This window comes from Methylobacterium oryzae (assembly GCF_036441375.1).
In the GTDB taxonomy this organism is placed as follows: Bacteria; Pseudomonadota; Alphaproteobacteria; order Rhizobiales; family Beijerinckiaceae; genus Methylobacterium; species Methylobacterium oryzae_A.
The window spans coordinates 57,341-114,054 of sequence record NZ_MLCA01000009.1; the positions used below are offsets into that span (position 1 = coordinate 57,341).

The window sequence follows — 56,714 nt, forward strand, 5'->3', positions numbered from 1 at the left end:
GTGGTCAGTGCCGGCCCAGTGAAGAGCGGGCCAGTGACGCTTTGCTGGGCAGGGTGCAGGGACGGCGAATCGCCGCCCGAAATGCAAGGTCCGCCCCGGCCGACGCCCCTCGTCGCGGTCAGGATAGGCCAGGCGCGCTCCCGCATCAATCGGGCCCGCCTCACGCCTGCCACCGCGCGGGCCTGCCTTCGACCTGGGCGTGGACGAGGCGGCGCACCGCCAGCATGTGCTCGCAGGGGCCGCGGGTCAGCCGGTTGCGGGTGTAGAAGCCGCACTGGCAGCTGCCGCCGACCATGCGGTCGTCGGGATCGAGCTCCACCGCGGGCGTCAGGCTCCGGCCGTCGTCCAGCACGGTCCCGCTCAGGCGCCGCCTGTCGCCGGCCTGCTCGACGGGCCCGAGGGTGACCAGTCCGGCCGCCAGGAACCGGTCGGCCTTGGCCTCCTGCTCGGAGGCGAAGCGCAGGGCGCCCGGCGCCAGCGGCTCCCGGGTCAGCTCCCGCAGGCGGTAGACCCGCTTGTCGAGGTCGAACATGGCGCGGCCCGCCTGCACGTAGCCGCCGAGCGCCGCCTCCACGGTCGACCGGTCGAGGCCGGTCTCGGCGGCGAGTTGCCCGGTGTCGGCGGCGTGGTGGCGCCGGAGCGCCGCGAAGACCCGGGCGGCGGTGTCGGCGTCGACGTCGGCCCGGGGCGCGAGCAGGTCGAACTGCCCGGCCCGGGACCAGTCGTTGGCGGTCCAGCCCGACAGGCCGAGCGTGAAGCGCAGGCCGCCGAAATCCACCACCGCGAAGGCGGGGAGCCCGGTGCCGAGGAGGTGCAGCCGCACCGACCGGGCGAGCGGCAGGGTCCGGGCCAGGATCGCGAGGCGGCGGCGGCCCCACAGGCGGATCTCCGCGGCCCCGCCCCCGCGGTAGATCGAGCGCCGGAAGGTCAGCCGCTCGTTCCAGGGCTCGATCAGCACGCTGACCGGCCGGCCGGGCTCGAGCAGGAACCGCAGGGAGCGCGGGCCGTGGCGCTCCCGGCGCGCGGCGAGGCGGGTCAGGATCGCGTGCATGTCGACCGGGTGCAGGTCCACCACGTGGGCGGGCTGCGCCATGGCGCTCGACACCTGCAGGAAGCCCCGCATCCAGGAATCGGGCAGGTCGATCTTGTCCTCGCGATAGGCGGCCTCGCCGGAGGTCTGGACCGCGAAGCCGGTCGGGTCGATCGCCAGCTCGGTGTCGCGGTAGCTGCGGATCTTCTGGAACTCGTCGTAGAGGGCGTGGCTGTAGTCGATGTTGGTCGTGCCGCAGGCCATGTCGCCGATGCGCGCGAAGGTGTCGTGGTCGCAGGACAGGCGCCCGTAGCTCGACTCGTCGAGGCTGAACGCCTCGAAGAAGACCTCGTCCGGGTGGACCGTGATGACCGGGTCGAGCACGATCCAGGCGTCGAGGTTCTCCCGGTAGAGATAGTCGAAGTACCGCTTCCGCGCGTCGTAGAACGGCCGCATCACCGCGTCGGCGCGGGCCGCGATGTCCCGGCTCTCGGCGCGCAGGGCCTCGATCTCCGCGCGCAGGCTGTCCTTCTCGGCGAGCGCCTCGGCCAGGAGTTCCTGCTCGTGGGCCTGGAGCCACGCGAAATAGGCGGTGCGGTCCTTCGGCTTGAAGCGCAGGTCCGACACCACGACGTGGTGCAGGGCCGAGATCGCCTCCCGGAACGGCAGGTGCCGCGCCACCGTCCCGGCGAAGTAGGTCGGCTCGCGCAACGTGTCGGGGACGAAGCCGAGCCGGGTCGCGTCCGCGTCCGAGACGGCCCGGCTCGCGCCGAGGTAGCGATGGACGAAGTTCATCGGGCCCCTTCCGAGACGGGTGCCGAGGGAGAGACGGGGCCCCGCGCCTCCGGCGGGTGCCGGACGAGGGGCACGGCGAGGCCGGGATGGGCGTCGGCGACGTCGCGCAAGGCCAGGATCGCGGCGCTGCGGTCCCGGGCCGTGCCGCTCAGGGTGAGATCGGTGAAGAGCGGCAGCAGCGCCTCGGCGCGGGCGCGGCTGCGCAGGGCCTCGGCCCGGAGGAAGGCGGCCATCCGGTCCTTGGCGACCCGGCCCCGCAGCACCTGCAGCATCACGATGCGGGCGAGCGGGACCAGCCGCGCGAAGGCCGCCTCGCTCGCCACGGCCTGCTCGGTCAGGAGTTCGGTGAGCAGGAGATGCATGGAGGGAGCGGGGTGCTCCAGGAGGCGCAGGACCTGCGCCTCCGCGTCTCCGGGCCGGAGCCGGGCGCGCAGGAGATGGCGGGCGAAGGCCAGGACCTCGGGCTTGACGCTGTCGGTGACGACGGCGAGCGCCGCGGGTGTCCAGGCGGATTCCGGCCAAGCATCGAACAGGCCGCGGGCGAAGGCGAGGGTGTCGGGCCAGTCGCTCTCCACGAGGAGCACGGCCTCGGCCGCCGCGGCCTGGAACCGGGCCGGATCGGCCGCGAAGGCCGCCATGGCCCAGTCCCGCACCGTCCGGTACGGGTGGCCGCCGAGCCGGGCGATCTGGCGGACGCTGAAGGCCTCCGGCCGCCGGTCGGGCAGGAGCGCGGCGCCGAGGCGGCGGGCGCCGTCGGCGCGGNGTGCGGCGGTCTCCGGCCCGTCGGCCCGCCGGTAGCCGCCGTTGATCTTGGCGACGACCACGCTGTCGAACAGCCGGGCCGCCGCCTCGGCGGTCACGGGCCGGGGCGTCTTGGAGCCCTCGCGCAAGGTCGCGCCGCGCCGGCCGTAGCGCGTGTTGACGAAGAAGCGCTCGGGCGTCCCGAGGGCCTCGTTCTCGATCAGGTCGACGTCGTAGACCTTGTCGGAGGTGGCGTCCCGCAGGTGGAGGCGCGCCGCGCGGACGACCCTCATGCCACCGCGCCGGCACGCGCGGCCGGGCAGGGGTGCGCCGCGCGGGCGCGACGATCGACGGGTCCTCGCATCCGGGCTCCTCGCGAAACGACCGGGACGGGCGGACCGGCGAATCGCGGCGCCCGAGGCTGCGGCAACCTGCCCCAGCGGGGCCGACGGGGCAACCGCGCGCGCACGTTCCCGTGATCGGGCTTCCGCCGAGCCGGGATCGGCCCGCATGGCGGCGACCCGGAGGGCGGCCTGGGCGAAGGGGTCGGGCTCCGCGCCGGTGGCGGACAGGAAGGCCGAGAGCCGGCTCTTGGAGCCGGCTCTTGGCGGTCCCCGCTCGCCGATCAGCAGGAGGGCGCGGGAGGTGGCGAGGGTGACCCTGGCCCGCTCCACCGGCGCCGGGGCGCAGACGACCGTGGCGGGGGTCGCGCCGTCACCGCAGATGGAGCGCCGGACGGCCTGGAGCGCGAGCTGCCTTCGCCTTGCACCTGCCATCGCGCCGCACCTGCCGGCACCTCCTGCGATCGGCAGAGCATGCCCCGGCACGCGCGGGTCTCTCGCGCGGCTCCCAACGCTTCCCACGCGTTTCCCAAGCGTGTCCGCGCATCACCAAGCATCGGCGTCCCGGCGCGCCCGTCGGGCGCGGCTCCGGCGGCCCGGATCCGGTGTCGTCCCGAAGCCAGCCTACATCGATACCAAGCACAGGGTCAGGATCGCGATCTCGAAGACGATCCAGCCGCCGAGGACGACGACCAGCTCCCAATCGGTCCCCTCTTCGGTCTTGACCAAAGCGTACATGTTCGACCTCCTCGCGGAGCCCGATAGGCCGCAAGCGGGTTCAGTTCCCGAAATGGAATGCAACGCGTACGAATATTGAAGCAGATTCTGCCTCGGATTGCAATTGTGTGCACCCGCACGGGCACGGATCCAAATCAATACATCATCACCGGGAACGCACCTCTGCGCGGTCCCCGGCGCGGAAATACCGCATCGCAGCAAGTATTGTTCCGCAACCCTAGTGCCCGCCCCGGCCCGATCCAGGGGGCGTGAACGGGATCCGTCCGGCCGCGTTGCCCTCGGTACGCCCGGAGAGGCGGCCGGGGGAAACGTTCGAGGGTTCGCACATGAAGACGTTGATCAGCCTGACCGTTGCCGGCCTCCTGGCAACGGGCGCGGCCGCCACGGCCGCGGAGAATACCGGCGCCCGCATGCAGGGCTCGCCCAACGCGGCCGGCTATACGGGCAAGGGCGAGATGGGCAAGGGCGAGACGACGGGCACGACGACCGGAGCTCCGGGCTCGGAGATGCCGAAGCAGGACGGCCGGATGAAGGGGCCGCCGAACGCGGCCGGCTTCCAGCCGGGCGGCAGCGATGCCGGCTCGGCCGGAGCCTCGGGCCGGCGCTGATCCGGGCCCGCCCCGGTCGATTCCCGGCGGTCTCCTGGCCCGTCCCCGGCGTCGCGATCGCGGCCGGGGACCGGCCGCGACGGGCCCGAGCGGCGGCCGCGCGGGCTGCGCAGCGCCGGGCTGCGCAGCGCCGGGGCCCCGTCATCCCGTCGTCATCGGGCTGGCCTAGGGCGGCGCCTTCCGCCCACCCGACCGGCTGCATTCACCTGATGGATTGGTTCGACCTGCCCGAAGACACCCAGAACTCGTCGGCCGCCGAAGGGAGCCGGATGCGGCTGTACATCACCGTGGGGCTGCTCGGCATCGGCGCCCTCGGCATGGTCGGGGGGATGCTGCACATCCTCCCGGCCTGACGGCCGGCGCGGCCGCGGCGCGGGAGCCGTCAGGCCGCACGGTCCGCCACCGGTTCGGCCGCGACAGCGCCGCGGATGGCGGGTCCGGCGCGCCCGAACCGCGCGTAGAGCGCCGGCAGCACCACCAGGGTCAGGAGCGTCGCGCTGATCAGGCCGCCGATCACCACGGTGGCGAGCGGCCGCTGGACCTCGGCGCCGGTGCCGGTGGCGAGCGCCATCGGCACGAAGCCCAGGGAGGCGACCAGCGCGGTCATCGCCACCGGCCGCAGCCGGGTGAGGGCGCCCTCGCGGATCGCCGCCCGCAGCGGCCGGCCCTCGGCGACGCGCTGCTTGATGAAGGTCAGCATCACGAGGCCGTTGAGCACCGCCACCCCCGAGAGCGCGATGAACCCGACCGCGGCCGGCACCGAGAGCGGCATCCCCCGCAGCCACAGGGCCGCGATGCCGCCGGTGAGCGCCAGCGGCACCGCGCTGAACACCAGCAGCGCGTCCCGCGCGCCGCCCAGCGCCGAGGCGAGCAGCAGGAAGATCAGGAAGAAGCACACCGGCACCACCACGGCGAGCCGCGCCTGGGCCAAGGCGAGGTTCTCGAACTGGCCGCCCCAGCTCACCGAGGCGCCCGCCGGCAGTATCACCTGGGCGGCGACCTTCGCCTGCGCCTCCGCCACCAGCGAGCCGATGTCGCGCCCGCGGACGTTGGCGGTGACCACGACCCGGCGGCGGCCGTTCTCGCGGCTGATCTGGTTCGGCCCCTCGCTCACCGAGAACTGCGCCACCTGCCGCAGGAGCACGGAGGCGGCCCTGCCGTTCGCGCCCGGGGGCAGGGGGACCGGCAGGTTCTCCAGGGCCTCCCGGTCCTCGCGGACCTGATCGGTCAGGCGCACGACGATCGGCACGCGCCGGTCGCCCTCGAACACGAAGCCGGCGTCCCGACCGCCCATGGCGGCGCCGATCACGTCCTGGATCGCCCCGGTGCTCAGGCCCAGCCGCGCCGCCTCGGCCCGGTCGATCCGGATCTCGAAGACCGGCAGGCCGGCGATCTGCTCGACCTTCACGTCGTCGGCGCCGGGGATCCCGCGCAGGATCGCGGCGATCCGGTTGGCGGTTTCCAGCATCGGCTCGAAGGCGTCGCCGAACACCTTCACGGCGAGGTCGCCCCGGGTCCCGGCCAGCAGCTCGTTGAAGCGCAGCTGGATCGGCTGGGAGAACTCGTAGACGTTGCCGGCGAGCTCGCCTAAGGCCGCCTCGATCCGCTCCTGCAGTTCGGCCTTCGACAGGCTCGGGTCGGGCCAGTCCGCCTGCGGCTTGAGCATCACGAAGGTGTCGGACGCGTTCGGCGGCATCGGGTCGGTGGCGACCTCGGCGGTGCCGGTCTTCGAGAATACGTAGGCGACCTGCGGGAACTTGGCGATCGCCCGCTCCACCTTGAGCTGCATCGCCTGCGACTGCGTCAGGGAGGTGGACGGGATCCGGGTGGCGTTGAGGGCGATGCTCTTCTCGTCGAGCTGCGGGATGAACTCGGTCCCGAGCCGGGTGGCGAGCAGCCCGGCGCCCGCGAGGAGGAGCAGCGCCGCCCCGACGAACGGGGCGGGCGCCCGGATCGCCGCGGCGAGGAGGGGCCGGTAGAGCGCCTTCAGTCCCCGGATGAGGGGGTTCTCCGCCTCGGTGACCCGGCCGGTGAGGGCGACGGCGATCAGGGCCGGCACGAAGGTCAGCGACAGCACGAAGGCCGAAGCCAGGGCGAGGAGGACGGTCAGCGCCATCGGCTGGAACATCTTGCCCTCGACACCCGTGAAGGTCAGGAGCGGGACGTAGACCAGCATGATGATCGCCTGCCCGTAGAGGGACGGCTTGATCATCTCCTCGGCCGAGTCCCGCACGGTCTCCAGGCGCTCCTCCGGCACGAGCGGCCGCCCCAGGGCGCGCTGCCGCTCGGCGAGGTGGCGGAGCGCGTTCTCGGTGATGATCACCGCCCCGTCGACGATGAGCCCGAAATCGAGCGCGCCGAGGCTCATCAGGTTGGCCGAGATCCTCCCCTCGACCATGCCGGTCACGGTCATCAGCATGGCGACCGGGATGACCAAAGCGGCGATCAGCGCCGCCCGGATGTTGCCGAGCAGCAGGAACAGGACGACGATCACGAGGGCCGCGCCCTCCGCGAGGTTCCTGCCGACCGTGCGGATCGTGGCCTCGACGAGCTGCGTCCGGTCGAGGACGGTCTGGACGACGATGCCGGGGGGCAGGGCGCGCCGGATCTGGTCCATGCGGGCGTCGACGGCGGCCGCCACCGTGCGGCTGTTCTCGCCGATCCGCATCAGGGCGGTGCCGATGACGGTCTCCCGCCCGTTCTCGCTCGCCGAGCCGGTGCGCAGGTCGCGCCCGATCCGCACCGTGGCGACGTCGCGGATCCGCACCGGCACGCCGCCGCGGCTCGCCACCACGACGTCGGCGATCGCCTCCGGGCCCTCCAGCCGGCCGGCGGCGCGGACCACATAGCTCTCGCCGTTGTCCTCCAGGTAGCGGGCGCCCTGGTTGGCATTGTTGGCCTGGAGCGCCCGGGCGATATCCGCGAAGGAGAGGTCGAGGGCGGTCAGCTTCGTGGGGTCCGGCTGGACGTGGTACTGCTTCTCGAAGCCGCCGATCCCGTCGACGCCGGCGACGCCCGGAACCGACTTGATCTGCGGCCGGATGATCCAGTCTTGGACCGTGCGCAGGTAGGCGACCTGCTCCAGCTCCGTCCGGAGCGCCTGCCCCTCCGGGGTCCGGTAGCTCCCGTCCGGCTGCCAGCCCGGCCGGCCCGCCGGCACGGCCGCGCGCTCGGAGGGCGGCGCGTACTGGACCGACCACATGTAGATCTCGCCGAGGCCGGTGGAGATCGGGCCCATCCGCGGCTCGACCCCGGAGGGCAGGTCCTCCCGCACCTGGGCGATGCGCTCGGCGACCTGCTGGCGGGCGAAGTAGATGTCGAGGGACTCGGCGAACACCGCGGTGATCTGCGAGAAGCCGTTGCGCGAGAGCGAGCGGGTGTATTCGAGGCCCTTGATACCGGCGAGCGCCGTCTCGACCGGGTAGGTGACCTGCCGCTCGACGTCGGCCGGCGACAGGGACGGGGCCAGGGTGTTGATCTGGACCTGGTTGTTGGTGATGTCGGGCACCGCGTCGATGGGCAGCCGCGCGAGCGCGGCGGCGCCGAAGCCTGATGCCAGCAGCACGAGGAGCAGCACCAGCCAGCGCTGGCGGACCGAGACGGCGAGGATGCGGCTGATCACGGTGCGCTCCTCAGTGGTCGTGGCCGGCGTCGGCCTTGCCGAGCTCGGCCTTCAGCAGGAACGCGTTGCCGACCGCGATCTCGGCGCCGGGCTCCAGCCCGGCGGTGACCTCGTAGGCCTCGTCGTCGGACCGGCCGAGGGTGACCGGCCGCTTCTCGAACCCCTCGGCCGTGCGCACGAAGACGACGCTCCGGCCCTCGATGGTCTGGACGGCCGCCTTAGGGATCCGGACCGGGACCGCGTCCTGCGCGATCTCGACCTCGGCGGTGACGAAGGTGCCGGGCCGCCACGCGAGGTCCGGGTTCGGGAGGGTGACGACCACCCGGGCCGAGCGCGTGTCGGGGTTGAGGAAGGGGCTGACGAAGATCACGCGGCCCTCGGCGTGGCGCCCCGTCTCGCCCGTCCGGCCGGGCGTGACCGTGACGCGGGCGCCCTCCCGGACCTGGGCGAGGTCGAGGGTCGGCACCGACAGCTCGATCCAGACCGTGGAGAGGTCCGCCACCGTGTAGAGGTCGGCCGGATCGCCCTCCTTGCCGACCGCCGTGCCGACATCGACCTTGCGCTCGACGATGCGGCCGGCGAGCGGCGCCCGGAGGGGATAGCGGCGCAGGGTCGACTGGTTCGGCGTGGCCTCGTCGCGCTTCTGGGCGGCCGCCACCTCGGCGGCGTCGAGACCCAGGGCGGAGAGCTTCTGGCGGGCGAGGTCGACCCGGAGCCGGTTCTCCAGATAGGCGGCGCGGGCGGTCTCGAAGGCGGCCTCCGAGGCGCTGCGCGAGGCGAGCAGCTTCTGCTGGCGCTCGAAGTTGATCGTCTGCAGCTCGGCCTGGACCTGGGCGGTGAGGTACTCGCTCTTGGCGTCGGCGACCTCGCGGCTGTCGAGGATGGCGACGACCTCGTTCGCCTGCACGGCGTCGCCGAGGCGCTTGCGCATCTCGGCGACGGTCCCGACCACCCGGGCCGGGACCCGGGCGATCCGGTCGGTGTCCGGCGTGATCGTGCCGGGGACGAGGAGGTGGCGCGCCAGCGTGCCGCCCGCGACGGGCCGGGTGACGATGTCCTGGCCGGCGACCTGGTCGGGCCGCATCCGGATCGTGCCCGCCTCGTCGGCCTCGTCGGCGCCGTGCGCATGGTCGTGCGCGTGATCGGCGCCCGCGCGCGGATCGGGCGCGACCCTCGGCCGGTCCGGCGCGGCGGCCGCGTAGCGATGATCGTGGTCGTCGGCCGGGGCCCGGGCGAGCCCGGCGGCCGCGAGGGTCTGCCGGAGGCGGTCGGGCAGGGTGGGGACGGCGGGGATTGCGGCGCTGAGGGCGATGCCGGCGGCCAGGAGTGCCGCGGCGGCGGCCACGGACAGGACGATGCGCATGGGAAAGCTGCTCGGCCGGGACGGCGGGGTGCCGCGCGCGGCGGTCCCGGGAGGTCCCGTTCAGGTGTCACGTGAGGGCGAACCCGGAGCCGGTTCGGAATCCGGGCGGAGCGCCGCCTGCGGGCGGCGTCAGCTCACGCGCGCGGAGGCCGCGGCAGCCGGTCGGGACTGACGGAAGGGTGGACCTGGGCGAGGGCGCCCGGCAGCAACCGGCCCGGGGCGGCCGGGGGCGCGAACTCGGTCGCCTCCAGCCGGGCCGCCTGATGGCAGCCGCAATGGAGGTGCTCCGAGAGGCCGGGATCGGCCGCCGCGGGGGCCGCCGGCGCGTCGAGGGCCGGGCCCTGGCTCCGGTCGTGATGGCCGCCCGCGTGGAAGGCGAGATCCGCCGCGAGGCCGGCGCCCGGGGCGGCGACGGCCAGCGTCAGGACGAGCGCGAGCGTGCGGGCGACGAGCGCCCACCAGCCCCGCGCCCCGGCCGGGCGCCTATGCCGAACCCCGAAGGTCATCGCGGCCCTTATGGTCCATCCGAGGCCGGAGGCACAAGGTCCGTCGACCGGGGGCCGCACCCGCTCAGGCCGCCAGCTTGAGGACCCAGTTGTAGAAGTCAGCCCAGGTCTCGGCCGGGGCCGGCGGCTCCGCGGCGGGCGACCGCTCGGGCTCGGTCACGGCCTGGGCGCGGACATCCCGGGGCGCGCAGCCGAACTCCGCGCGGAAGGCCTGGGTGAAATGCGCGGGGCTCTCGAAGCGCCAGCGATACGCCACCTCGGAGATGCGGGCGAAGCGCCCGTCGCCGGCGGCGAGGTCGCGATAGGCACGGGCGAGCCGGCGCTGCCGGATGTAGCCGGACACGCCCCCGAGGGGGACGAACAGCCGGTACAGGGCGCTGCGCGAGACGCCGAACCGCCGCCCGACCGTCTCGGCGCTCAGGTCCTCGGAGGCCAGCTCGGCCTCGATGTAGCGCCGGATCGCGACGAGCAGCGGCGCCCGCTCGGGCGGCTGGCCGCCTTCGTCCTGCGGGAGGCCAAGGGTCGCCGCCCCGAGCAGCGCGGCCGTGGCCTCCGCCGCCGCCGCGGCCTCCGGCTCCGAGAACCCGGCCGCGTGCGCGCTCAGGGAGCGCAGATGGTCGTTGACCATCCGGCCGAACGGGGACGTGCCCCGGATCACCGACCCGTGCAGGGCGTCGAGGGCGCTCTGCCGGGACCCGAAGAGCGGGCGCGGCAGCACCACCGTGATGGCCTCGTAATCCGTGGAGGCGGCGGAGAGCGGCTGCGACAGGTCGAACAGGCAGACGTCGCCGGGGGCGCAGTCCCGCTCCCGGCCCCCGATCGTGAGCCTCGACTGCCCGGAGACGCGCATATGGGCGACGATGTGATCGATCCCCATCCGGGCCGTCAGAGCCCGCGCGCGCTCGAACCGGAGCCCGGAGGCGCGGGCGCTGCAGACGATCGCGGTGCCGAGGTGCCGGACCCGGGACTGCCCGCGGAAATCGGACAGGTCCTCCCGGCGGATCGTGAAATCCCAGAACGGCGCGACGGCGTCGCGCCAATCGTCGGCCTGACGATGACCCGGGCTCTCGCCCGTGAGCTGCAGGATCGGTTTCGGTCGCATCGCCCGCGTCGGTTCTGACCGGGCGCAGCCCGGTCACGGCGACAGTATGGCGATTCTGCCTGCCCAGAAAAGTGGCACTCCGTTCCAATCACCGGACTCTGGGCTTCCACCTTGTCGCGGTCTCACGACGGCGCGGCCGGAGGCCGGAAACGGACCGTCCCGCAGGCCGGGTGGCCGCGGGACGGGAAGTTGCACGGTCGTGAGGATCGAGGGCTTCGACCCTCGTGGTTAACCGGAGATTACCGACCGCTCGGAGCCGCGCCGCTGCCGGTGGCGCCGTTGCCGGTGCTGTTGTCGCCCGCGGGGGCGCCGGGGGACGAGGTGTTGCCGTTGGGCGTGCTCTGCGCGGCGGCCATCCCGGCGCTTCCTGCCACCAGGGCGAGGGCGAGCAGGGCGGATTGAACGGTGCGGCTGGTCATGGCTCTCCTTGGGTCCCGATCGGGCTCTCGACGTGCCGGCCCATGCCGGCGATGTCTGGAGAACCGACGCCCGGCGCAGCCCGTTCCCGCAGAGGCCCGGCCGGCGCGAATCGGCCGCAGTCCGCCCTGGACCGTGCGCCGGGAACACCCGCCGGGCCCCCAAGCTTGTCCGAGGGTCGAGACCGGGAGCGTGGCGTGAAGGTGTTCCGGATCATGCAGGCGGCGACGGGGGCGATCCTGTGGAGCGGTTCGGCGCTCGACCCGTTGACGGCCCTCGACGCGATGGCGCGCGCCGCCGGCTTCCGCGACCGCACCCGGATCCCGACTCATCTGCGGGCCGGCGGCCTCCACATCGAGGAACTGCAGCCCTGATCCGCGCCGCGCCGGCGGACGTATCCGGAGGGAGACCATGACCAAGCTGTTCATCGCGCAGGTGCGCGACGCGGGCGGCGAGCGGCCGCTCGTGACGGTCCGGGCCGAGGCCGAGGGCGAGGCGCGCCTGTTCCTGTCGGCCGCCTATCCGGACGCCGAGATCGCCCAGGTCGTCGAGCCCGGCGACTGGACGAGCGACGCCGATACCGGATCCCGGGCCGGCGACGTCCGGGAGCATCCCGGCGTCGCGTGGCAGGCTCCCTCCAGCCTGGCGGGCTGAGGCGCGTCCGCCGGGGCGGAGAGCCGGCACCGGAGAACCGGGCGATGCCGACAAGTCGAGCGATGCCGTTCACGCGTCCGCAGGGCTCCGGACCGAGGGTACCGCATGCATTCCGCCGATCCGACAGCGCGCCTGTTCGCGGCCGGGGCCGCCCTGACCGGCACCGGGATCCTGATGTGCCGGACCGAGCCGTCCTGGGACGGGATCCTGATCGGCCTGTTCTGTCTCGGGCTCTGGGCCCTCGGAACTTGCGCGGCGCGGCCGGGACGTCCGGCGCGGCCCGCGCCGGCGAGGCGGCCCATCGTGCTGGAGGCGATCGTCGTCGAGACGCCCCGGTCCCCGCCGGAACTGCTGCCCGCACCCCGGCCCGCGGCGGCCCGGGACCGCACCCCGTCGGGATTCTCCCGCCTGCCGGAGGTGCCGACGCATCGGCAGCGCGTGGTCGAGCGCCACACGCGGAAGCGTGGCTAGGCGCGATCGATCGTGACGCGCCGGTCGCGAGCTTCTGCCGCACCGCCGATCCCGGTCTCAGCGCGTTGCCCGCAGCCACTCAGGAGATCAGCATGGCCGACAAGTCCGACGTGACGACCTACACGGTGAAGCAGGCCCTGGCCGCCAAGGTGGCCGACCACATCGAGATCGCGGTCGAGGCGCAGGACGGCACGAAGCTCAAGCTCGTCGCCACGGCCGATCAGCTCGATGCCCTCGTGGGCGACTTGGAGACGATCCTGGACGCCGACGACGCGGAGGGCGAGGCGGCCTGAACGGTCCCGACCCGGACCTGACCCGGAACCGCGTCGGCGCGCCGAGGCGGTTCCGGGCACGGTGCTCACCGCACGAGCGGCCACCCGCGCGAATCCCGCGCGGACGGCCCGAAAAGGTCGCTGGTGGCGAGCGCGCGCGGCGGCACGCAAGATCGTCCGCGGCCCGGACGGATCTGGTATGGATCGCGCCCGACGCGTCGAACCCAGGAGGGCCGATGTTCCGCGGCGTCCCCGCCATCCGAGCCGGCAGATCGCCGGCGCCCGGGATCCTGCTGCGCCACGCCGGCCCCGGTGGCGCGCCAGCACCGTGACCGGACGGGAGATCGCCATGGCACTGCCCGAGACCCCCGCGCCCTACCGGCTGCAATGCGTGGTCCACCGCGAGAGCGCCGGGGGCATCATCATCCACGACGAGCAGATTCCCGGCCCCCTCGAGGAGGCGGCGGTCACCGCCGCGAAGGCGCGCTTCGCGCAGCTGCGCGCCGGACGCGCGGGCTCGGCGGCCCTGCGTGATCCCGCCGGCCGGGTCGTCTGGTCGGCCCGGCACGACGCCCCGGCCCCCGGCGCGGCGGGATCCGCGTCCCGTTAGGTTCCCGCCGGTCGATTGCCGCGCAGCGCGTCAGGTGAGGTGGCGCGGCTCCAGATCGATCACCGGTCCGCCCACGTCGAAGAACTCGTCCTCGTACGGGAGCGCTTCTTCCAGTTCCTCACCGTCGCGCCGCCCGAACGGGATGAGCGCGGACAGGATTCCGAGGCAGAGTGCGCCGGCAACGAAGGCAATCAGGATCGCGATGCTCATGGCGGAACACTCGGGCGCGGCCGGCGGCGGAATCGGGCCACCGGAAGACTAAGGCCGGGTTCCCGCCCGCCGCAATCGAAATCGCCGCCGGCGCGGCCCGGATCGCCCCACCGCCGACTCGAAGCGTCGCCGCAGGATCTCGCCCACCTTCGCCGGGAAGAGCGGGCGGCGGCACCCGGTCGCTGAGAGCGTCCGGGTGATTCGGCGCGAACTCACTGCGGCGCCGACACCTGATCCTGCTGGTGGTCGACCGCGTCGCGGATGCCGCGACCGGCCATGAGGATCTCGGTCATGAAAGCCGCGATCGCCGCGACGGTGCAGACCAGCGCCGCCCCGAAGCAGGCGAACAGGACGGACGCGGTCGCCGCGTCGCGCAGCGCGCCGACGAACAGCGTCAGCACGGCCAGGCCGATCAGGCCGCCCGCCAGCGAGGCCAGGACCACCGCCACGTCCAGCACGAAGGAGCGCCGCCGCAGGAAGGTCAGGCGGCGGGAGAGGCGGGCGGCCTCGGCTTCCGTCGCCCGCGCGGCCTCCGCCGAGAGGCTGTCGACCTTGTCGGAGATCCGGCCGAGGCGGGTCGAGAACACGTTGAGCAGCGTCGCCAGCGCCGAGAGCAGGAAGGCGGGCGCGAGCGCCACCTGGATGATGTGGGCGATGCTGTCGGGTTCGGTCGCGCTGAGGGAGAAGCCGAACATCGGCGGGCTAGGCGCGCGGACGCGTCACGTGCCGACCCCGCCGGCGACCGGGACGGTCGGCGGCGACGCGGTGCGACGGACCGGGCGGATCACCACAGGAGCCCCTCCGCCTGCAGCCCGGCCACCAGCAGGAACAGCGCCGAGAGGAACGCCACCGCGAGGTACGGGGCCGGCGTGTCGGTCACCGGAACCCCCCGACCGGCGCGGGGCCGACATCTCCGATCCTGAGCCGGGCCCCGAGGGCCGGCATCGAAGGCAGCGCGACGGGGTGCATGCGCGTCTCCTGAAATCTCCACCGACGACGCCGGCAGATAGGGCCTGCGGCGCGCCGGGAAAGCCGCGCTCGCCGCACCGGCCCGTGCGCGGCGGCTTCTCCACAGGGATCGGCTGCGGCGGCTCCGCGCCGGCGCGCCGGCGCCGTTCGCCGACGAGATCTACCGGCCCCCAGGAGATCGATCCGGTCCGGGCGGCGCGACAAGACTCGGCCGCGCGCGCCGAAGACCCGCACCGGATCGGACGCAGGATTCATCTGCGCAGATCCGCGGGTGCGAGCGCGAATAGACGCGGCGCCGATGCGCGGACGCCTCCGGCACCACCGCGATACGGGGCCGGATCGGGCGACATCTGCGGCACCGCCCGCGGGCGGTGCCCGGGCACGGACAGGGGCCGGACGTAAATTAATGTTAACCGCTCGCGGGATCGCGATCGGGCTTGCGGGGCGCCGGCCGGTAGGATCTATTAAATCTCGAAGCTTCCTGGTTGGTCCTGGGAACGTTCACCAACAAACTGAAGCCCCGTCCGCTCGCGCGCGACGGGGCATTTTGTTTCCGGACACATTCGGATACGAGTTCTCTTCTTCGGTTCGGTGGTTCGAGTTCGCGACGTGCTCCAACGCACCTCGCTGGTTCGGCTCGAAAGCCGCGATTCCGGGCTGTTGCAGCGATGCACTATCGCCCCGGCGCGTCCTGGCGTTCTGTCCGCCCCGCACACATCCCGTCCAACGGGAGACAGAGGACCAGATGATCAAGAAGCTTCTTCTCGCGAGCGCCGCCACGGCCCTGCTGACCGGCGCCGCCTCGGCCGCCGACCTGCCGCGTCGCGCCGCCCCGCCGCCGGTGTTCACCCCCGTCCCGGTCTTCACCTGGACCGGCGCCTACTTCGGTATCAACGCCGGCTACGCCTTCGACGCCAGCAGCAACAACACCAACAGCTTCGGCGTGCCCGCCCCCTACGGCAACGGCACCACCGCCTTCTTCAGCCAGCGCAACCAGGAAGGCTTCTCCGGCGGTGGCCAGGTCGGCTACAACTTCCAGTTTACCCCGGGCTCCGGCATCGTCGTCGGCGTCGAGGCCGACGCCCAGTACCTCGACTTCGGCCGCAGCCGGAACAACGCCTTCCTGGTCGGTCCGCTGGCTCCCGGCTACTACGTCACCGACCCGCGCGGCCTCTCCAGCCTCGACTTCTTCGGCACCGTCCGCGGCCGCATCGGTTACGCCTTCGACCGCGTGCTGTTCTACGGCACCGGCGGCTTCGCCTACGGCTCGGGCAGCGCCGACCGCTCCTTCGGCGGCTTCGCCGGCAACGACAGCTTCCGCACCGGCTACGCGGTCGGCGGCGGCATCGAGTACGCTCTGCCCACCGACTCGTTCCTGAACTTCTTCCGTTCGAACGCCGTGACGCTCAAGGTCGAAGGTCTGTACGTCAACCTCGACCGCAACACCCGCAACCAGGGCGCGTTCGTCATCAACGCCGCCAACAACTTCCCGGTGGTGTACAACAACATCGGCCGCCGCGACGACGAGTTCGCCGTCATCCGCGCCGGCCTGAACTACAAGTTCGGCTCGTACTAAGGTCCACGCGCGATCGCGCCCCCCCGCGGCGCGGGGGGCTGCGTCCCGGTCACCGGGACAGCGCGGGTCCCTGGACAGGCCGCATCCTCTCTCGACCTGAGCATCCCCAGCCCGATCAAACTGGCCGCTTGAGCCGAGGAGCGTCCCGGGAATCCTTCCCGGGACGTCTTGCGTTGGGGCGCCGGCCCGCCGCGTCATGCCTCAGGCGTGGACCGCGTGCTCCAGCTGCGCCTTCGACATCCGCGACCGGCCGGGCACGTTCTGCGCCCGGGCCTTGCGCATGAGTTCGGCCTTCGTCGTCTCCGACTTGCCGGACGTCTTGCCGGCCCCCTTGCCCGACGACGCACCCTTGCCGGAAGCCTTGGCGGCGGACTGGCCGTCCTCGCGCGCCGCGGCGGCCTTCTCGGCGGCGGCCTTCGGCTGCTTCGAGAACTGCTTGCCCTTGCGGGTGTCGGCCCGCTTCTTGGCCGTGCTGGCGGCGTACTCCTTATCGGTCAGGCTCTCGCGGGCCTTCTTGGGCAGGTAGCGCTCGCCGGTCTTGCCGCTCTCCTGGCCCGACTTCGTGCCCCACTCCTCGTCGGTCCATTGCTGAAGATGGTTGTCGGCCGCCTTCTTGCCCGCGTAGCCGCCGCCTTCCTTCTTGTATTCGGCGGTCGCGATCTGCGCCTTGCGCGCCGACCACTGACCAGCCTTTCCGCCCTTCTCAGACTTCGTGACCTGCGTCTTGACCTTCTCCCACAGTTTGGGGTCGGTCTTCTTGGCAGTTCCTGACATCGGCGCGCCTCGCGAAAAGATTCGGCAGACAACACCGGCCCTGCGGCCGTGTTCCTGCGGCGCGTTCGCCCCGCCCGGGCGCTTCGCCCACCCGACCCGCGCACGGCGACCGCCGTCGCCGGATACGCCGGCCGCCTGACGGGTTGGCCGTCAGGGGATCGGCCGCGCGGTCCGATCCGCCGGAGGGCTCCGTCGCGGCGCGCGGCGGCGCCCGTGGAGCAACCCCATCGCGCGGGATCAGAGCCATGGCCGACGTGCCGGACGACACCCAGGCCCAGCGGATGCCTCACGGCAAGCCGAAGAGTGCGGGCTTGGCCAACGCGCCCCTCGACACCGCCACCGGCACGGTCAAGCCGCAGGACGGTCCGATGGAGCGGGCCGGCACCGAGAAGGAGGAAGCGCGCCGGGGCGGGACCAGCCTCGGGGCGGAGCGCGACCGGCCGGGGGGCGGCGCTTGAGCGCGATCCGCCCGGAACCAGCACATGAGAGAGGAAGACGCGGCATGCAGATCCGGCACAAGCCCCTGCGCGAGCAGGTGATCGTCATCACCGGCGCCTCCAGCGGGATCGGCCTCGCCACGGCCCGGGCGGCCGCCCGCCGCGGCGCCCGCGTCGTGCTGGCGGCCCGGAACGCCGCCGCCCTCGACGGCATCGTCCACGACCTCCAGGAGCACGGCGGCGAGGCCCGGGCGGTGGTGACCGACGTCTCCAGCCGCGCGGATGTCGAGGCGCTGGCCGCCGAGACCGTGCGCGCCTACGGCGGCTTCGACACCTGGGTCAACAATGCCGGTCTCTCGATCTTCGGCCGCCTCGAGGAGGTCTCGGACGAAGATCACCGGCGGCTGTTCGACGTCAATTTTTGGGGGATCGTCTACGGGTCGACGGTGGCGCTGCAGCACCTGAGGCCGACCGGCGGCGCGCTCATCAACCTGGGCTCGGTCGCCTCCGACCTCGCCTTCCCGATCCAGGGCATGTACTCGGCCTCGAAGCACGCGATCAAAGGCTTCACGGACGCGCTCCGGATGGAGCTCCAGGAGGAGGGCGCTCCGGTCTCGGTGACGCTCATCAAGCCGGCCTCGATCGACACGCCGTTCCCGGAGCACGCCAAGAACTACATGGCGCAGGCGCCGAAGCTGCCGCCGCCGGTCTACGATCCCGCGGACGTCGCGGAGGCGATCCTCTACGCCGCGGAGCACGGGCCGCGCGACCTCTATGTCGGCGGCGGCGGCAAGCTGATGAGTTCGCTGCGCAAGCGGGTCCCGGTGGTGACCGACTGGATGGGGGCCCAGGTGGTTTCGAGGACCCAGAAGGGGGGCGTGGCCGGCAAGGATCGGGACGGCGCCCTCCACGCGGCCGGGCGCGACGGCGCCGTGCGCGGCGGCTCGCCCCACCACGTCATGCGCAGCGCCTACACGCAGGCCTCGATCAACCCCGTCCTGACCGGGATCCTGCTGGCCGGCGCCACCGCGGCCGCGGCCGCCTTCCTGGGCCGCGCCGAGCGGCGCTAGAGCCTTGCCGTGACGCGCCTCCCGCCGGAGCGGCATCCGCTTCGGCGGAGAGGAGTCCCGCGCGGATACCGGCCGGAATGTTTGTTTCCAGACGATTATGGCGGAGGTCAGCCCACATTCAGGCTCGAGGACCATCCTGTCGAAGTCTTGCGCCGGGCCGTACCGGCGCGACACCGAACAGAAGGTCTGATGATGCACGTGAAGATGATCGCGGCCGCCACGGCTGTCGTCGGCGGCCTCGGCCTGGCCTCCGCCGGTGCGGCGCCCCTGGCGCCCACCGGCGCAGCGACGCTCACCGGCCCCGCCGCGGTCAGCACCGTCGCCTTCGGCTGCGGCCCCGGCTGGGCGCCGGGCCCGTACGGGCGCTGCCGGCCGATCTACCGGCGGCCGCGCTTCTACGGCCCGCACTGCATCTTCCGCCCGACTCCGTGGGGACCGCGGCGCGTCTGCCGCTGATGACGCGCATCGCGGCGCAGGCACGCGCGGGCACGCGGTGGTCCGGCGCCGATCGCGGCGCCGAACCGTGACACGGCCCGCGGGTTGATCCAGGGGCAGGTCCCGTCTCCGAGGAGGCGGTGGCCTGCCCCTTCCCATCGGTGGCAGGCGCGCGGATCGGGTGGGGGGACGGTGCGTCCGGCCCCTGTTCGCTCCGGCCGCCGGCGGCGCCGGGGAAGCCACGCCCGGGACCGCGGTCGGTCCCGCTCCGGTTGGACATGGCCATGGCCCAGGATCAGAGCGGCGGCGCGAACCCCTCGGCGGCGGAACAGGCGGCGGCCGAGCGCGTCGCCCGCAAGCGCCTCGGCCCGGACGGCTGCCCGGAGCCGGCGCCCGACCCGCGATCGCCGGCCGGACAGGCCCGCGGGACGGAGACTCCGGCGCCGGGAAATCGCGCCGCCGGACGTCCCCGAGGCGGCCGGTAGCGGCGCGCCATCGGCCCGAGAGGCGTCCCGAGGCTCCTGTGCCTGGACGCGGGAATAAACCCCGTCGCCGCCCGGTTCCCAAATCTGTGGCACACCGCTGCAGGCTGGAGCACCAGGGCAGGGACCCCATGGCTTCGCAGGCTCTCGACGGGGCGGGCTCGACCCGGCCGCCGGCATGACGACCCTATGACGACCCTGGCGCGGGCGCGCTTCAGCCAGCTCGTTCTCCCGCGCCTGGACGAGGGCTACCGGCTCGCGCACTGGCTCACCGGCAACGCCACCGACGCCGAGGACGTGATGCAGGAGGCGTGTCTGCGCGCCTACCGGGCGATCGAGGGGTTCGCCGAGGGGAATGCCCGGGCGTGGTTCCTGACTATCGTCCGCAACACCGGCTATTCCTGGCTGCAGCGGCACCGGCCGCGGGCGGTGGTCTTCGCCGAGGATCTCGCCCCCGAGGCCCGCGCCGAGCTGGAGATCGGGGGCGCCCTGGCCGAGGCCCCGGAGACGCCCGAGGCGACCCTCATCGCCCGCGACGATGCCGGGCAGCTCGCCCGGGCGGTCGAGGCCCTGCCGGTGCCCTTCCGCGAGGCGCTGGTCCTGCGCGAGTACCACGGCCTCAGCTACCGCGAGATCGCCGCGGTGACGGATGTCCCGATCGGGACCGTGATGTCGCGCCTCGGCCGCGCGCGGCAGCACCTGCTTGCACGGCTCGCGAAGGACGGGCGATGACCGACGACGAGACACTCCTGCTCCTCAGCGCCTACGCGGACGGCGAGCTGTCGCCCGGCGAGGTCCTGGCCATGGACCGCCGTCTGGCGGCGGACCCCGATGCGCGGGCGATGGCCGAGCGCCTCCGCGACCTCTCGGGCACCCTGCGCGCGACTCTCGCGGGCCCGCCCGCCCCGGAATCCCTGCGGGCGCGCGTGATCGAGCAGATCGGCTTCTTCGACCCGCCCCAGTCCCACAATCGCCTCGGAGGCCCGCTCGGGTCCCGGCTCGGATCGTGGCTCGAGTCCTGGAGCGGAACTTGGCGCGGATCCTGGCAAGCGCTGGCCGCGACGCTGCTCCTCGGTCTCGTCGGCGGGGCCGGGCTCGGCGGCGGGGCCGTCTATCTCGACCGCCCCGGCGGCGCCCCGGATACCGGCGAGGTCGTGCTCGCCGGCCATCTCCGCGGCCTTGCGGCCCCGCAGCCCTTCGACGTCGCCTCCTCGGACCGGCACGTGGTGAAGCCCTGGTTCAACGGCCGGACCACCATCGCGCCCGAGGCCCCCGACCTGTCCGACAAGGGCTTCCCGCTGGTCGGCGGCCGGGTCGACATCGTCGGCGGCACGCCCGTGCCGACCCTGGTCTATCGCCGCGACCGGCACGTCATCAGCGTCACGGTGATCCCCGCCGCCGACGGCCCCGCGGCCGGCGAGGAGCGGCGCGACGGGTCGACGATCGAGCGCTGGCGCCTCGGCGACCTCACCTACTGGGCCGTCTCGGACCTCAACCGGCGCGACCTGCGCACCTTCGTCGACCTGTTCCAATCCCGGACCGGGGGACCGCCCGGATGAGGCGGGAATATCGGCGGTCAATATCGGGTTATTACTGATATCGTGATGTCGATCCGGCGAGGGTCCCAGCGTGATCAGTCAGTCACACCTGAACACCCGCGGAGCCGAAAATGTATCCGAGATCGGCGCCGCGCAGGAGCGGCGCTCCCAGGCCGGCGGCGCCCCGGCCTTCCCGGACCCGTCGCTCGTGGAGGCGGCGCTCCACCTCCTGGCGGAGCATCTCGAGCAGGGGCTGGCGGTGACCGACCGGTACGGGCGGGCCCATTTCCTGAACCGCGCCGCGCGGGCCTTCGTCGCGCGGGGCCTTCTGTGCCTCGAGCATGGCGGCCTGCGCGGCGCGGCGCCCGCGGACAGCGCGGCTCTGCGCCGGGTCATCGCCCGCTGCGCCGCGGGCCACCGCGGCGGCTCGGTCCGCCTGGAAGGCGCGGGCGGGACACTCCTGGTCGCCGCCTCCGCGCTTCCCGGAACACTCGGCCCGATCGCCGAGGGCGCCGTTCTCCTGCGCCTCATCGACCCCGGGACCCCGCGCCTGCCGGATCCCGGTATCCTGCAGGATCAGTTCGGCTTCACGCCCGCAGAGGCGGCCCTGGCGGTCGACATCCTGGCCGGGAACGACCTCGCAGCGAGCGCGACGCACCGCGGGATCACCCGGAACACGGCGCGCGTGCACCTGCGCCACCTCTTCGAGAAGACGGGGACGCGCCGTCAGGCCGAATTGATGCGCCTGCTCCTGCTCTGCCCGCAGCCGATCGCGGACGCCTAGCGCGGGCCGGTAAAAATATTCGCCCCATGCGCGCACGTTAATCCGAACGGAGGATGCGAGTATTCCACAATAAAGCGACGCTGATCCGGCCGATCGTGGACGAACCACGGATCTTTCGGCGCAACGGAGGCTGGATCATGATCCTCTCTTTCCTCAAATCCGTCCGGAACAACCGTGTGGCCGCGCGAAATCTTCGGATTCTGTCGGCCCTCGACGACGAGATGCTGAGCGATATCGGCCTCGACCGTCGCACGCTCCGCGCCTTCTGCGAGAACGGCTGCTCGCACGTGCCGCCCGCGCCGAGCCAGGCCGAGGCGTCCCGGGCGACCGTGATGCCCGGAGCGCTCGGGATCGCCTTCCGCTGAACGCCTCCAGCCACGCCCCGAGCCGCCCGCGACCCGGCCGAAGCGCTCAGATCTCGACGCAGATCTTGCCGAAGTGGCGGTTGCTCTCCTGGTGGCGGAACGCCGCGACGAGGTCGTCGAGGGGGAAGCGGCGGTCGATGACCGGCCGCAGCCCGCAAGCGTCGATGCCGCGGATCATCTCGATCTGGTGGCGCCGGCTGCCGACCAGCACGCCCTGCAGCCGGATCTGCTTCAGGAGCGCCGGCACCAGCGGCAGCTCGCCCGCGACGCCCGAGAGGATGCCGATCACCGAGATGTGGCCGGCGACCCGCACGGCGGCCATGGACTGCTCCAGCGTCGCCGGCCCGCCGACGTCGAGGACGTGGTCGACGCCGCGCCCGTCGGTCAGGCGCCGGGCGGTCTCGCCCCAGGCCGGGTCGGCGCGGTAGTTGATGACGTGGTCGGCGCCGAGCCCGCGCAGGCGCTCCAGCTTGTCGTCGCTGGAGGAGGTGGCGATCACCGTGGCACCCGCCGCCTTGGCGAATTGCAGGCCGAACAGCGACACGCCGCCAGTGCCCTGCACCAGCACCACGTCGCCGCTCTTCAGGCCGGCATCGGCGTGCAGCGCCCGCCACGCGGTCAGCGCGGCGGTGGTGAGCGTCGCCGCCTCGGCGTGGTCCCAGCCCTTCGGGGCGCGGGTGAAGGCGGCGGCGGGCGCGGTGACGCGCGCCCGGGCGTAGCCGTCGACGCCGTCGCCCGGTACGGTGGCGAAGCCCTCGACGAGCGGCGTGCCCTCCAGCCAGGTCGGGAAGAACGTGCTGACCACCCTGTCGCCCACGGCGAATTCGGTCACGCCCGGCCCCACGGCCTCGACGTCGCCGGCGCCGTCGGACATCGGGACGCGCGGCTCGCTCGGGCCCCACATCCCGCTGACCACCGCGTAGTCGTGGTAATTGAGGGAGCTCGCCCGCAGGCGGACGGTGATCGCCCCGGCCCCGGGCTCCGGCACGGGCCGCTCGCCGAAGGTCACCGCGTCGAAGCCGCCGCCGGGCTGGACGATGACGGCCCGCGCTGTCGATCCGGTCATGACGCACCTGTCGCTCCGCGGCCTCGGCCGCCGGGAGGCGGACACTGGCAGGCCCCGCGCGCCGCGTCGAGACGGTGGAGCCGGGCCGTCCGCCGCGGGGCCGGGGAGGGCGGCCCGCGACCGCAACCCCTTCCCGCCCGCGCCGCCCTTGCCGCTGCGCCGCGCCGGCGCCAAGGTCACGGATCGCATCCCGTCCCCGGAAGGAGGCAGTCCGTGTCGACCGAGCGCGTCGTTCTGACCGAAAGCATAGCGCCGACGGCGTCCAAGATCTTCGCGCAGGCCGGGATCGGCGCCGTCCGGCAAGTGTCGCGCGCGGTCAGCGCCGCGGACGCCGGTGAGCTGGCCGACGTCACCGTCCTCGGCATCCGCTCGCGCACGCAGGTCACCGCCGCGCTTCTCGACGCCCTGCCCGATCTCGCCGCCATCGGCTGCTTCAGCGTCGGGACCAACCAGGTCGACCTCGAGACGGCGCGCGCCCGCGGCCTGCCCGTCTTCAACGCGCCGTTCTCGAACACGCGCAGCGTCGCCGAACTCACGATCGGCGAGATCGTGATGCTGCTCCGGCGCATCGTGCCGCGCTCGGTCGCGGCCCATGAAGGCGGCTGGGACAAGTCGGCCACCGGCGCCTTCGAGGTGCGCGGCAAGACGCTGGGCATCGTCGGCTACGGCAATATCGGCGCGCAGCTCTCGAACCTCGCCGAGGCGATGGGCATGCGCGTCATCTTCTACGACCTCACCGACAAGCTGCGCCACGGGAATACCGAGCCGGCCGAGAGCTTCGAGGCCCTGCTCGCCTTGAGCGACGTGGTCAGCCTGCACGTCCCGGAGACGCCGCTGACCCACGGGCTGATGGGCGCGGACCGGATCCGCGCGATGAAGCCGGGCGCCTACCTGATCAACAACAGCCGCGGCACGGTCGTGGACCTGGACGCCCTGGCGGCGGCGCTGCGCGACGGGCACCTCGCCGGGGCCGCGATCGACGTCTTCCCGGTGGAGCCGACATCCAACGCCGAGCGCTTCGTCTCGCCGCTCCAGGGCATCCCGAACGTCATCCTCACCCCCCATGTCGGCGGCTCGACCGAGGAGGCCCAGGACCGCATCGGCGCGGAGGTGGCCCGCAAGCTGGTCGACTACGTCCAGACCGGCTCGACGCTGGGCGCCGTGAACTTCCCGCAGGTCCAGCTGCCGCCGCGCCTGTCCGGCGCGCGCTTCCTCCACGTGCACCGGAACGTGCCCGGCGTGCTCGGGCAGATCAACGCGATCTTCTCGGGCCGGTCGCTCAACATCGACGCGCAGTACCTGCAGACGGACGGCGAGTTCGGCTACGTCGTGGTGGACGCGTCGGTGCCGCCGGGCGAGGCGGACGCGGTGCTCCGCGCGCTGCGGGCCATCGACGGCACGGTGCGGACGCGCCACCTCCGGCCGAAGGCGTAGGGGTTCCGCCCGCCGCGCTGGACGTCGGCTACAGGGCGCGACCGGCCCCTCTCCCGCTCGGGAGAGGGGACCCGCGCGATCCTGGACGCGTGGGTCGTCACGCCCGCAGGGACGGGTTCGGCGCGGACACGACGCCCCGGCGCCCACCGGCCGGCGCCCCGCCGGTCACTGTCGCGGCAGGGTGTGCAGCGCCCTCAGGAAGGCATCGACCTCCGCGCGGGTGTTGTAGAAGGCGAGCGAGGCCCGCACCGACTGGTCGACGCCGAACCGGCGCAGGGCCGGCAGGGCGCAGTGGTGGCCCGAGCGCACCGCGATGCCGTGCGCGTCGAGGTGGTGGGCCACCGCCGCGTTCGTCTGCCCCGCGATCACGAAGGACAGCACGCTCGCCTTCTCCCAGGCCGTGCCGATCAGGCGCAGGCCCTTCACGTCGGCCAGCCCGTCCTGCGCGTAGTCCAGGAGGTCGTGCTCGTAGGCGGCGATCGCCGGCATGCCGATGCCCGCGAGGTAGTCGAGCGCCGCCCCGAGGCCGACCGCCCCGGCGATGTCGGGCGTGCCGGCCTCGAACTTCTCGGGGGCACCCTTGTAGACGGTCCGCGCGAAGGTGACGTCCTCGATCATGTGGCCGCCGCCCTGCCAGGGCGGCATCGCCTCCAGCAGGTGCGTCTTGCCGTAGAGCGCGCCGATCCCCGTCGGCCCGAACACCTTGTGGCCGGAGAAGACCAGGAAGTCCGCGTCCAGGGCCTGCACGTCCAGCGGCATGTGCGGCGCGGATTGCGCCGCGTCGACCAGCACCGGCACCCCGTAGGCGTGGGCGAGCTGGATGATCTCCCGCACCGGGTTCACGGTGCCGAGCGCGTTGGCCACCTGCGTCACCGAGACGATCTTGGTGCGGCCCGACAGGAGCGCCGCGTACTGCTCGAAGATAATCTCGCCGCGGTCGTTCACCGGGATCACCCGGATGGTCGCCCCGGTCTGCTGCGCCAGCAGCTGCCAGGGCACGATGTTGGCGTGGTGCTCGATGGTCGAGACGATGATCTCGTCGCCCGGGCCGATCTGGGCCCGGCCGTAGGAGTTCGCCACGAGGTTGATCGCCTCCGTGGTGCCGCGCAGGAAGACGATGTCGTCCTTCGTGGGCGCGTTGAGGAAGCGGCGCACCGCCTCGCGGCCGCCCTCGAACAGGTCCGTGGCGCGCGCCGCCAGGGTGTGGGCGGCCCGGTGGATGTTCGAGTTGTGCCGGGCGTAGAAGTCCGCGGTCGCGTCGATCACGGCCTGCGGCTTGTGGGTCGTCGCGGCGTTGTCGAGCCAGACCAGCGGGTGGCCGTTGACGCTCTGGTGCAGGGCCGGGAAATCCCGGCGGACATGCTCCACGTCGAAGGGCGCCGCCACCGGGCTCGAGCCCTGCGCGGCCAGGCGCGGCGCCGGGCCGGGATCGCGGGCCGGCTCCACCCGTGGGCTCGCCGGCGCCCTGCGGGCCGGGCCCGGTCCGAGGTTCAGGAAGTAGTAGTCGGCGGCCGGCGCCTCGGGGGCCCGGGACAGAGGGCCGGTCTCCGCGAAGCGCTCCTGCGCCGCGTCACCGCCGGCCTTCGACGGGTCGGCCGGCACACGGTGCGGGACGAGCGCTTGGGCGAAGGCGTGGGCGCGGGGATGGTCCGCGGCGATCTGCCGGAGCAACTCCGGACCGCCGGGGAGGGCGGCCGCCAGCGCCGGGGCACCGGCGAAGGAGAAGTCCGGCAGGGCGGGGCGCGGGCTCGCCGGGTGGACCGGCGGGATCGCCGTCACATCGGCGAAGGCCGGGCTGCCCGGCGCGAGGTTCGGCACGGTCGGGCCGGAGAGGCCCGGCAGGCCGATCGGCGGCGCCCCGAAGGAGCGCGCGCCGCCAGNGAGCGCGCTTGCACCGTGCCTGAGCCGGCCGGGCCGCGGGTGTCCGGACGGCCGGGCGCCCCCGAGGCTACGCCCGGACCGGGGGCCGCGCCGCGAGGCCGCGTTTCGCGGCGGCGGGATCCGGATGCGGCACGCAATCCCTACGACGAACAAGGAGAATGACCATGGGTGTTTTCGATATCGCCGCCCGCCGGGGCCCCCGTTCCCAAGCGGCTCGCCCCCCGACCGATCGCCGCCGTCCGGGCGCGCCCGCGGCGCGGCGCAAGGTCGAGCCGTCCCACCCGCTCGCCGGGCGGAGGCCGCGGAGGCTTATGCGGACGGCCGCCGAGTGGTCTCCGTTCTCCGTCCCCTTCGACGACGCCCTCGACCCGGCGTTCGACGAGGTCGGCGACCTCGACGGACACCTCGACGGGCTGGCGGCCCACCTGAGGGCGGACCGCGCCTGGCCCGGGGACCGGGCCGATCCGGACGCTTGACCTTCCCATGCCCGACCGGGCGGCGCGCGCGCGGCGCCCTTCACCGATGGGGCTTGGCCGATGCAATCCGGTTTCGCGTCCATGTCGGCCGCGCCGGCGTTCACGGCCGATCCCGCACGCCGCCGCGCGCCCGTCCGCGCGTGGGGGCACCGGACGGGCGGTCCATGAGCCCTGCCCGACGGGGCGCACGACGCGCTGCACGTGTCGGACATCGAGACCGTGCCGGACGCGGCGCCGGTCCCCGCCGGGTGGCCGGAGGGCCGCGTCCCGGAGGCGACGTGGCACAGCATCGTCGCGTTTTCCTCCCCGGCGGCCGACATACGCCGCGGCGCGGACGGCTCGGAAGCCTACGCCCTCACGGATCGCCGGAGCGGCGGCGAGCCCGGATGGAACGAGGGACGGCCGAAGGCCTTCTGGTGTCTCTTCGACGCCGGGTACTACCCCGTGGTCACCTGGAACGGCCAGGCCGTCGACATGCCGACGATCCTGGAGCGCTCGATGATCCACGGGATCGGCGCGGCCGCCCGGTTCCGCCGCGACACAGGGTGGGAGGGCTACCGGCACCGCTTCGCTGGCGACTGGCACATCGACCATACCCTGCGGCGCACGGCGGCGACGTGGCTGCGGATCGCCCGGGTCGATGTGCGAGCTGCGGCCGACCTGCTCGGCATGTCGGTCCAGGCGGCGGTGAAGATCTACGGCCAGTGGACCCTGGAGGGGCAGGACGCGGCCGCCGACGGCCTGGCGTGGTCGCGCGGGGTTAAGGCGGCGCACTGCTTCGCCATCACGGTCCCCGCCTCGATCGAGGTCGCGGTGCCGCGCGGCCTGCCCCCGCGCGAGCATCCGGCCCAGACCGAGCGGAGGAAGCGGGAGCGGATCCGGGCGCAGGATCACGCCGGCCGCAAGAGGATCGGTGCTGCCTTCCTCACCCTGCGTGCATGAGGGAGAGCCCCGAGCGACGGCACTCCCTAGCCTCGAAGATGGTGCCTGATCCGGGCACCATCCACGCCAGGCGGCTGGGTTTTTGATCGCTCGTCTGGGTCGCGAGCGGGCAGCGCCAGCCGATCCAAAGTCGACCTCACCACCTGTCTCCGCCCGCGTGCCGTGGCCCCGACCTCCACGGCGTCAGGCGGCGTGGGAGGGGCCTCTGTCGAGGACGGCGTCGGAACCGGAGAGCCGTCGCAGATTCGCGAGAAGCTGATCGGTGACCGTCGCCTCGCCGATGCCCCAGGCATTCGCGAGTGAGGCGGCCATCGCTCCGGTGTCCTCCGGTCTCAACGGACGCCCGTTCTCCTGCGCGAACGGGCCGTCCGTTTCCGTGAGCACACGATCCCGGGGCAGGTGCCGGAGAAGGGCGCGCCCGGTGGCCGACCGCGTCATGGGCGGCCCGACCGAGAACCAGCAGCCTTGGTCGGCGGCCCGAATCAGCTGCGCCTTGCTGCCCGAGAACCAGTGCAGGATCGGGGTGCCGGCATCCGGTTGCCGTCGCAGACAATCCAGGACCTCGTCACAGGCCCGGCGACTGTGGATCGAAAGGACACGGCCACCATGGAGAGCCGACATCCTCAGCACGGTTTCAAAGACGCGATGCTGAACGGCCGCATGATCCCGGAACTCGGGGGTCCCGTCCAATCCGACCTCTCCGACGTAACGTGTCTCCGGCAGCAAGCCTTCGAACAACGCGAGCTCGCGATGGCGCTCGTGCGCGAGCTGCGGGTGTAAGCCCAGGGCGGTGCGGATCCGGCTGCGCCCTTTGGCGAGTGCGGAGGTGCCGTGCCAAGCCTTCGGCGTGGTGGTCACCGACAGGACGTAGACGCGCGCCGCGTCCGCCTGCCTTACGGCCGCCGTCGGATCTGGATAGAGATCGAGGTGGCAGTGGAAATCGATCACGGCAGTCCATTGGCTTGGAGGAAGCTCCGCAGCTCATCGATACCACGCTCGAAAACCTCGATACACCCGTCCCGCTCCAGCGGCTCCTCGGGAAGCGGGCCGGCCTGGAGCACCCACGGCTCCATCGCCGTTCGCGGCGCTCTCCTGACAGCCGAGCGCACCGACGCGAGATCGTCGCGCAGATCGATGTCCCCGAGGACGGGGGCGAGCGCTTGGCTGCGATACTCGGTCGTGTCCGCGATGCCGGCGGCGTGGAAGGACGCGCGCCGGATCAGGCACGGGACGCAGCGGCCGCACTGTGTGCCGTCGCGCTTCCATTTTCCGCAGGAGACGGTGCGGACCGCTTGGGCAACGAAAGCCGGGTCCCCCGCGTGCCGCAGTACCATCTCGCCTTTCGTCTGGTGGCGCAGCGGGTTCACGATGGCCACGGGGAGGCCGACCGCATCGAGGACATCCTGCATTGATCGCAGGAAATACGGATGGGTCGTGCGCGTGCTGTGCGAGCCGATCCGGCGCGGGGTCAGCGGCGCGTTCAGGGCGATCAAGCCGTTCTCGGGAACCCACAGTGTGACCCGGCGCCCCGCCCGCGCCTGGGATATGGCTGTCGCCGCTGCGGCGCCGTAGGCGAGAAAGTTGTAGCTCCGTGTCCGCATGGAAACGTCGGTCGACCCGGACCAGGTCGGGTGCGCGTTGGCGGAGAACCGGGGGCAGGCCACCGGTAGCGCGTGGGCCGTACGGTCCTGATATCCCCGATCCCCCCGGTAGGCATGGCTGACGAGGAGGGGGCGTTCTCCCTGGGCGATGAGGTCGAGGGCGCCGACATAGCTGTCCAGGCCGCCCGAGAACAGGCAGGCGCTTTCGGATCGGGACAGGTCGATGAGGCGCCGCCTGCCATCGATCACTGCCTGGGAGGGACGCCGCGGCCCGCCACGGGGGAACGACAGGCTCCATGAATCGCCGCTCAGGAAGCGTAAGGCCTCTTCCAACCGCGCCCGCACCGCGACCCAGGGCCGGGGATCGATCAGGGGAACCGAGAGTTCCAGCCTGCGGCTCCAACGGTCCTCCGCCAGCTCGCGCAGGACGAAGGTGTCGGCTGCCGTCACTGCCAGGGCGATGGTCAGGAAGTCGAAAGCGTCCTCGCGCAGGGCGAAGCCGATGCGGCTGACGGCGTCCATCACCCCGGCCCCGAGCCGCGCAATGCCGTCGGGCATGCGGCCCCGGCCGTAGAGCACCACGTGGACGTCGCCCGCGTCGCGGCGGAGGGGCACGTCGGCGGGATCGGCGTGACAGACCACCCGTGTCATGCGAATTTCTCCCAATCCCGCCAGACGTCGTCCATGGCGCTGCGCTGAAGCCGCTCGACGTCGGCGCGCGGGAGGCGGCCGCCGGCAGCGGCGAGCCGGGGCCCGAGGTGCCGGTCCATGGCGATCCGTATCAGGTCGAACAGCTCGCCTTCCGCCTGCGCCGTGCGGGCATCGGACGGCGCCCTGTTCCAAGCGGAGCCGGCATCCTCGACAACCTGCTGGAACAGGATGCGCGTCAGGAACTCGATCAGGATCGCGATGATGTCGTCGGGCGTCAGGGCCGCCGGATCGAAGATCTCGACATCGGGCAGCACCTCGGCGATCGCCTCCTGGATCGCGATGCGGATCCGGTCCGCATCCCCGTTTTCCGGCGCGAGGGCGCGGGCGATCTCCTGCGCGGCGTAGCCGAGGGTACGACCGGCGAGGCCGGACATGTCGATCCCGACGAAGGCGGCCCCGTCCCCGCCTCCGGCCAAGTCGCCGAGGAGGCCGAACAGCCCGCCGCCGGCCTGATAGGCCGAACCGAACCGGCGCGGGCCGACGGCCTGCCCGGCGGTGGCGGTTCGGGCATAGTGTCCGAGGGCGCTTCGCAGCGAGCCGCCCTCGCCGCCGGAATAGCGACCGAACTCGGTTCGGAAGGTCCGGAAACGCAGCGCGTCGGGTGCCGGCAAAGGCGCCCCGGGGTCGGCATCGGCCCACGACGGAACGAGGGGCGAGCGTCCGCTCGGCCCCCTGCTGGATGAGGAAGTCCCCACGGCGATCCTCCTAGCCTTCGGCCCACGCCTTGCCGGCGAGCAACGCCGACATCCATGGCAGCCGTCTCGGCAGTTCGAGGGAGCGTACGAAGCGGACCAGGACGACCGCGGCTTCGGGCGCTATATCGGCGAGGAGCGTCGCACCGAGGAAGTCCCGCCGACTGCGCATCCAGTCGGGATTCCGGCGCATGTCGCGCACGAGAGCGTCCATCATCGGTACGTGTTCGATCGCGTCGACGGCGGCGAGCGCGTCCCGCGCGGACGGGGAACTGGCCGTCCTCACGTCGCGGAGCACGTCGAGCGCCCGGAGAGCCGAGGCAGACAAGGCCGCGGCGATGCTGCGGAGGGGGACCGTCTCACGCGCCAGATACACGGCGGGCCGCAGATCGATGTCCGCCAGCGGCGGGTCGAGGGCGCCCCAGTCGCGGATGAATGTCATGTACGGCCGCATCGGCTCCGGGCATGCGCCCTCGGTGTCCGCGGCAAGGGCGTTCGCGTCCTCCAGGAGCGCGAAGAACTCGGGCTTGCCGGCCGATGCGTTAATGGCATCGTGGAGGGCGTCCACCGCGGCGGCTGCGGTGCAGCGCTCGAAGAGGACGAACTTGGCGATGATCGCCTCGTCGATCGGCATCCCGCGCTTGCGTGCCACCGAGGCGCGCATGCGCACGACGTTCAGCATGCGCTTGATGATGCGCGGGTTGCCTTTGACGTTGGCGGAGTACGCCAGCAAGGGAGCCATGCGGTCCGCGAGGTCCAGCGTCACGCGCAGGGCGGCCGGATCGGCCGGCTGCAGGACCCTGAGGACGTCGTCGACGCCGAAGCCCGCGTCCGGCCTCCATGCTTGCCGGAGCTGTTCGACCAGGAAGGTCCGCAGGACTTCGAGCCGCTCCGCCCCCACCTCGGCCGCCTCCGCGAAGAGCAGCAGCATGTAGGCTCGCACCTCCTGCACGCCGAGCCTCGGGACGCGGACGGGCACCTGGATGAGCTTGTCGAGGTAATCCTGGATCAGGCGCTCGGAGGGATTGCGGAAGTGGGTCGAGACCGCGTGCCGGACCATATCCTCGTCCGCCGCGATGACGAACGCCGTGCGCGGCAGGAACAGGAAAAGCCGGATGGCCTCCAGCGTGTGGATCGCGTTCGGGGGCGTGCAGCGGTCGATGTTGTCGATGACGACGACGAGGGTCCTGTCGAGAGCTTTCAGAACCTCCTTGAACTCGGCTCGGAACGCGGTGATCTCCTCCGGAGGGCTGCGCTTCTCCTTGGGCGCCAGGAGCCCCTTCGTCCTCTCCTTGACCTCGCCCGCCGCGTCCTTCACGGCCTTGGCGTCCGCGTCGTCGGCATCCCCGGCGACATAGTCGCCGATTCCCTCGATGCCCTTCCTCAGCAAGCCGAAGGTCGGCAGGCCCATGAAGGCCGCACCGCCCTCGGCGGCAAGCCCCAGGAGCCTCAGCTTGTTCACGCGGCCGTAAAGGCTCTCGGCCTTGTTCCTCAGCCCTTCCGGAGCGGCGTCGAGGAGGACCTTGGCGATCACCGCCATCAAGGCGGCTCGGGCATCGTCAAAATCCTGATAGAGCCACGCATCGAACTCGACGAAGACGTAGCGGCCGGCGTCGACGGCGAGGTCGGCTTGGACCAGCCGGAGGATCGACGACTTCCCGGTACCCCAAGTGCCGAACACCCCGAGCGACAGGGGCAGCATGCGCTCGCTGCCGACCATCTCGGCGACGAGTTCGGCGACTTCCGTATAGTTCAGGTAGTCGACGTCGGTATCGGTGTCGGCCCACATGCGTCCACTCCCGGAGGCCGGACCGCGAGCTATCCCGCTCGTTCCGTTGCACTTCCGGGGGGCGCCCCAGCGCTCCCGGGAGGTTTCGCCATCCGCCATCCCGAGGATAGCGCAACCTGCGGTCTCCGCTACGCCGCCTCACGCGTGCAGGCGAGTTGTCCTCAGGCCTATCAACCAGAGTTTGTGCTGGTCCAAGCCCCCGTAGCCCCGGCCCGCCCGCAGCCCGCGTCCGAGACGACCGCGCGCATCGTGAGCGACGCCGGTGCCGTGCCTTTCGGAACCGTCGCACCCTGTCCGGATGGCCCGTCCTGCCCCGCTCGGGGGACGCACGGCGGCTGGATCTCCATGCCGAAGGTTCCCCGGAAGCATCCCCGGACCCGGACGGACGGGGCCACGCCGGACCATGCCGCTTTCGCCGGCACCGTCGCGGGCCGACGCTTGGGAACGGGCTTCGACGGTCCACCGGCCAGTGACGTCGACGAGCAGGGCGGCGGCGCGCATGCTCGCCTAGCGCCGCGCCGCGCCGCCGCCCCCGACCTTACCTACCGCCGTCACAGCGCGCCGAAAAACGGGAATGACGTTCCTTTAAAGAGATCCAGAGCCGCCATCCCTATCCTTGTCCCGGGCGCGGCGGGGGGCGCTGCGACCGCCGACAGGTCGAGCCGCACGTACCTTGCCTGACGCCGGCGTGGTGGGCTCGCCGGGATGGCCTGCGGCAGGCTGCCGAGGGTCCGCTCGCCGGCCGAGAATGGCTCCCGCAGGTTTCACCGGATCCAGGGGGATCAGCCCGTGCCGGGGCCGGACCGAGCCGGTCCCGATCGAGATCGAGGGTCGGGACAGGCGTTTTCCTCCCTCGACGACAGTGCGGCTGTTGACGCGCTGGCCGAGACCATAGGCGACAGCGTGGACCGGCTCGCCTCGACTGAGACTGCGCGGGCGAGCGCATGGCGGAGGCGGCTAGCCGGCGTTGCCTGTGCCTCATAGCCTCCCTCATCTCGCTCCTGCGCCGAGCCGCCCTTGCCGCGGTCCGTGACAGCCTTCGGGCCGGAATCCGCTTGGCGCCTGTGGAGGGGATTGCGCTCCGAGGTCACAGCCGTCATCGACCGTTCGGCCTATGGCTTGGCGGGGATAAGCTCGGTTTGCGCAGATCGTCTCATAACCGGCGCTCGATCGTCTGGACGGGCAGTAAGCATGGCGCCCGCGCGACGCGCTTCGCGCTCGACCTCTCGGACGAGGACGTCGCCCGCCTAAAGCGCGGGCGGACCGTGCGGATGTACGGTGGGGGTGATACCCTTGTCCTCAGGATGAAAAACGGAACGATCGTCGTTGGCCGTGCACTCCACGGTATGGCCGGATCGTATCGCTTGTCCCGCAGGGGCGGCCTGAAGGACGAGGAGCCGGAGTAGTTCTGACCCACGGTCGGCCGTGTTATGGTGAGCCTTGACCATTTTGTCGGAGAGGCGATCTTGGATCAGATAAGCGAACATATGTGGGCGGTCGGCGTGGGGGCGGTCGTCTTCGCCTTTCTCGTGCTGTCCCTCGGGGCCAAGCTGGTTACCGGCAGCTTCAACATCGCCGGTTTGATCTCGGGCAACGCCGCGGGGCGACGCGGCGCCACGGTCAGCAAAGTCCGGATCAAGGGAGAAGAAAACAAGCTGGGTGCCAAGGGGACCGAGGCCACTGTCGAGCGAACTGACGTCAAAGGTAAGCGGAACGAGATCAAAGCTGAGACCTGAGCCGACCACCGTGGGTCTGAACGTCGCCGACTACCACGCGGATCGTGCGGCCCTCGATGCGTTCGCGCGCGCCTCGTGTGCGAACCGCGCCTTCTTCCTCGATGGCAGCCCGGGCATGGGCAAGAGCTACATCCTCGAATGGCTGTGCGGCGTCCTACCCGCCGCCCACCGCGTCGCCCTGGTCGAACTCGATCGGCCGCAGGGCGGCCAGTCCCCTCAGCTCATCCTGTGCGAGATAACGGACCAAGTCGGCCGCGATCGCTTCCCGAGGTTCTTGCAGGTCGAGCACCGCGAGGCGGAAGGAAGGCGATCGCGCAACGCCGTGGCGATCGTTCGAGACGTGCACATCGAGGGCGACGGCAACTTTGTGACCGCATCGACCGCCGAGACCCCGCGCGACAAGGAACTCGTCACGAGGGACCTCACCAACGCCCTGCTCGACGACCTGCGGCAGATGTCCGTGCCCGCCGGGCACACCGTGGTCGTGGCCCTCGACGGGTATCACGATCTGGACGAAGCTATCCACCGCTGGCTCGTGGCGGTCCTTGTCCCCGGCTTGGCGCGGGTGGATCATGTCCGGGTCATCGTTTCCGGAAGGACGGCCCTGCAGCCCAACGCGAAGCGTCGGATCGGGACGACCCACACCTCGACCCTCGGCGGGGTCACGGAGGTGGAGGAGTGGGAACGGGTCCTCGACGCGGAGGGCAGGTTCGCGCCGGCCGAGCACACGGGTTCTTATCTTAAGGCCATGATCGATTACTTCGAGGGGGCACCGAACGATATTATGCGTTGGATGATGTCGCTGCCGCGCAAGGAGGGGTGACGGACATGGCGGCTCTACTCGACGAACTCACTGAACTCGTATCCGTCAGCCCGGGCCGGCGTTGGCTGCGCGGGGGCGGCGCTTACAGCGCCGGACAGCTCGCCGCCATGATCTTCGTCTCGGTGCCGCATTGGCTCGACCGCGACGTGTTCGTCGAACTTCGAAACGAACTCGGCGGCCGCACGCCGGACGAAGTCCTCGCCGAGGTGACGAACCTTCGCCTCGTGCGCAGGCACCGCGGCGACGTTCTCGCAGCCGAGAAGGTGGCGCGAACGATGCTGTTGAACGCCCTCGCACGCGACGCGCCTGACGTGTTCGCACGGCTCAGCGACGCATACGCGGGGGCTTTCGGCCGTCGCGAGCCGGGCTTCGGGGCGCGGCTCGAACAACTCTATCACGGCGTCGCCGCAGACCCGCCTCACGGATGCGCGGAGTTGCTGCGCGCCGCGGTGACCTGGGGATCGGACCCTTACTTCGAGACGGGAGCCGTGGCCGACCTCACGGGTCGATTGCAAGAGCAGGTGGACCGTGGCGTCGCGGCCGCGGCGGGGATGCGATACCTCGCGCTTTGCCGCACCTATCTGCCCGGCGGAGCGGCCGCGGCCGACGCCGATACGTTGCGCTCGGCCCTCGCCCACGAAATCGATCCGCTGTTCCAGGGAGAGGCAACGATCCGGGTGGGCGCGGTCGACCTCAAGGCCGGCCATGTCGAGACAGCCTTGGCCGCGTTCGACTCGGCGTTCTCGATTTTCAAGGGGATCGGGGATGAGCGCGGTTGCGGCGAGGCCTTGTGGCGCCGCGCCGGCGCCCTCGTGAGGCTGGACATGTACGACGCCGCTGCGGGGTCTTACGAGGCCGCCGCAGTGGCGTTCGACCGCGTCGGCGGGTCGGTCAGGAAGGCACATTGCGTAAAAGGCATGGCCGACATCGAGCTCTACAGGGGGCGCCTCGGCGAGGCCGCGGGCGGATTTGAACGCGCGCTCGCGTTTTTCGCTCCGACGAACGCCCGGATGGGTGAAGCCAGCACGCGGGTAGCTTATGCCAACCTCAAGATACTTCGCGGACGGCTAGATGAAGCCCTCTCGGATATCAAAAGCGCGTTAGCGGTATACGAAGCCGTCGACGAGGAACTCGGGATCGGAAACTGCCTACAGGCGACGGGCAAGATCGAGTTCGAGCGTGGCGACTTCTCGCGGGCCCTCGATATGTTCACCGAAGCGCGATCCATGTTCGAGGCGGCTCGGAGAAGGTCGAGCATCATCAACGCCTCGTTCCTCCAGGGCGCATCGTTGACACAACTCGGTCGGCCAGACGCCGCGCTGCCGCTGATTGAGGAGGCCCTGCAGGGGGCCACCGACATCGGCGATCGCGGCGCGCGCGCCTGGGGCCTGCGGCAGTTGGGGCTGGCGATGGAGAAAGTTGGCGCCCTTGGCGAGGCGCTGACGGCGCTCGCGGACAGCGCCAGGGGCTTCGATGAGCTAGGCGATCCGGTCGAGGGCTCGATTACGGGGTTGGCGCTGGTCCGCGTGGCACGCTCACTAGGTTTCCCGGATCCATTTGATACCGAAGACGCCAAATCCCGTGTCAACACCGCGTCGCGCCTATTCGAGGAAGCGGACATGCCCCGCTATCTTTGGCAAGCGAAGGAACTGGCGGGGACGCTTGCACCGCGACCCGCGAACCCGATCGGTTTCGCGTTCGACGGCTGATCGCACGAAGCCTCAGCGCTTGCAGGATCAATGCGGCCCAGGAGAGGGTATTGATCTGGATGATCCTTTATGCCGCGCCCGAAACATCGCCTCGGGCCGAAGGCGACTTAGTGCCTCCGACCGCAGCGCCGATCGCCCGGGTCCGAGCGCCGACGGACACCCCCTCCTAGCCGTGGCACCTGAATCGATTCATGGCCGCTCCCACCGGCTCACACCCGCCGCTTTAGGCGAACCCATTCGCCGGCGAGAGGGCAAATCAAGGTCCGGCGGCCGAAATGGATGCCGGTGATCCGGCCTCAGCCGAAGCTCGCAAGGCATCGGTCTATCAGGCGCGAGAGCGACCCCTGGCCCCTCTGTGCAGCAGATAGGGGCGAGTTCGGCATGCAACGCGGCCAGCTTCGGCTCATCGGGTTCCCGCGCGAACGCGTTGTGGGCGGCCATCAGTCCTTCGGCCACCGACGGATCGAGCAACCTCGTGAAGACTAAGGATGCCGAGTTCGCGAATTGCGGCTATCGGGAGAGATGGGGTGATGGCCGCAACCGGCGTGGAAGTCGTAGCCTCGCGCCCGCAGAAGGGGCGCGAGGCTGTCGACCATCTTCCAGGCGACGGCAAACCGCTTGTCGATCCTGGCAGCGCAGAACCGCTCCGGCCGCGCGCCAACCTCCCGGGCGAGATCCAGGAATTGCCGGCGCCCGCGGACGCCTTTCAGGATCGGCCCGGATTTCAGTTCGGTGCCTTGTCGCCCGGGGAAACAGCGCGCCACGATCTCGGCGGCCTTCGCCTCGTCGACGTCAGTGCTCGCCAGGGTGAACCACGGCTGCGCCTCGTCGAATAGGTGCGTACCGGTCTTCCCGCTCTCGTCGAAGAAGATCCTCCGCATCGGGATCGCCCTCCATGTGTCGTCGCATTCCAAGCGAGATCGAGGACGGAGCGATCCCTTCCCTCCGTCCAGGCGGCGCCTCTCCGCAGCCACGGCGATGCCATTGAAAGTTCGCCGGGAGGGTGAGCGGGCCGCCGAAGCGACCCGCCCCCTCGCATTCAACGGACGCGGATCGTCGTATCATCGTCCGCGGCCCGATCCCATTCGGCGGTCGGATCGGCGTCCTCGACCTCGTCGTGCGACGGTGCCGGATCCCGGTGCTGCCCCTTGGCAACCGCGTGGGCGCGCTTGTGCGTGCGAGACCAGAGGACCAGCTCGTCCTGCACGGTGGAGAGGATCTCCCGCCAAGCCGCGCAGGCGCGCTGGTCGACGCCCTTGACGTCAACCAGCGGCCGCCCGTCGTCCCCGAGCACCGCGCCGAGGTCGTCGAAGGCCGTCTTCAGGGCCTCCATGGCATCGGCCAGCGTCCCGACAGCGTTGTCGTAGCGATCGGTCGGCGTGTCCCCGGGGCGGCGGGCCTTGGACTTCCCGGGGGGCGGGAATTCGCCGCGCAGAAAGACGTCGTTCACCGCGATCTCCTCGCCGGTCCCGTCCTCAAGGGGGCGCGTGCGACCGTCATCGTCCACCGCCCGGATCGAGACGCCGGCGGCGAAGTCCCGGAGCGCCTGGCCCAGTTGGTGGATGCCCTGCGGCAACTGCCGCATGGCGTCGAGGACCTCCCCCGGCGTCCGCCGGTCGGGCTGGTCGTTGCCGGAGGTGCCGCGGTCCGCGTTGAGGCGCCCGTCGACCACCAGCGGATAGGCGGCGCGAACCGCCAATTCGAGCGAGGAAGGCCCGGGCTCGTCGGGCGTGCCGGCCGCGATGGAGGCCCGCACCTCCGCCATCGCGTCGGCGACCAGCTGGTCGGTGCTACGTCCGGTTACCGCCCACTCACCGCCGTGCACGGCCTTGCCGAAGGCGTGCCGGAGGTAGCGCCGGGCTTGGTCGACCTTCGTCGCGTCGCCGTTGTAGGCCCGGAGGATGAGGGCCGTCGCTAGCTCGTTCGACAGGCGCTGATTCACCCGCTTGCGCGAGGATTGGCTGGTCACGGCGCCCCGGATCGCGTCGCGGAAGCGGCCGTCCGGGTTGGAGAACAGGCCGACGATCGCGGCGGCACGCTCGGCCGGGTCGTCCGACAGGTGCGCGTCCCGCGCCTCCTTCTTCGTGCAGGAGCCGGCGTAGTACGCCGCCTGCGTTGCCGAGATGAGCGAGCGCCGGGCGAGCTCGTCGAGCACCTCGTCCGCCAAGGCCTCGTTCTCCGGTCCGTCGCCCCACGCGGTCGGCGGATCGACGTGCCGAAGCGCGACGAGAGACCTGATCGCCGTCGGGAAAGCCGTCTTGCTCTTGGCGAACGGCTCGAATCCGACGATCACCAGCGCCGGTACCCGCTCGCAGCGAAGCGCGACAAGGTCTTCCTGCGTCGGACCTGAGGCAAGGGCCTCGTTGAGGCGCTTGATGCGGCCGCGGAACTTCGGCCCAGGCTCGTCGTAGGGCACGTCGGCCGAGCGCTGGCCGAGCAGGGTGTGGACCGCAGTCATGCGGGACGACCCCTCCGCCGTCGTAAGCGCCGTCACCTCGGACCCGTCCTCGTGGCGGTAGGTCGTGGGAACGATCCAGACCGCCTCCATCACGCCCTGGTACGTGATCGACTCGGACCAGTCGTTCGTCGACCTCACGTAGCTTGCGGCCTGCTGGCATGCCCAGTTCAGGTGGTGGTTGCTCTCGATGTCGACCGCCAGTTCGGCCGCATTCAGCGAAGCATCCACCGGGGACTTGGGCTCCGGAACCGGCCGGAACTTCGAGTCCTCGGCTCCGGTGCCTGGATCGACCGCGAAGGGATGGCGCCGGGACGGCAGCGTGCGGGGGTTGCGGGGATCCGGCATCACGCGGCGGGCCCAGACGGCAGTCCGGATCCCGAACAGGGTGCCGCCAGGGACGGCGATGCGCTCCGCGTTCGGCGCAGCCGGATCGCCGATGCCCTTGCGGACGGCGGAGGGATCGACCACCGCGTTGGCGATGGCGCGCGCGCTACGCTCGGAGTGCCCGAACGCCTCAGTCAGCTTGACCGCGAGGTTGTTGCGGGCTGGCGCGGAAGCATACTCCGGCAGCGCCTCGACGGGCCGGGGCAGGATGTGGATGTCGTTGGACTTCGTCACTGGCGTATTCCTTGGCTGTGCGACCGAAGGCTCGAAGCTCTTCGGAGCCTCGGACGCGACTACGGGGTCGATCCGAGGTGCCAAGGACCACGCGGGTCCCAGCGCTCCCCCCTTCCACTTGCCGGGCGTACCCGGCGTCGTCGAAGGCGGCGACAGCCACTTGGGACCTTGTCGAGGCGTGCCGGGCAGGGACCGTTTGGTCCATCGTCCGGCGTTGCCGCCCCCGCCCACCGTGACGGTGGAGGAGTTGAGGGTTCCGCATGCCTGCGTCGCAGACACGCTAGGATTGCGATGCCGTTGAGCAATGGTCAAGCGATTTCGGCCACGGTACGGCGCATTGTTCGACCTCAAAGCCGCACGTCGAGCGTGGTCCGACGAAATCTGCCACTCAGGCGAGAAGGCAATCGCGGCGCCATGCCGCTCGGCGACCAAGCAGCCGCCGCGGTTGAGGCTTGTTGCTACAACGTACAGGGCGCGTTGCTGGATGCCAGGCTAAACCAGCGTCATGCGGAACCCGCACGGCTAGCTACCGGGGACGACGTCGTCCCCGGTGGATCGAGGGCGGCAACGATACCATGTCCGCATAGGTCACGTGGTCGGGGTGGAAGTCCCGGGGAGGGCGCCATCGCCGGGCAATTCAACCCACTGGGGAACTGATCATGTATTCCTCGGAATGAACATGACCTTGCTGCTTCAGAACTACCAGGACGGCTCCAGATGATGCGCGGTGCTGCCCCCGGCCGACCGGCGTTTTGGCGGCCAAGCTTGGTTCAGGCGCCTCCCCCTGCCTCGGCCGCTGCAGCAAGCGGTGCGTGCGGAACGACCGTCGGCGCCGCCCGCTTGTCGAGCATGTAGTCGAGATCGAAGGCATGGCGGGAGATGGAGCCGACGTAGCGGTCGAGGATGGCTCCCGCATATGGCATGCGCACGCGCCCGCAACGGCGCAGGCGCCATGTCAGCCGGTCCAAGGTGGTCGTGGTGACCCGGTTCGCCTTGGTCGTGGTGCCGGGTTCGTAGGTACCGTGCGCGACGTGCTTGAACACGGCCGATGCAGCGAAGGTGAGCTGCGTGTTCCGGCGTGCGGCCTCGTCGAACGTGGTCGCCGGCTCGCCTTCAGGGGGCATGATGCGATTCGCTTTCGACGCCCAAGCGGCAAAGACTTCACCCTGCCCAGGCAGCAGCCCGGTGACCGCCTTCTGCCCGCGTTCGAACCGGACGAACCCGTCGGCCCGGAACGAAGCGAGGTCGAGGATCGAGAGCTGGACGGGAGCTGCTTCGCGAAGGTCGCAGACGAGCGCCTCATCGTCGAGCGTGAACGGGAGCGGGTAGCTCTTGACGGCCCCCTCGTCGGCCTCTCCGTCGCGGGCCGCGGGAGCGTCCCGCGACGGCTTGACCTTGAGGGGGATTAGGATCCCGGTCTGGGGCATCCGGGACTTGCCCGGCCGCAGCATGAGATCGCAAGGCTGGCCGATGAGGATGAAGCGGCGCTTCGAAACTGTCTTGGTCGAAGCCTCCGAGGTGTCGATCTCGAAGACGTCCCCGCATGCGATCGGGGCGAACGCGGCGTTGATAAGTTCCTCGCCCTCCCAGATCTCCGCCTTCCTGAACGCGGTCAGGTCCGGATCGGGAGCATCCGAGATGTGCCTCAGGGGGACGGCCCGGAGGTTGCGCAAGCGATCGATGCTGAGACGCACCTGCGGATCATGCCCGAACATGGTCCGGATCTGTTGCGACATCCGTGCGGTGAGCGCCCTCTCGATGACATGGAGTTCCGACACGCCCTCCTGATAGCCCCGCTCGACGACATGGTCGTCCAGCTTCTCGGGCGTGACGCGCAGGAGGGCCTCGGCAGCGCCACGGAAGGACGCCTTGACCTCCTCCTCGGCCCGGACCAGCACCTCGTGCACGCTTTTGCGAAGGCCGGCCCGCTTGACCGCGACGCGCAGCACCTCCTCCATCTCCTCGTTCTCGATGTCCCCATCTGCGAGGCGCTGCTTCGAGACGACGCAGATCGGGACGCCACTGAGCACGCCGAGATCGCGCAGGTCCGCTTGGTACTCGGTCTCGCGCTGGGCCTCCTCCGCGATCGTGGCCTCGTGTGTCAGGATGAAGGCGGTCGCCTTCGACTTCAGGCCTGCCAAGTTGCGGAGGACATCGAGGCCCCGCTTGCCGGCGCCAGGGACCGCGTCGGTGTCCTTCAGGTCGACGATGTAGGCGATTCCACCGTCTCCGTCTGCGTGCGCGGTCCTTAGCTTGGCTTGGTACCCCTGGAAGGACCAGCGGTCGTCCTCATGCACCCCCAGAAGCGCGCAGGCCCGCTCGAAGATCCCGGTCGGCAGTTCCCGCGTCGGAACCCCTTCCGCTTCCTGCTGCCGCCGCAGGAAGATCTCCGTCATCTCGTCGCGCCGGACCTGTTCGAGCGTCTCAAGGACGGCTTGGATCGCCCCGGCTGGGTCGGCGTCGTCGGTATCCTCCGCGAAAGCCCTCGCGAATTCGGGGAAGGCGCAGGCCTCGGTGAGTTCGAGGTTCGCCACCAACATATGGGCGAGGAGCGGTGGCGTCTCGTTGAAGTGGTCGTCGATCCAGATGACCCGATCGGCACCAAGGCACCTCAACGTCGCGTCGAGCTTCATCTGTCCACTCAGGCATTCACGGAGATGGGGGCAAGGTTCACGGCGAACCGGTAGCGCCTGCCGTTGGCGTTCCGGTCTTCGAGGAGTGCGACGTCGCAGGCGTCGAGCGCGAGGAGTTGGGTGATGATGAAGAGGCCGAGACCTTGGCCGACGTCTCGGTCAGGCTTGTCGGAGACGAAGATCTCGAAGATCGCATCCTCCAGATCCTGTTTCACCCCCGGTCCGGTATCGGACACGACGATGCCGAAGTCGGTCAGCTCGATGTCGATCGATTTCGGGCCGGTGTTGAGCTTGGCCTTTTCCCCGACCCTCAGCCAGTAGAGGCTGTTCCGCACGATGTTGTCGAGGACCTGAAGCAGCCTCGCGCGATTGGCCCGGACGGTGAGCCTGGGTGCCCGCGGGGAGACCGTCACCTTGACGCCTTCCTGCTCGAACGTGAGGATCCGGTTGGCGATGTAGTCGCGGACGAAATCGGCGAGCTTGAACGTGTCGCGCACGGCGCGTGAGCGAGGGAGCATCGGGTCGATTTGCGAGGCCGCGCCGGAGATCGACGCGCACGATCCGCGGATCGCCCGCAGGTGGGGCATGACGGCCGTCTCCGTGCCATCGCCCTTGGCGACGTTCTGGATCGCGGTCGCGCGCCGGCGGATCTCGCTGAGATGAGTGCGGAGTTCATGTGCGAGGCCCCGAGCGCTTAGGCCCACCGCCGCGCTCTCGAACAGGGCAACGGCCTGCTCCTCGCCAGCCTCGACCTTTTCCTGGATCCTGCGCAGGGTGAGCTCGGCCGGCGGCGCCGCTTCGAGCGTCCTTCGGGCGTCCTCGATCGCCACGATCGCGTCACCCGCAAGCTTCATGGCCTGCGTCCGGGCCGAGCTGGCATCGGCCGGGGAGGCGCCCGCGCGTTCGAGAACCTCGAAGCCGTCCTGCAACTCACCGAGTCTGCGCCCCAGCAGGGAGCGCGCATCCTCCGTGGTCTGAAGATTCCTCTCGACGGCCGCTAGGGGGTCTATGGACACGGCGGCTGGATGCTCGTCGTCCAGCTTCTTGGCGTATTCGTCGAGGGACCGACGCACGGCCTCCATGGCGTCGTTGGCGAAGTCTCTGCAGCGCGTGGCGAGCTGAAAAAAGCCACGGTAGGCTGCGTCCTCGACGAACCCCTCACGGTCGGATTTCTCGGTCAGCGCGAAGTTCTCGGCTCCCGTCAGGGCGAAGTACCCAACGGTGTTGTCGACGCGCATCCCGTAGGTGCTGCCCGACGTCATGCCAGCCGCGATTCCCAGCCAGTCGCCCTGTGAGCGGACCCTGAACCCGTCCCGGAGGATGGCGATGCCTGCGACGCCCTTGATGAACCCCCTGGAGATTGCATTGCCTGCCGCCGCGGCCGGCCATTCATCGAGATGGAAATAATGGAATGCTGCCCTGAATGGGCCAGGGTCGAGCATTGAGGCATCGTTGTCCAGCTGGAAGTCGGTCCAGGGATAGATGCGTGTCATCTCGACGTACCAAGGAGCGGTCTGGGAGACCTTGCTCTTGAAACCTCGCATACGCTTCATCCCCGGGAGCGCATCGGCGAATTTCGCACCCTCGTCCGCACCCTCGAAGATGCGCTCCGTCCGCTTGTTCTTGTCGCCACGCTTCGAAGCGAGCAGACGCTTGCGGAACTGGGCGACGGCGACAAGCCGCCCGGTGTCGGTGGTCGGATCACGTTCCCATCGGAACGTGAATTCCGCGACCGCGCCTGCGGCGATGTCCTTGGTCACCGTCACCAGCGACCGCGCATCGTCATCGAGCTTTACGGTCACGGGGAACGTGGCGGCGGCCTCGAAAGGCGAGATCAGCCTCGCGAGGCTCCGGGTGATCTCGTCGATCCGACCCTTCCTGCGCCATTCCGGCATGTCCGACAGGCCGAGGACAGATACCTTGGTGCCTTGGAAACGCTCGGTGTTGTCCTCCTCTTTGACGACCACTGGGATGTCATCGATGATGGTCGCCCTCGTGCAGTCACCCCAACGGAAGTAGGCCTTGGCCAAGGGAGCGGTCGGGGAGGTTGCGGTCTCGATCAACAGGATGTCGCCGAGCTTCATCGTACCGAGCCGTCCGAGGCCCTTATCGCCAAGCGGGGTGCGTCCGGTCTTCTTCGATACCGCCTTGCGCGTCCCGGAGGCCGTGCGCTTGATGGACTGGCTGATGACGAGCCATGAGGTGTCTAGCTGTTCACGGGTCAGGCCGACGCCGTGATCGATGATGCTGATCCGCCCGGTGTAGGACAGGCGGCGCACCACCGGATCGTCGAGGTCGACGGCGTCGCGGTCAATCGGGTCGCCGGCCGGATCGCTGAGCGTTATGTTCACGCTTTCCGCCGGCTGCGTAAGGTGACCAAGCCTCCCGAAAGTCCCCGCCTCGACGAGGGAGCCTTCTTCCCGCGTCAGAATCTCGATCTTGCAATCCTCGGAGTCCGCGTCGTAGGCGTTCTTCACGCATTCGAGGATCGCCTGCTCGACGTCGGTCACCAGCTCGCTGCCGAGCTGGATCAGGACATGGGCGCCGACGCGGAGCCTGGACTGGGTTTCTGTCAAGCGAACTCGACGACGACCGTCGTCTCCGTCGTGATCATGGCCCCCATGTTGTTCCTCGATGGCATCCTCTTGCCCGGCAAGCGGCGCTGCAGGGACGCGATGTGCCTCGCGCCAAGAGCGCATACCATCTCGCGACAGATGTCGTCGAACGGCACTTGCATGCTAGCGGCTGTCCGGTTGCCTGTGGTCAACACCCAATGAGCCGGCCCCGGCGACGTGGCCCTGATGTGCTTCAGTGCCGCGAGGAAGTCGGCCATGAAGATCGCGACCTTGCGGACCCCGTGGGAGCGGCCCTCTTTGGCAGCCATGGCCATGAAGGCGTCGAGGCTGGGCGACGCTCCCCTGACCGCATCAGCCTTGGCCTGGGTTTCCTTGAGCGATCCCCCTAGGCTCGCGGTGTCGAGGGCATGCGAATTAGCCATCAGCGGCTCGACGGGGCCGCGGAGATCGCACGCTGGGATCCAGCGCATGGCAAGGTAGGAAAACTGCCCGTAGGGGATGGTGGTGACGTTGTCGCCGTAAGGTGGCGACGTCACCAGGATCTGGTGCTCACCACACCTGTCGCCGACCACTGCGTTCCGGACGTCATCGCAGATCAGTCGCACCTCTGGATCCTTGCGGGCCCGGGTGGCGATGAGGGCACGATAGGCCGCGATGCGCTGCAGGGTCTGCCGGAGGTTGAGTTCGAACACCGTCACGATCCTGTCGGCCTCGATCCGGTCGCCAGGGGCCCGCATATGAAGCTTGTAGGTGCTGGTCCGGCTGTTCGAGCATTGTCGGATCGTCTCGGCGAAGACGGTCCACATCACCTTGCGGGAGGCGCTGTCGTCGATCCTCATTATCCCGCGCCTGATGCGGGACAGTCGGGACGCGCAAGGATTATCGAACCACTTCGATAGGCCCGGGAAATCAACGTCGATCGTTTCGTCGACATCGAACCGGACGGCATGAAGCAGCTGTTCGGCAGCGCCCTCGACGTTCGCGCCGCCGTCGATCGCGGCCTTAGCCTCGCAGACCAAGACAGCGAGCGGATTGATGTCGATCCCCGTGAAATCGAGACCGCGCAGCAACGCCTCGGTCATGATGGTTCCCGACCCGACGAAGGGGTCCATCACTTGCGAGCCACGTCCCGTGCCGGCCATGATCGCATCAATGATGTCCCCCTGCATTCGCGGCACCATCATCGCCGGATAGCGAAGCAGGCCATGAAGGTTCGGACGGGCGCCCGCCCCGATCTCACACCATGCGGAAGGCTGGTGATTCTCCAAGTCCTTTAGGCGGCCCCTGAGGGATCTGGACACTGCGGGGGTTCCTTTGAGCCGCGTCGGAAGCGCCGGATTTAGGCGGGCGTTCCTGGGTGCATTTTACGGCTCAGCTCGTAAAAGGCCAGGTCATTCGCGCCACCGATGGATACTTGTTCCTGGGCTGCGTGCGAATTGAGCCACACCCGCCCGCGCTTTACGATCGCGAGTGGCGCGGCCGATGGGGAGACCGGTCGGGAACGGACATGCCGCGTCGCGAATCGGTGAGCCGGTGATCGCGGGCGAAGCGACCGATCCGGAGGTGGAGGGACGTAGCGGGGTTTCGCACATTCCGTCGGCCCATAGCAGCGAGCGCCCGGGATCGGCCGCAGCGGCACCGCGACCGGGACGGTCGGGGGAAGAAGCGAACCCGCGGCGGATCGCTCCGGGCGGGGTGGGTCATCGTCTGGGGGAGATCCGACGTAACCGCATCGCTGCTGGCATGCCGTGCCGAAGAGGAATGGCAGGTCGGCGACCGACCGTGTTGCGAGGGGGGGGGCTGCTCGAACGGAGGCGCTCGTACCGCCCGAAAGGGGTTCGTTCCATGCCGAACCTCGGGAACCTCGGCGCGCCGTCGACCGCCGGACCGCGGTGGTCAACGGCAACGTATCTGGTTCGCATGTCGCGTGCGGGCCATCGAGGCGGGAACCGCCAAACTTCTGAATGCGACCGCGTGCAAGCGCTTGGATTTCACAGCCGTCGGGTTTGGCGATAATCCCGACCGACATCCGGGGGGCGGTCGCGAATGTCTCGAGATTCCAAGATCAAGTTGCTGGCTCGGGTACGCCGCCTGAAGGGGCAAGTGGAGGCGGTCGAGCGCGCTGTCGAGTCGGACCTCGACGCTCCGGGTCTTCTCATGCTGCTGGCGGCCGTTCGGGGTGCAGCCAACGGCATCACCGTCGAGGTGTTGGGCGAGCACATCTACGAGCGCGTCGCCGTTCCCGGTTTGGGCGAGGATCGTGCCAAGGGAGTCGACGACGTCCTGGGAGTCGTTCGAAGCTACCTCAAGTAAGAGCATCAGCCACGCCGCGGGCCGAACGTCCGACCGGAGTTCGCCGATGGGCGCCCGAAGGCATCGGAGCCGCATGCGGCCTGCCGCAGGAGCCGCTGAGGAACGCCTCCGTGCCCGACCTGTCGCTCGCCGAGAACATGGCGTTGCGCAACTACGGCAGTCCCCCGCTGCACCGCGGCATCCTCCTCGACCGGGCGGCCATGGCGCGCCAGGCGGAAGGGTTTGTCTGCGAATTCCGGGTGAAGGCCTCGGAGCTGGGCGCCCGGAAGGCGACCCTGTCCGGCAGGAACGTCCAGCAAGCCGTGCTGGCGTGCGAGCTCAGCCACCCGGTCCGCAGCTGATCGCCTCGAACCCGGCCTTCGGGCTCGACTTCGTCGCCTGCCGGGAAACCCACGCCCGGATCGTGGAGGCCCGCGACGCGGGCGCGGGCGTGCTGCTGATCTCCGAGGACCTCGACGAGTTGCTCGAGCTCGCGGAGCAGGTGGCGGTGACGAGCGACGGCCGCAACGTCCACGAGGGCTTGGCCGAGCGGGCCGTGAGGTCTGAGTTCGGGCGGTACATGGCCAGCGGATGAGCGGGGGGAACACGGGCAGCGGGCACGGTACGGCCCCGGGTGCCGCTCGTATGGGAGCGCCGGCGCGGATCGGGAGGGCGGTAGAGGTCGACGGCGTCGCCAGGGCCCGGGATCGCGCGGGACGCCCGGGGCACCGCGATCGATCGCCCGGCTCATCGGTGCGGGGTGACCGGGCCGCCGGACCGGGAGCGCCGCGCGGGTGTCCGCGGCGCGCCGGCGGCACGATGGGATCAGGCGGCCCGTCGTTTCTCCTGCGCGCGGTCGGCGAGCGCACCGGGTTGCCCGAGACCGATCTGCCTCGCGAGGGCGGAACGCCGCCGCGCGTAGTCGGGGGCGACCATGGGGTAGTCCGCCGGCAGGCCGTAGCGCTCCCGGTAGCTCTGCGGGTGCAGCCCGTGGGCGGTCAAATGCCGCTTCAGGGTCTTGTAGGCCTTACCGTCGATGAAGCTTACGATTCCCTCTTCCTGGACCGACGTGCGGATCTCCGTCGCGCTCGGACGGGAACCGGCCGTGAGCCCCGTAGCGTCGCCGGAAGAAAATCCCTTGATCGCGTCGTGCATTCGATCGATGAACGCCGGCAGGTCCGAGGCCGGAACGGCATTGTTCGACACGTAGGCCGCAACGATTTTGCAGACCAGCCAGGATATCTTTCCCCGATCCATCGAACTTGCAGGCATTGTGGCATCCTTGTGGGCATTATATTTACAGACTGAGTGTAGTCATTACAAATATTTGTTCAAATACAATCTTGGTGCTGAGGCATATCGTCCATGGTATGCCTAGCGAGGGAGGGATGCGATGCGCGAGGGTCCGGTCGGGCGCGGTCGGTTCAAGATGCGGCACTTGCTGTTGGTGGCCGGCGTGGGCGAGACCGGGAGCCTGGGCCTCGCGGCCCAGGGCATGCGCATCACGCAGCCGGCGGCTTCGCGGCTGCTGTCCGAGATCGAGACGATCGTCGGCGCGCAGGTGTTCGATCGCCTCCCGCGCGGCCTCAGCCCGAATGCCTACGGCGAGGTCCTGCTCCGCAGGGCCCAGGGCGCCCTGTCCGAGCTCGACGCCGCGACGGACGAGATCGACGCGTTGCGCTCGGGACTGAGCGGATCGGTGACGCTCGGAACCGTCACGGGGCCGGCGGTCACGGTCGTGGCGCAGGCGTTGACCGACATACAGGTGCGAAGCCCGAGGCTGCAGATCGCCATCGAGGTCGCCCCGAGCCCCGTGCTCGTGCGCATGCTGCTCGACGGCAAGCTCGACCTCGTCCTGGCCCGGATCCCGGGCGACGTCGACGCCTCCCTGGTCGACTACCGGCAGGTCGACGACGAAGAGCTGTCGTTCCTGGTTCGCGAGGACCACCCCCTGGCCGCGCGCGACGACCTCCGCCTGGCCGACGTCGCGGCGATGCCTTGGGTGATGGAACCGCCAGGAAGCTTGCTGCGCAGGCGGATGGACGCGGTGTTCCGCTCCGCCGGCCTCGCGCCGCCGATCCAGGTACTCAACACCTCGTCGCTTGTCCTGGCGATCGCCGTGATGGCCCGCGGCCGCCATGTCGGGGCGCTGGTCAGCCCGGTCGCCGACATGTGCCTCGGCTACGAGGGGCTGCGCCGATTGGGGCCGCTCGCCGACGTCGGCCGCATAACCATAGGGCCCTTGGGGCTCATGCGCCGTCGGGACCAGGCCATGTCGCCCGCGATCGCGTACGTCCTGGCGTCTCTCCAGGAGTGCTACTTGACGGGCGGCGGCGCGACGGGCCCCGACGCGTGACCGACCCGCCGCGCGGACGCGCGCCGTCGGTCGACCCGAGCCCGGGCGGTCACGCATTCAGTCGCAACGCCTGCCCGGGATCCCGTCGACGGACTCGCCCGAGCAGGTCGGCGATCGGCATTACGCGCCCAGGAGATGGCGCTCGAGGTGCCGACAGCCGCATCGTGTGTTGATGCCCCCTGTTTGGCAAGCATGATCTCTGAGGTTTCGGTGGGGTCTTCGATCGGACGTGTCTCAGGCCTCATGATGTGGCCTTCGATGACGCCACGGGCCGGTATGCTGTTCGGAAGGCTGGGTTCACATCGGTTCAGAGAGTTGCATGCGCTCGAGCGCCGGGTCTGAATGTCCCTGCCTTGAACTTCGAAGTCCGTGTCGCCTACTCCTCGTCGATCGCTCGCCCCGGCCTCGCGGCCACGACGTGCCTTCGCCCGCTCGGGGCTCCGGTCATGCCATCCGGTAATCTTCCTGCTTCGTCGTCCCGGCCCAGATCATCCGCGCCATCTTGTTGGCGAGCGCGACCGCCGCGACCATCTTTGGTTTGCGCGTGACGAGGGTCGCGAGCCAGCGGTTCGCGTTCCAGCCCTTGCGAACCACCCAGCGGATCACGCTCATGGCCCCGACGATAAGCAGCCGTCGGATATCGGTCTGGCCCATCCTGCCGACGGAACCGAGCTTGGCCTTACCGCCCGTGGATCGCTGCCGCGGCACGAAACCGAGCCAGGCGGCGAAGTTGCGTCCGCTGTCGAACGTGTCGAGATCCGGAGCGAAGGCGGCGACGGCCCCTGCGGTCACCGGCCCGATCCCCGGTATGGTGCATAAGCGTCGCAGGTCGGTGTCCGTCCGCGAGGCCGTCTCCAGCTCGTCGGCCAGCTGCTCGATCACCTGTGTCAGCCCCGCGATCTGGTTGAGATAGATAGTCCCCACCGCTCGCACCGCGACGGGCAGATCGGCGACCTCGTCGGCCAGAGCCTCTTCCAGCACCTTGAGGTTTGCTGGCCCCTTGGTAGCGATGACGCCGAACTCGGCAAGATGGCCGCGTAGCGCGTTGATCAGCTGCGTGCGCTGACGGACCAGACACTGATGCGTCCGGAGCGCCACCGCGCGGCCGTGCGTCTCGGCGATCTTCACCGCCACGAAGCGCATCCTCGGGCGCGCGGCCGCCTCGGCGATCGCCTCCGCGTCTGCGGGGTCGTTCTTCCGGCGTTTGACGAACGGCTCACGTAGACCGCCGGCACCAGCCGGACCTCGTGACCGCTATTCTGGGCCACACGACCCCAGTGATGCGACGTCGCACAAGCTTCCATCGCCACGACGCAGGCCGGCTGATCGGCAAGGAGTGCGGCAAATCGAGAGCGCGACAGCGCGCGGTTATAGAGAACCGTCCCGTCCGGACCTACTGCGCAGACCTGAAAGCTGCCCTTCGACGGATCGACTGCCAACATGCTGATCGTCGTCATAGATGACCCCTATGATCGGTTCCGATCCAACCGTCAGGCATACGAGATGCCGGTCAGTGGGGGCATCCACCGCATCGGTTCAATCAAGTCATGGTCCTGGTCCACCCGGTTGGCGACATGGTTGAATCTCATCGTCGCGTCCGAGCGCGCATGGGCGGGGACGCCTCCGCGAGCACAGGCCCGCCGGAGGTGCGTCAAACCTGGGAAACCGCACGATCGCGGCCGCCTCGCCCCGCCCGGGGGCCCCGCGACCGCCGATCCCCTTCGTGCGCCGGACCGCCACGGCATCCGTCCGCGCCCAACATATGCCTCCCAAGGGCCGATGGCCTACCTCCGCCGCGCCGTGGGCGGGAACGGCATGCACGCGGGGGGACGTGTCGCCCCGTGACCCGGTCGTCGTCCCGGCGAGGCGAGCCTTCCCCCGGGCGCCCATCGGCACGCGTCCGATCCGGGACCTCAGCTTTCCGCTCCGGCCGAACCCTCCGACTGTGCCGCCGGAGCCAAGGGATCCCCCCGTCGCGCCGGAAGCGCGAGGCAGAGCAGGCCCGCGATCACCGGCCCGAGCGACAGAGCGAGAAGGGCGGGGGTGAAGCTGTGCGTCGTGTCGCGGATCCAGCCCACCAGGTAGGGACCGGAGAAGCCGGAGACCTGCGCGAGGCCGTTGATCATCGCCAGGCCACCCGCCGCCGCGGACCCGGTGAGGAACTGCGTGGGCAGCGCCCAGAACACGCCGAGGACGGCCCAAATCCCGAACGCGGCGGCGCAGAGCAGGAGCAGGCTCGTCAGCGGCGACGGCGCCAGGGCGCTCGCCGCCAGGAACACGCCGCCCCACACGGCCGAGGCCGCGGTATGCAGCTTGCGCTCCCCGGTCCGGTCGGAGCTGCGCGCCACGGCGACGAGGCCGAGCGCCGCGAACACGAACGGGATCGCCGTCACCGCCCCGGTCTGGAGGTCGGTCAGGCCGCCGATGCTGCGCACGATCTGGGGCAGCCACAGCACCACCCCGTACAGCGCGAAGGCGTTGAACATGTAGACGAGGGTCAGCAGCCAGACGCGCGGGTCCCGGAAGATGGCCCGGAACTCGTGGGAGCCGGCGACGCCGACGGCCCGCTCCTCCGCCGCGAGCCGCGCGGTGAGCCAATCCCGCTCCTCTCGGTCGAGCCAGCGTCCGTCCTGGGGACGATCGACGAGGTAGAAGTAGGTGACGATCCCGAGGATCACGGCCGGCGCGCCCTCGAGGATGAACAGCCATTGCCACGCCGCGAGTCCGAACCAGTTCGGCTCGGCGGACAGGATCCAGCCCGAGAGCGGCGCGCCGAGCACGCTGGAGAGCACCGTCGCCGTCATGAACCCCGCGGTCGCCTTGGCCCGGTCGCGGGCCGGATACCAGTAGGTCAGGTAGAGCAGGACGCCGGGTACGAAGCCGGCCTCGGCCAGCCCGAGCAGGAAGCGCATCAGGTAGAAGCTCGTCTCTCCCCGCACGGCGGCCATGCCGCAAGAGATCAGGCCCCAACTCACCATGATCCGTGCGATCCAGCGCCTCGGGCCGACGCGATGCATGATCATGTTGCTCGGGATCTCGAACAGCACGTACCCAAGGAAGAAGATCCCGGCGCCGAACCCATAGGCCGTGGCCGAGAGCCCGAGGTCCTTGTTCATATGCAGCGCGGCGAAGCCGACGTTCACGCGGTCGAGGTAATTCACCAGGAACAGCGCGAAGCAGTAGAGGACGATGCGCGGCCGCAGCTTCGATAGGACACGCGCTCGGATCGCATCCTCTACCGGCCCCGCGTCGAGCGGGGGTGCAACGCCTGCGTCGGTCACGGTACTTCCTCCTTCGGTTTCCACGGCGCGGGCAACGTCGCCGCGCACGACTATCTGGACGGCCCTCCATCGCCCGGGTCGAGGGGCCACCGCGAGCGCCTCCCGGGCTGCCGCTCCCGAGACCGCGCCCCGGGCGCGCGGGACGCCTTAGCCGGGCCGACCGTCGCGAAGCCGCGGGACCGCCGTCGGGCCGTCGTCCCGCAGCTCTGGAGGCAGCAAGTCGTCGGGGATGTCCTGGTAGCAGACGGGCCGCAGGAATCGGCCCACGGCGAGGCTGCCGACCGAGGTCGTGCGTCCGTCGGAGGTAGCTGGGTAGGGACCGCCGTGCACCATGGCATGGCCGACCTCGACGCCGGTGCCGAAGCCGCCGGAAAGGATACGCCCGACCCTGCGCTCGAGGAGCGGCATCAGGCTTTGCGCAGCCGGATGGTCGTCGGCGTCCATGTGCAGGGAGGCGGTGAGCTGGCCCTCCAGACGCTCCAGAATCGCTCGGACCTCGCCCATGCCGCCGCAGCGCACCACGAGCGAGGCCGCGCCGAACACCTCAGCGGAGACGGCCCGGTCGGCCAGGAAGTCGGCCGCGTGGGTCGAGAAGAGCACCGGCCGCCCCCGATGCTCGTCCCCCGCTCGGCCGCGGGCCACCACCGCCACCGCCGGGTTGCCCTCCAACGCGGCCACCCCCGCGCGGTAGGCCTGGGCGATGCCGGGCGTCAACATGGTCTGCGCTGCGACGTCCCCGATTGCCCGCGCCGCGCCGTCAAGGAAGTCGTCGAGACCCGACCCCTCGATCCCCAGCACGAGGCCCGGATTGGTGCAGAACTGGCCCGAGCCCAGCGTCAGCGCCGCCACGAACGCCCGGCCGATCTCGGCGCCGCGGGCCGCCGCCGCGGCGGGAAACAGCACCACGGGGTTGATCGAGCTCATCTCGGCGTAGACCGGGATCGGGACCGGGCGCGCCGCGGCGATGCGCATCAGCGCCATGCCGCCGGCCCGCGAGCCGGTGAAGCCGACCGCCGCGATGCGCGGATCGGCCACGAGCTGCTCCCCGACCGTGAATCCGTGGTCGAACAGCAGCGAGAACACGCCCGCCGGCAAGCGGCACCGGGCGACCGCGTTGGCCACCGCGCGGCCCACGAGCTCGGACGTGCCGGGATGGGCCGGGTGGGCCTTGGCGACCACCGGGCAGCCGGCGGCGAGCGCGGAGGCCGTGTCGCCGCCGGCCACCGAGAAGGCCAGCGGGAAGTTCGAGGCCCCGAACACCGCCACGGGGCCGACGGGGACGTTGCGCAGCCGAAGGTCCGGCCGGGGCGAGGGCCGGCGCTCGGGCAGGGCCGGGTCGACCCTGGCCCCCAGGAAGCCCCCGGACCGAACCTCGCCGGCGAACATCCGCAGTTGCCCGACGGTGCGGGCGCGCTCGCCTTCCAGGCGGGCGCGCGGCAGACCGCTCTCGGCCATGCAGCGTTCGATCAGGGCATCGTCGAGGTCGAGGATCTCGGAGGCGATCCGCTCCAGGAAGGCGGCGCGGGCCTCGTGCCCCATCCCCCGGTAGGCGTCGAGCGCCGCGTCAGCCAATACGCAGGCGTGCTGGACCATGCCGGGCGTCGCCGAGGTGAAGCAGGGCTCCATCCCGCGGCCGGTGGCCGCCTCCAACGCCCGCCACGGCTCGCCCCTGCCGGGCAGGGCCTCCGGACCGATCAGATTCTCGCCGCGCGGTTCCATGGTCCATCCTCTCGGGTGCGTCTCGGGTCGTGGATCCCGCCGCCCTAGCGGGCCCAGCGGAGAACGAGGGGATCGGCGCGCCGCGCGAGCTCGACCAGGCCGGCACGGGTCGCGGCATGCAACGGCGAGACCGGGTGGCGCGTCATGCCGGAGCTGATCACGCCGCCTTCCTCCATCAGCGTCTTGGCGGCGACCGGGCCGCATTGCCGGTTCTCGTAGTTGATCAGCGGCAGCCAGCGCTCGTAGGCGGCGAGCGCCTCCGCGCGGTCGCCGCCCGCATGCGCATCGACGATCGTGCGGATGCCGTCCGGGTAGCCCGCGCCGGTCATCGCACCCGTCGCTCCCGCGTCCAAGTCGGCGAGCAAGGTGATGCCTTCCTCGCCGTCCCAGGGGCCGATCACGGCCTCGCCGCCGAGCGCGATCAGCTCGCGCAGCTTGGACGCGGCCTGCGCCACCTCGATCTTGAAGTAGGCGACGTTGGCGATCTCCCGGGCCATGCGCGCCAGGAAGGCGGCCGGGAGCGGCGTGCCCGCCACCGGCGCGTCCTGGATCATGATCGGGATGGCGATCGCGTCCGAGACCGCGCGGAAGAAGTCGTAGACGCCGGGCTCGGGCACGCGGATCGTGGCGCCATGATAGGGCGGCATGACCATCACCATCGCGGCGCCGGCTTCCTGCGCACGGCGCGAGCGCGCGGCACAGACCTGCGTGGCGAAGTGGGTCGTCGTCACGATCACCGGCACGCGGCCGGCCACGTGCTCCAGCACGGCGTGCATCACCGTCTCGCGCTCGTCGTCGGCGAGGGCGAACTGCTCGGACCAATTGGCAAGGATGCAGATGCCGTCGGATCCGGCGTCGATCATGCAATCGATGCAGCGCCGCTGCCCGTCGAGATCGAGCTCGCCGCGCGCGTCGAACACCGTCGGCGCTACCGGGAAGACGCCGCGATAAGGCGCGCGGACCATGGCCGCGCCCTCCGAAGAGTCACGGCGCGGCATCGGCGCCTCCGCCGCGCGGCCCGCCCCGCGCGATCGAAACCGGCGGGCGGAGCGTGGACCGACGACGGGGACGGGTGAGCGCTTCCGGGGGGACGCCGGCGGTTCCGGCGACCGTCGCGCCCGAGCGGCGCGCCGAGACCGCATATTTAGACGTCGACGAACCGCCGCAGGAACGCGACCCAGGAGGGCGCCGATCCGCGGACGGGGCTCGTTCGATCTTCGACGCCACCTCGATGCCTCCCGTCGCACGATGCCGCCGTCGGTGGGGATCGTCCCCCGTTCCGACGCGTGGACTACTTCGGCGTGCGTTGCGGGTCACTATGCCGCCGCGTCATACCGGTCAAATGCCGTTTTCCGGACTTTGCATATCGTGATTGGTATGTCCGCGATCGGAGCTTGTCGCGGCTCGGTCGGCATCGGGTCGCGCCGGACGACGCAAGCGGCCGGTCGCGGCGAGCGAAGGAACGCGGGGCCGGCCGAAGCGGAGAGGGCTGGTCGTGCCGACGCGGCGCCGGCAAGCCGGGTAAGGTCTTACGGCTCCGCCGGACGCAAATCCCTGGTCCGGGGCGAATGGGTCGACCTCCCAACCACGCGCATCCGGGTTCGACGCGCAGACCGCCCCCGCAGGGCGCGTGCCTCCCGCCACAGGTGAGACGCGCGCCGTCCTTAGGCGGGGACGGGCACGTGTACCTCCGCGACGTGGACGGACGCGGGGCCGCGCATCGCAAAGACGAGCAAGCGGTCGCCCGCCGCGGTCGCGACGGGGTCATCGTCGACCGAGACGAGGTCGACCGCTCCGTCCGCCTTGATCACCAGGAGGCGGATCGCTCCCGGCTCCGCGAGGGCGTCCGCCGAGGCGATCTCGAACCGCCAACCGACCTCGTGCCGTCCGGCCAGGGCATCGAAGTCGGCCGTGCCGTCGCCAAGCACCTTGCCGCGCGCATCCCGGCTGACGCCGGTGTCCCGGTGCAGGAGGTGGTTCGCAGACGGCGCGAGTTGGTAGACGCGCTCGC

General features: G+C 70.9%; 50 protein-coding genes and 1 pseudogene (1 of these 51 cut by a window edge). 25 read left to right on the forward strand and 26 right to left on the reverse strand.

What is annotated here, in order from left to right; all coding sequences use genetic code 11:
- Positions 1–160 precede the first annotated feature (160 nt).
- Positions 161–1,825: an SWIM zinc finger family protein gene (locus MOTC310_RS17950; RefSeq protein WP_331302784.1), complete on the reverse strand. Its 1,665-nt coding sequence runs from the start codon at positions 1,823–1,825 to the stop codon at positions 161–163.
- A gap of 2,146 nt (positions 1,826–3,971) precedes the next feature.
- On the opposite strand from MOTC310_RS17950, the gene MOTC310_RS17955 reads away from it, so the two are divergent.
- Positions 3,972–4,253: a hypothetical protein gene (locus MOTC310_RS17955; protein ID WP_331291475.1), complete on the forward strand. Its 282-nt coding sequence runs from the start codon at positions 3,972–3,974 to the stop codon at positions 4,251–4,253.
- Positions 4,254–4,462: 209 nt separating this feature from the next.
- A complete protein-coding gene (locus tag MOTC310_RS17960) occupies positions 4,463–4,606 on the forward strand; it encodes a hypothetical protein (RefSeq protein WP_331291476.1) in 144 nt (47 codons plus the stop codon).
- 29 nt (positions 4,607–4,635) lie between these two features.
- Here the strand turns inward: MOTC310_RS17960 and MOTC310_RS17965 are convergent, their stop codons facing one another.
- The 5 genes from MOTC310_RS17965 to MOTC310_RS17985 form a co-directional block, all read right to left on the reverse strand.
- Positions 4,636–7,875 carry an efflux RND transporter permease subunit gene (locus MOTC310_RS17965; RefSeq protein WP_331302785.1) on the reverse strand — a complete coding sequence of 1,080 codons (3,240 nt, stop codon included), beginning with the start codon at positions 7,873–7,875 and terminating at the stop codon, positions 4,636–4,638.
- 10 nt (positions 7,876–7,885) lie between these two features.
- On the reverse strand, positions 7,886–9,238 hold the full coding sequence (locus tag MOTC310_RS17970; protein ID WP_331302786.1) for an efflux RND transporter periplasmic adaptor subunit: 1,353 nt from the start codon (positions 9,236–9,238) through the stop codon (positions 7,886–7,888).
- A gap of 134 nt (positions 9,239–9,372) precedes the next feature.
- Positions 9,373–9,744, reverse strand: coding sequence for a hypothetical protein (locus tag MOTC310_RS17975; protein WP_331302787.1), 372 nt, complete (start codon positions 9,742–9,744; stop codon positions 9,373–9,375).
- A gap of 64 nt (positions 9,745–9,808) precedes the next feature.
- Positions 9,809–10,846, reverse strand: coding sequence for an AraC family transcriptional regulator (locus MOTC310_RS17980; RefSeq protein ID WP_331291593.1), 1,038 nt, complete (start codon positions 10,844–10,846; stop codon positions 9,809–9,811).
- Positions 10,847–11,085: 239 nt separating this feature from the next.
- Complete coding sequence (locus MOTC310_RS17985) at positions 11,086–11,265, reverse strand: hypothetical protein (protein ID WP_020095106.1); 180 nt, start codon at positions 11,263–11,265, stop codon at positions 11,086–11,088.
- 195 nt (positions 11,266–11,460) lie between these two features.
- Here MOTC310_RS17985 and MOTC310_RS17990 point away from each other — a divergent pair, with 195 nt between their 5' ends.
- The 5 genes from MOTC310_RS17990 (at position 11,461) to MOTC310_RS18010 (ending at position 13,270) form a co-directional block, all read left to right on the forward strand.
- Positions 11,461–11,637, forward strand: coding sequence for a hypothetical protein (locus MOTC310_RS17990; RefSeq protein ID WP_331291594.1), 177 nt, complete (start codon positions 11,461–11,463; stop codon positions 11,635–11,637).
- A gap of 37 nt (positions 11,638–11,674) precedes the next feature.
- Positions 11,675–11,917, forward strand: a complete 243-nt coding sequence (locus MOTC310_RS17995) for a hypothetical protein (RefSeq protein ID WP_331291595.1) — start codon at positions 11,675–11,677, stop codon at positions 11,915–11,917.
- 105 nt (positions 11,918–12,022) lie between these two features.
- A complete protein-coding gene (locus MOTC310_RS18000) occupies positions 12,023–12,388 on the forward strand; it encodes an energy transducer TonB (protein ID WP_331302788.1) in 366 nt (121 codons plus the stop codon).
- A 92-nt stretch (positions 12,389–12,480) separates the two neighbouring features.
- Positions 12,481–12,681 (forward strand): hypothetical protein, encoded by a 201-nt coding sequence (locus tag MOTC310_RS18005; RefSeq protein WP_331291597.1) that lies wholly within the window; start codon positions 12,481–12,483, stop codon positions 12,679–12,681.
- A gap of 328 nt (positions 12,682–13,009) precedes the next feature.
- Positions 13,010–13,270: a hypothetical protein gene (locus MOTC310_RS18010; protein ID WP_331291598.1), complete on the forward strand. Its 261-nt coding sequence runs from the start codon at positions 13,010–13,012 to the stop codon at positions 13,268–13,270.
- A gap of 30 nt (positions 13,271–13,300) precedes the next feature.
- On the opposite strand, the gene MOTC310_RS18015 is transcribed toward MOTC310_RS18010, so the two are convergent.
- Both MOTC310_RS18015 and MOTC310_RS18020 read right to left on the reverse strand, forming a co-directional pair.
- Complete coding sequence (locus MOTC310_RS18015) at positions 13,301–13,480, reverse strand: hypothetical protein (RefSeq protein WP_331291599.1); 180 nt, start codon at positions 13,478–13,480, stop codon at positions 13,301–13,303.
- Positions 13,481–13,692: 212 nt separating this feature from the next.
- On the reverse strand, positions 13,693–14,175 hold the full coding sequence (locus tag MOTC310_RS18020; RefSeq protein ID WP_331291600.1) for a DUF2721 domain-containing protein: 483 nt from the start codon (positions 14,173–14,175) through the stop codon (positions 13,693–13,695).
- 1,019 nt (positions 14,176–15,194) lie between these two features.
- Here MOTC310_RS18020 and MOTC310_RS18025 point away from each other — a divergent pair.
- Positions 15,195–16,025 carry an outer membrane protein gene (locus MOTC310_RS18025; protein WP_331291601.1) on the forward strand — a complete coding sequence of 277 codons (831 nt, stop codon included), beginning with the start codon at positions 15,195–15,197 and terminating at the stop codon, positions 16,023–16,025.
- 201 nt (positions 16,026–16,226) lie between these two features.
- On the opposite strand, the gene MOTC310_RS18030 is transcribed toward MOTC310_RS18025, so the two are convergent.
- On the reverse strand, positions 16,227–16,799 hold the full coding sequence (locus MOTC310_RS18030; protein ID WP_331302789.1) for a hypothetical protein: 573 nt from the start codon (positions 16,797–16,799) through the stop codon (positions 16,227–16,229).
- A gap of 245 nt (positions 16,800–17,044) precedes the next feature.
- On the opposite strand from MOTC310_RS18030, the gene MOTC310_RS18035 reads away from it, so the two are divergent.
- The 7 genes from MOTC310_RS18035 to MOTC310_RS18065 all read left to right on the forward strand — a co-directional run bounded on the left by MOTC310_RS18035 (position 17,045) and on the right by MOTC310_RS18065 (position 21,910).
- Positions 17,045–17,257 carry a hypothetical protein gene (locus MOTC310_RS18035; RefSeq protein ID WP_331291603.1) on the forward strand — a complete coding sequence of 71 codons (213 nt, stop codon included), beginning with the start codon at positions 17,045–17,047 and terminating at the stop codon, positions 17,255–17,257.
- A 44-nt stretch (positions 17,258–17,301) separates the two neighbouring features.
- Positions 17,302–18,306 carry an SDR family oxidoreductase gene (locus MOTC310_RS18040; RefSeq protein WP_331302790.1) on the forward strand — a complete coding sequence of 335 codons (1,005 nt, stop codon included), beginning with the start codon at positions 17,302–17,304 and terminating at the stop codon, positions 18,304–18,306.
- A 189-nt stretch (positions 18,307–18,495) separates the two neighbouring features.
- Complete coding sequence (locus MOTC310_RS18045) at positions 18,496–18,762, forward strand: GCG_CRPN prefix-to-repeats domain-containing protein (RefSeq protein WP_331302791.1); 267 nt, start codon at positions 18,496–18,498, stop codon at positions 18,760–18,762.
- Between the two features lie 650 nt (positions 18,763–19,412).
- Positions 19,413–19,955 carry a sigma-70 family RNA polymerase sigma factor gene (locus MOTC310_RS18050; protein ID WP_331302792.1) on the forward strand — a complete coding sequence of 181 codons (543 nt, stop codon included), beginning with the start codon at positions 19,413–19,415 and terminating at the stop codon, positions 19,953–19,955.
- Positions 19,952–20,782, forward strand: a complete 831-nt coding sequence (locus tag MOTC310_RS18055; protein WP_331302793.1) for an anti-sigma factor family protein — start codon at positions 19,952–19,954, stop codon at positions 20,780–20,782. Before MOTC310_RS18050 ends, MOTC310_RS18055 begins: the two co-directional genes overlap by 4 nt.
- Positions 20,783–20,852: 70 nt before the next feature.
- Positions 20,853–21,545 (forward strand): helix-turn-helix transcriptional regulator, encoded by a 693-nt coding sequence (locus tag MOTC310_RS18060; protein WP_331302794.1) that lies wholly within the window; start codon positions 20,853–20,855, stop codon positions 21,543–21,545.
- A gap of 137 nt (positions 21,546–21,682) precedes the next feature.
- On the forward strand, positions 21,683–21,910 hold the full coding sequence (locus MOTC310_RS18065; protein WP_331291608.1) for a DUF1127 domain-containing protein: 228 nt from the start codon (positions 21,683–21,685) through the stop codon (positions 21,908–21,910).
- Positions 21,911–21,956: 46 nt separating this feature from the next.
- Here the strand turns inward: MOTC310_RS18065 and MOTC310_RS18070 are convergent, their stop codons facing one another.
- On the reverse strand, positions 21,957–22,976 hold the full coding sequence (locus tag MOTC310_RS18070; protein WP_331302795.1) for a zinc-dependent alcohol dehydrogenase family protein: 1,020 nt from the start codon (positions 22,974–22,976) through the stop codon (positions 21,957–21,959).
- A gap of 213 nt (positions 22,977–23,189) precedes the next feature.
- Between MOTC310_RS18070 and serA the strand changes: the two genes are divergently transcribed.
- Positions 23,190–24,410 carry a phosphoglycerate dehydrogenase gene (serA, locus tag MOTC310_RS18075; protein WP_331302796.1) on the forward strand — a complete coding sequence of 407 codons (1,221 nt, stop codon included), beginning with the start codon at positions 23,190–23,192 and terminating at the stop codon, positions 24,408–24,410.
- 165 nt (positions 24,411–24,575) lie between these two features.
- Here serA and MOTC310_RS18080 read toward each other — a convergent pair whose 3' ends face one another.
- Positions 24,576–26,228 (reverse strand): family 2A encapsulin nanocompartment cargo protein cysteine desulfurase, encoded by a 1,653-nt coding sequence (locus MOTC310_RS18080; protein WP_331302797.1) that lies wholly within the window; start codon positions 26,226–26,228, stop codon positions 24,576–24,578.
- A gap of 374 nt (positions 26,229–26,602) precedes the next feature.
- Here MOTC310_RS18080 and MOTC310_RS18085 point away from each other — a divergent pair, with 374 nt between their 5' ends.
- Both MOTC310_RS18085 and MOTC310_RS18090 read left to right on the forward strand, forming a co-directional pair.
- Positions 26,603–26,767, forward strand: coding sequence for a hypothetical protein (locus MOTC310_RS18085; protein ID WP_331302798.1), 165 nt, complete (start codon positions 26,603–26,605; stop codon positions 26,765–26,767).
- A gap of 201 nt (positions 26,768–26,968) precedes the next feature.
- Complete coding sequence (locus MOTC310_RS18090) at positions 26,969–27,709, forward strand: hypothetical protein (protein ID WP_331302799.1); 741 nt, start codon at positions 26,969–26,971, stop codon at positions 27,707–27,709.
- A 183-nt stretch (positions 27,710–27,892) separates the two neighbouring features.
- Here MOTC310_RS18090 and qatD read toward each other — a convergent pair whose 3' ends face one another.
- From qatD to MOTC310_RS18110, 4 genes are all read right to left on the reverse strand, one after another.
- The gene (gene qatD / locus MOTC310_RS18095; RefSeq protein WP_331302800.1) at positions 27,893–28,657 is read right to left on the reverse strand and encodes a Qat anti-phage system TatD family nuclease QatD; all 765 of its coding nucleotides are present in this window, start codon (positions 28,655–28,657) and stop codon (positions 27,893–27,895) included.
- Positions 28,654–29,961: a Qat anti-phage system QueC-like protein QatC gene (gene qatC / locus MOTC310_RS18100; protein ID WP_331302801.1), complete on the reverse strand. Its 1,308-nt coding sequence runs from the start codon at positions 29,959–29,961 to the stop codon at positions 28,654–28,656. The genes qatD and qatC overlap by 4 nt, the downstream gene beginning before the upstream one ends.
- Complete coding sequence (locus tag MOTC310_RS18105; protein ID WP_331302802.1) at positions 29,958–30,632, reverse strand: hypothetical protein; 675 nt, start codon at positions 30,630–30,632, stop codon at positions 29,958–29,960. The genes qatC and MOTC310_RS18105 overlap by 4 nt, the downstream gene beginning before the upstream one ends.
- A 94-nt stretch (positions 30,633–30,726) precedes the next feature.
- On the reverse strand, positions 30,727–32,502 hold the full coding sequence (locus MOTC310_RS18110) for a KAP family P-loop NTPase fold protein (RefSeq protein ID WP_331302803.1): 1,776 nt from the start codon (positions 32,500–32,502) through the stop codon (positions 30,727–30,729).
- Positions 32,503–33,968: 1,466 nt separating this feature from the next.
- Between MOTC310_RS18110 and MOTC310_RS18115 the strand changes: the two genes are divergently transcribed.
- The 3 genes from MOTC310_RS18115 to MOTC310_RS18125 are packed head-to-tail and all read left to right on the forward strand — an operon-like array spanning position 33,969 to position 36,770.
- On the forward strand, positions 33,969–34,238 hold the full coding sequence (locus MOTC310_RS18115; RefSeq protein WP_331302804.1) for a hypothetical protein: 270 nt from the start codon (positions 33,969–33,971) through the stop codon (positions 34,236–34,238).
- A 10-nt stretch (positions 34,239–34,248) separates the two neighbouring features.
- A complete protein-coding gene (locus MOTC310_RS18120; protein ID WP_331302805.1) occupies positions 34,249–35,061 on the forward strand; it encodes a hypothetical protein in 813 nt (270 codons plus the stop codon).
- Between the two features lie 5 nt (positions 35,062–35,066).
- Positions 35,067–36,770, forward strand: coding sequence for a tetratricopeptide repeat protein (locus tag MOTC310_RS18125; protein WP_331302806.1), 1,704 nt, complete (start codon positions 35,067–35,069; stop codon positions 36,768–36,770).
- 482 nt (positions 36,771–37,252) lie between these two features.
- Here the strand turns inward: MOTC310_RS18125 and MOTC310_RS18130 are convergent, their stop codons facing one another.
- The 5 genes from MOTC310_RS18130 to MOTC310_RS18150 all read right to left on the reverse strand — a co-directional run bounded on the left by MOTC310_RS18130 (position 37,253) and on the right by MOTC310_RS18150 (position 46,356).
- Positions 37,253–37,651 carry a DUF3800 domain-containing protein gene (locus tag MOTC310_RS18130; RefSeq protein WP_331302807.1) on the reverse strand — a complete coding sequence of 133 codons (399 nt, stop codon included), beginning with the start codon at positions 37,649–37,651 and terminating at the stop codon, positions 37,253–37,255.
- Positions 37,652–37,809: 158 nt separating this feature from the next.
- The gene (locus tag MOTC310_RS18135; RefSeq protein WP_331302808.1) at positions 37,810–40,278 is read right to left on the reverse strand and encodes a YML083C domain-containing protein; all 2,469 of its coding nucleotides are present in this window, start codon (positions 40,276–40,278) and stop codon (positions 37,810–37,812) included.
- A 338-nt stretch (positions 40,279–40,616) separates the two neighbouring features.
- Positions 40,617–42,479 carry a hypothetical protein gene (locus tag MOTC310_RS18140; RefSeq protein ID WP_331302809.1) on the reverse strand — a complete coding sequence of 621 codons (1,863 nt, stop codon included), beginning with the start codon at positions 42,477–42,479 and terminating at the stop codon, positions 40,617–40,619.
- An 8-nt stretch (positions 42,480–42,487) separates the two neighbouring features.
- Positions 42,488–45,055, reverse strand: a complete 2,568-nt coding sequence (locus MOTC310_RS18145) for a sensor histidine kinase (protein WP_331302810.1) — start codon at positions 45,053–45,055, stop codon at positions 42,488–42,490.
- Positions 45,052–46,356 (reverse strand): TRM11 family methyltransferase, encoded by a 1,305-nt coding sequence (locus MOTC310_RS18150; RefSeq protein ID WP_331302811.1) that lies wholly within the window; start codon positions 46,354–46,356, stop codon positions 45,052–45,054. Before MOTC310_RS18150 ends, MOTC310_RS18145 begins: the two co-directional genes overlap by 4 nt.
- 745 nt (positions 46,357–47,101) lie before the next feature.
- Here MOTC310_RS18150 and MOTC310_RS18155 point away from each other — a divergent pair.
- The 3 genes from MOTC310_RS18155 to MOTC310_RS18165 all read left to right on the forward strand — a co-directional run bounded on the left by MOTC310_RS18155 (position 47,102) and on the right by MOTC310_RS18165 (position 47,942).
- Complete coding sequence (locus MOTC310_RS18155) at positions 47,102–47,368, forward strand: metal/formaldehyde-sensitive transcriptional repressor (protein WP_331302812.1); 267 nt, start codon at positions 47,102–47,104, stop codon at positions 47,366–47,368.
- Positions 47,369–47,478: 110 nt separating this feature from the next.
- Positions 47,479–47,709, forward strand: a complete 231-nt coding sequence (locus MOTC310_RS18160) for a hypothetical protein (RefSeq protein WP_331302813.1) — start codon at positions 47,479–47,481, stop codon at positions 47,707–47,709.
- On the forward strand, positions 47,679–47,942 hold the full coding sequence (locus MOTC310_RS18165; protein ID WP_331302814.1) for a hypothetical protein: 264 nt from the start codon (positions 47,679–47,681) through the stop codon (positions 47,940–47,942). Before MOTC310_RS18160 ends, MOTC310_RS18165 begins: the two co-directional genes overlap by 31 nt.
- A 230-nt stretch (positions 47,943–48,172) precedes the next feature.
- On the opposite strand, the gene MOTC310_RS18170 is transcribed toward MOTC310_RS18165, so the two are convergent.
- Complete coding sequence (locus tag MOTC310_RS18170; RefSeq protein ID WP_331302815.1) at positions 48,173–48,619, reverse strand: Ros/MucR family transcriptional regulator; 447 nt, start codon at positions 48,617–48,619, stop codon at positions 48,173–48,175.
- Positions 48,620–48,740: 121 nt separating this feature from the next.
- Between MOTC310_RS18170 and MOTC310_RS18175 the strand changes: the two genes are divergently transcribed.
- Positions 48,741–49,703, forward strand: coding sequence for a LysR substrate-binding domain-containing protein (locus tag MOTC310_RS18175; protein ID WP_331302816.1), 963 nt, complete (start codon positions 48,741–48,743; stop codon positions 49,701–49,703).
- A 444-nt stretch (positions 49,704–50,147) separates the two neighbouring features.
- On the opposite strand, the pseudogene MOTC310_RS18180 reads toward MOTC310_RS18175, so the two are convergent.
- From MOTC310_RS18180 to MOTC310_RS18200, 5 genes and pseudogenes are all read right to left on the reverse strand, one after another.
- A pseudogene (locus MOTC310_RS18180) lies at positions 50,148–51,160 on the reverse strand (IS110 family RNA-guided transposase).
- 456 nt (positions 51,161–51,616) lie between these two features.
- Positions 51,617–52,984, reverse strand: a complete 1,368-nt coding sequence (locus MOTC310_RS18185; RefSeq protein WP_331302817.1) for an MFS transporter — start codon at positions 52,982–52,984, stop codon at positions 51,617–51,619.
- A 147-nt stretch (positions 52,985–53,131) separates the two neighbouring features.
- Positions 53,132–54,703 (reverse strand): aldehyde dehydrogenase (NADP(+)), encoded by a 1,572-nt coding sequence (locus tag MOTC310_RS18190; RefSeq protein ID WP_331302818.1) that lies wholly within the window; start codon positions 54,701–54,703, stop codon positions 53,132–53,134.
- A gap of 44 nt (positions 54,704–54,747) precedes the next feature.
- Positions 54,748–55,668 (reverse strand): dihydrodipicolinate synthase family protein, encoded by a 921-nt coding sequence (locus MOTC310_RS18195; RefSeq protein ID WP_331302819.1) that lies wholly within the window; start codon positions 55,666–55,668, stop codon positions 54,748–54,750.
- Positions 55,669–56,367: 699 nt separating this feature from the next.
- Positions 56,368–56,714, reverse strand: partial view of a cation:proton antiporter gene (locus MOTC310_RS18200; protein WP_331302820.1) — the 3' end only. 1,480 nt of this gene lie beyond the right edge of the window; the window shows 347 of its 1,827 coding nt (coding positions 1,481–1,827); the start codon falls outside the window, past its right edge; it ends in the stop codon at positions 56,368–56,370.

What these genes read in the sequence shown, in the direction of transcription:
- MOTC310_RS18110 (WP_331302803.1), bottom strand. Translation starts at nt 32,502, where the DNA reads ATGTGGGCCGACACCGATACCGACGTCGACTACCTGAACTATACGGAA.
- MOTC310_RS18010 (WP_331291598.1), top strand. Translation starts at nt 13,010, where the DNA reads ATGGCACTGCCCGAGACCCCCGCGCCCTACCGGCTGCAATGCGTGGTC.
- qatC (WP_331302801.1), bottom strand. Translation starts at nt 29,961, where the DNA reads ATGACACGGGTGGTCTGTCACGCCGATCCCGCCGACGTGCCCCTCCGC.
- MOTC310_RS18130 (WP_331302807.1), bottom strand. Translation starts at nt 37,651, where the DNA reads ATGCGGAGGATCTTCTTCGACGAGAGCGGGAAGACCGGTACGCACCTA.
- MOTC310_RS18055 (WP_331302793.1), top strand. Translation starts at nt 19,952, where the DNA reads ATGACCGACGACGAGACACTCCTGCTCCTCAGCGCCTACGCGGACGGC.
- MOTC310_RS18140 (WP_331302809.1), bottom strand. Translation starts at nt 42,479, where the DNA reads ATGAAGCTCGACGCGACGTTGAGGTGCCTTGGTGCCGATCGGGTCATC.
- MOTC310_RS18015 (WP_331291599.1), bottom strand. Translation starts at nt 13,480, where the DNA reads ATGAGCATCGCGATCCTGATTGCCTTCGTTGCCGGCGCACTCTGCCTC.
- MOTC310_RS17950 (WP_331302784.1), bottom strand. Translation starts at nt 1,825, where the DNA reads ATGAACTTCGTCCATCGCTACCTCGGCGCGAGCCGGGCCGTCTCGGAC.
- MOTC310_RS17975 (WP_331302787.1), bottom strand. Translation starts at nt 9,744, where the DNA reads ATGACCTTCGGGGTTCGGCATAGGCGCCCGGCCGGGGCGCGGGGCTGG.
- MOTC310_RS18025 (WP_331291601.1), top strand. Translation starts at nt 15,195, where the DNA reads ATGATCAAGAAGCTTCTTCTCGCGAGCGCCGCCACGGCCCTGCTGACC.
- MOTC310_RS18040 (WP_331302790.1), top strand. Translation starts at nt 17,302, where the DNA reads ATGCAGATCCGGCACAAGCCCCTGCGCGAGCAGGTGATCGTCATCACC.
- MOTC310_RS17985 (WP_020095106.1), bottom strand. Translation starts at nt 11,265, where the DNA reads ATGACCAGCCGCACCGTTCAATCCGCCCTGCTCGCCCTCGCCCTGGTG.
- MOTC310_RS18170 (WP_331302815.1), bottom strand. Translation starts at nt 48,619, where the DNA reads ATGCCTGCAAGTTCGATGGATCGGGGAAAGATATCCTGGCTGGTCTGC.
- MOTC310_RS18005 (WP_331291597.1), top strand. Translation starts at nt 12,481, where the DNA reads ATGGCCGACAAGTCCGACGTGACGACCTACACGGTGAAGCAGGCCCTG.
- MOTC310_RS18035 (WP_331291603.1), top strand. Translation starts at nt 17,045, where the DNA reads ATGGCCGACGTGCCGGACGACACCCAGGCCCAGCGGATGCCTCACGGC.
- MOTC310_RS18000 (WP_331302788.1), top strand. Translation starts at nt 12,023, where the DNA reads ATGCATTCCGCCGATCCGACAGCGCGCCTGTTCGCGGCCGGGGCCGCC.
- MOTC310_RS18195 (WP_331302819.1), bottom strand. Translation starts at nt 55,668, where the DNA reads ATGGTCCGCGCGCCTTATCGCGGCGTCTTCCCGGTAGCGCCGACGGTG.
- MOTC310_RS17995 (WP_331291595.1), top strand. Translation starts at nt 11,675, where the DNA reads ATGACCAAGCTGTTCATCGCGCAGGTGCGCGACGCGGGCGGCGAGCGG.
- MOTC310_RS18155 (WP_331302812.1), top strand. Translation starts at nt 47,102, where the DNA reads ATGTCTCGAGATTCCAAGATCAAGTTGCTGGCTCGGGTACGCCGCCTG.
- MOTC310_RS18045 (WP_331302791.1), top strand. Translation starts at nt 18,496, where the DNA reads ATGATGCACGTGAAGATGATCGCGGCCGCCACGGCTGTCGTCGGCGGC.
- MOTC310_RS18125 (WP_331302806.1), top strand. Translation starts at nt 35,067, where the DNA reads ATGGCGGCTCTACTCGACGAACTCACTGAACTCGTATCCGTCAGCCCG.
- MOTC310_RS18030 (WP_331302789.1), bottom strand. Translation starts at nt 16,799, where the DNA reads ATGTCAGGAACTGCCAAGAAGACCGACCCCAAACTGTGGGAGAAGGTC.
- MOTC310_RS18050 (WP_331302792.1), top strand. Translation starts at nt 19,413, where the DNA reads ATGACGACCCTGGCGCGGGCGCGCTTCAGCCAGCTCGTTCTCCCGCGC.
- MOTC310_RS17980 (WP_331291593.1), bottom strand. Translation starts at nt 10,846, where the DNA reads ATGCGACCGAAACCGATCCTGCAGCTCACGGGCGAGAGCCCGGGTCAT.
- MOTC310_RS18190 (WP_331302818.1), bottom strand. Translation starts at nt 54,703, where the DNA reads ATGGAACCGCGCGGCGAGAATCTGATCGGTCCGGAGGCCCTGCCCGGC.
- MOTC310_RS17955 (WP_331291475.1), top strand. Translation starts at nt 3,972, where the DNA reads ATGAAGACGTTGATCAGCCTGACCGTTGCCGGCCTCCTGGCAACGGGC.
- MOTC310_RS18175 (WP_331302816.1), top strand. Translation starts at nt 48,741, where the DNA reads ATGCGCGAGGGTCCGGTCGGGCGCGGTCGGTTCAAGATGCGGCACTTG.
- MOTC310_RS18065 (WP_331291608.1), top strand. Translation starts at nt 21,683, where the DNA reads ATGATCCTCTCTTTCCTCAAATCCGTCCGGAACAACCGTGTGGCCGCG.
- MOTC310_RS17960 (WP_331291476.1), top strand. Translation starts at nt 4,463, where the DNA reads ATGGATTGGTTCGACCTGCCCGAAGACACCCAGAACTCGTCGGCCGCC.
- MOTC310_RS18085 (WP_331302798.1), top strand. Translation starts at nt 26,603, where the DNA reads ATGCGGACGGCCGCCGAGTGGTCTCCGTTCTCCGTCCCCTTCGACGAC.
- MOTC310_RS17970 (WP_331302786.1), bottom strand. Translation starts at nt 9,238, where the DNA reads ATGCGCATCGTCCTGTCCGTGGCCGCCGCCGCGGCACTCCTGGCCGCC.
- MOTC310_RS18020 (WP_331291600.1), bottom strand. Translation starts at nt 14,175, where the DNA reads ATGTTCGGCTTCTCCCTCAGCGCGACCGAACCCGACAGCATCGCCCAC.
- MOTC310_RS18070 (WP_331302795.1), bottom strand. Translation starts at nt 22,976, where the DNA reads ATGACCGGATCGACAGCGCGGGCCGTCATCGTCCAGCCCGGCGGCGGC.